The sequence below is a fragment of the Tenuifilum sp. 4138str genome (genome assembly GCF_041102575.1).
Taxonomy (GTDB): domain Bacteria; phylum Bacteroidota; class Bacteroidia; order Bacteroidales; family Tenuifilaceae; genus Tenuifilum; species Tenuifilum osseticum.
In genome coordinates this window covers 346,028-403,698 of the sequence record NZ_JBGCUE010000001.1, presented here as the reverse complement: position 1 = coordinate 403,698, position 57,671 = coordinate 346,028, and the positions used below count along the sequence as shown (strand labels likewise).

The window sequence follows — 57,671 nt, the reverse complement described above, 5'->3', positions numbered from 1 at the left end:
CTTGAACGAATGCCCTGGCATTAATTTTAGGATGGTTTTGTATATGCCAAAACTAGTAATCCACTGCTTTTGCTTACGAACGGAATACCAGAATAATCCAATAATTACTGGTATAAGCAGTAAGAGATAAAGATATTCTGGGTTAGAAAAACGAAACATGGCAATCCTAAAATTAAATTCCTAATAAATAAGTTCTACGTAGAACAAATTCCAGTAAAAGCAAAATAAAGGCTGCCAATAACCAGCCGCGATACTTTTCCTCGCGCTTAGCATACTCATTAACCTCTATTTTTGATTTTTCCATCTGGTCAATTTTCTGGTAAACCTGTTCAAGCGCCTTATTGTTTGTTGCTCTGAAGTATTCGCCACCAGTCATCTGAGCAATACCTTTCAGCAAATCTTCATCAATTTCAACCTGCACATCCTGGTAACGGGTTCCAAAGGGGGTTTGAACGGGATAAGGAGCCGTTCCATATGTCCCTACCCCAATGGTGTAAACCCTAATACCAAAGGTTTTTGCCATTTCGGCTGCGGTCATTGGCGCTATCTCACCACGGTTATTAACCCCATCGGTGAGGAGGATTATCACCTTACTTTTAGCATCGCTATCCTTTAAACGGGAAATAGCTGTGGCTAATCCGGAGCCTATAGCTGTGCCATCCTCAAGCACACCAATATCTACAGCTTTAAACTGATTAATCAGAGTTGCTCTGTCGGTAGTTAATGGGCAAAGGGTAAAACTTTCACCTGCAAAAATTACGAGTCCAATTCGGTCGTTTGCTCGGCCACTTATAAAATTAATGCCCAAACTCTTTGCAGCCTCAAGCCTATCGGGCTTAAAATCACGGGCGAGCATACTACCCGATACATCGAGCGATAACACAATATCAATACCTTCGGTGGTAACGTTCCGTTGGATATTAGTTGATTGTGGCCTGGCCAAAGCAACAATGGCCAATGCCAATGCTAACATTCTTAAAGCAAAGGGTAAATGCCGCAAATATACCTTTACTGACTTGCCCGTATTATCAAAGTGTTTAGCTGTTGAAATTACAAGCGCAGCCCTCGATTTATGTAACCTGTAAATATACCACCCCACTAAAGCTGGAATTAGCAGTAACAGGTATAAAAGCTTTGGGTTTGCATAAACTACTAAAAGCATAACCGGTTAGTTTGAATCGCTGGTTGATAAATCGGTATTATCGGCACTCTTTATCTCATCAGTTGGATTTTCACCATCGTTGGAACTTTCAATAGGTTTAGTGCTGTTTACAAAATTGATTGCAAAGCTCAAAAAGCGACGGTTCTCATCGATGGTAGTTACATGCTTAGCAAATTTTACCAGGTCGGAAGTAAAGAGCAACTCGCGAAGGGTTTCAATGTAGGGAGAAAAGTCGAAATCAAGCCTAGCTATTTCAGAAAGAATCTCGCTTGTAGTTTGCTCAGGAGCATTAATCTGAAAACGGCCTTCCAGGTAATTCCGAAGAATATCGATTAGCTTGGTATAGAACAGTTTGGGATTGTCCGAAGCCCACTCCCTATTCTCCTCAAGCAGCATCAACTCCCTAAGAGCAACAACATGAGCGGGTTCTTTTGGCTTAAAGATATTGAGGAATGGCTTATTTTGCTTGCGACTATGCAAGTACATAACAAGCAGAACAATAATTGCAGCTAAGAGTAAGCCTAATCCGGCCCAAGGAGCCACCTCCGAAAATCGGATTGGTTCCTTTATTGGGGGCTTAATATCCTTGATATCCTTAAGGGTGGTGTCGCGCGGAACAAGCTTTACGAATACGCTATCGGTGGTTACCCACGTAGTATCAACACTACCACCATGCTTGACCAAAACCGGGAACTTAGAAACACTAACATTTCCGGGAGAAAATGCCGTAACAGGAAGTTTAAAGCTGTAGCTACGGGTATTATTTTTAATAGTTGAATCAATAATAGGTTTACCAATAATGTATATCCCCCCGGGTAAAGTATCGGCTAGTACTGGTAAGGATACCGAAAACTTTCCTTTCCCATTAGCCATAACAACAAACTCCACCCTATCACCTATCAGTATTGTATCGGCTTTTAGTACAGCCTTTATTTCTAGTTGCTCAATCTGAGCATCGACGTTAAGGGTTACTAGCAAAAAAACTAAAAAAACGAACCTTATCAACTTCATTTCGACCTCCTTTTGAAAAGCAACATTAGGGGTTTTACGTAATCCTCGTCGGTTCGTACCGATACCCAATCTACCTTAGCTTTGGTAAAAGTTTGTTTCAGATTTTCAGTAGTGATATTCCACCATTGGCTGTAATGGTTTTGCACCAGTTTGTTTGCTGTGTCAATCCAAATGTCATTACCTGTTTCAGCATCGGTGAAGCGGACAAGGCCAACGGATGGAAGTTGAGTTTCGCGATCATCGTAAATCCGTATAGCCACAACATCGTGCTTATTGTTAGCAATGCTAATGGCATCGTTAAACCTTGGTTGGTTATTCTGTTCATTAAAATCAATGAAATCGCTCAGTACAAAAGCAGTGCTTCGCTTTTTTATGGCGTTTGTCAAGAACCTAAGCGCCTCAGCAATATTTGTTTCCTTGCCCGACGGCTCAAAATTCAGCAATTCGCTTATTATTCGGAGAATGTGTTTACTACCCTTCTGGGGTGGAATAAATTTTTCCACCTTATCGGAAAAGAGAATAACCCCAATTTTATCGTTATTTTGAATGGCCGAAAAGGCAAGCACAGCAGCAACCTCAGCTATTACATGCCTTTTAAAGTGTTGGGTGGAGCCAAAGTTCTGCGAACCGCTAACATCGATAAGAAGCATAACAGTAAGTTCACGCTCCTCCTCAAAAACCTTAACATAGGGTTGGTTGTAACGAGCAGTAACGTTCCAGTCGATACTGCGAATATCGTCACCTACCCTATACTCGCGAACCTCGCTAAAGGCCATACCGCGCCCCTTAAAAGCGCTATGGTATTGACCGGCAAATATTTGGCGGGTTAATCCCCTTGTTTTAATCTCAATACGTCGAACTTTTTTCAGAAGTTCTGCTGTTTCCACGGCTATACCTATTTAGTGTGAGGCCTGATGGTAAGGGTAAGAAACCATTTCCCTTTTATCAGGGTTAAATCGTAACTCTTGCCCTCCTTTACTTCAAGCCACTTATTGGTTGATACCTGTTGATATTTGCTATTCAGTTCATTCACAACCTGATCGTAAAGCCACGTGTTATACATTCTAGATACCGCAGTGCAAAAGCCATCAGTATCAATCATGAAAAGTATGGTCTGCTCATCGAGGGTATTAACGTACTTCAAAAAGCTCCGGTCGTCGACATTCACCTCCTTTTCAAAGTAGAAACCTTTATTCTCCTGCGGCATCCGTTTGGCTATTTCATCCTTGTGCAAGCCAATGTAATTCTGAGCGCTAGCTGATAGGCTCAAGAAAGCGACTGCTACTGAAAGGAATATGATAGCCAATGGCTTCATGGTTTCTATGGAACCTCTATCGTGTTAAGTATTTCAGTAATAATATCCTCCGATGTAATGTTTTCGGCCTCGGCCTCGTAGGTTAATCCAATACGATGACGCAAAACATCGAAACATACAGCGCGAACATCCTCAGGAATAACGTATCCACGACGTTTAATAAAGGCGTAAGCCTTTGAAGCCAACCCAAGGCTAATGGATGCACGAGGTGAGGCTCCATAGGAAATCATGGGTTCAAATCGCTGCAGGTTATACTGTGCCGGATAGCGAGTTGCGAACACTATATCCAGAATATACTTTTCAATTTTCTCATCCATGTAAACCTCACGAACAACCTGACGCGCCTTCACAATATCGGTGGGTTTTAGGACTTTTTCTGGTTTTGGGAACTGCAAGGCCAGATTTTCGCGCATGATAAGGCGTTCCTCCTCCAGCTTTGGATAACCAATTTTGACCTTAAGCATGAAACGGTCGACCTGTGCCTCGGGAAGCGGATAGGTTCCTTCCTGTTCAATTGGATTTTGGGTTGCCAAAACCAGGAAAGGTTCTTCGAGCTTGTAGGTTTCGTCGCCAATGGTTACCTGACGTTCCTGCATGGCCTCAAGCAAAGCGCTCTGAACCTTAGCTGGAGCACGGTTAATTTCATCGGCAAGTATAAAGTTTGCAAAGATTGGCCCTTTTTTAACGGTAAATTGTTCGGATTTGGGGCTGTAAATAAGTGTTCCAATAAGGTCGGCAGGAAGCAAATCGGGGGTGAACTGAATACGGTTAAACTTTACATCGATGATGTTTGCCAAAGTATTTATGGCAAGCGTTTTGGCTAAGCCAGGAACACCTTCAAGTAGAATGTGTCCATCGGCAAGTAATCCAACCAGTAACGACTCAACAAGGTGTTTTTGGCCAACAATTACCTTGCCCATTTCAATGTTGATAATGTCAACAAAGGAACTTTCAAGTCTTATCCTCTCATTTAGCTCCTTAATGTCAAGGGTCGATTGAACACTCATAAAAATATCTTTTTAAAATTTGTTTAACCTTATATGAAACCTCAATTGCAAATATGATAATAAATAGATGCCTGCGATGTTAATTTTCGTTAAATGAAATTTTAGCTGTAATAAAGGTAGTTAAAGGCTTTCAGACACTTTTATAATTGATTTTTAAATAAATCCAAGTACCATGAATTAACTTTTAGAGGAATGAGTCGGAATGAGTCGGAATAGAGAGAATATGATGGAGTTAGATGAAGTTAGATGGAGTTAGAGGAAGTTAGAGGAACTTTGAGTCCGTTAAACGTGAACCGTTAGCTGTGAAACGCAATGTTTGTGGCGGGAATGAGTCGGAATAGAAAGAATATGATGAAGTTAGAGGAAGTTAGAGGAAGTTAGAAGAAGTTAGAAGAAGTTAGAAGAAGTTAGAGGAAGTTTGAACCCGTTAAACGTGAACCGTGAGCCGTGAAACGCAATGTTTGTGGCGGGAATGAGTCGGAATAGAGAGAACATGATGGAGTTAGATGGAGTTAGAGGAAGTTAGAAGAAGATAGAAGAAGATAGAAGAAGATAGAAGAAGTTAGAGGAACTTTGAGTCCGTTAAACGTGAACCGTGAGCCGTGAAACGCAAGATTTGAGGCGGGAATGAGACGGAATGAATCGGAATGGACAGAATATGATGGAGTTAGAGGAAGTTAGTGGAAGTTAGAGGAAGTTAGAGGAAGTTAGAGGAATAGTAAAAAGTGAACAGCTAAACCAAACGACCATGAATTAACAAGTTCAACCGGGCTAATAAAAATGTGGATACAGAAACATTTTTAGAGGAAATTCGTCAATAGAAAAATTCTATGGACGAATCTCGGAAATATTTCAAAATAGCTTTATATACGAGTATATTTGTTGTGTAATTTAAAGCAAAGTAGATTGTTGAACAGGAGTCAGATGAGCCTTTTTTTACATGTTTCTTTTAAATACATAGTGAGCAAACGATGTCATAAAGGAAGATCAAAAGCAAGTATAATGGCAATAAATAGATATTTCATTTACCTATCGTACAGGGGAACAAACTATCATGGCTGGCAGATTCAGGAAAACGCCACCAGTGTCCAGAACTTAGTAAATAATGCTTTGAGTATACTGCTAAAGGAAAACATTCAAACCATAGGTGCAGGTAGAACCGATACGGGCGTTCATGCCAGGTTCTATGTGGCGCATTTCGATTCTGTAGCCAGCAATTTGGAATCAGACAGTAAGTTTTTGCACAGCTTAAACAGAATTTTACCCAACGATATTGCCATTCATCAAATTAAAAAGGTAAACCCGAGCGCGAATGCCCGTTTCGATGCCACCTTAAGGGGTTATGAGTATGTGATTTGCCGTAACAAAGATCCCTTTTGGATTGGCCTATCGTGGTTTTACGATGCTCAACTAAACGTTGATAATATGCAGCTGGCAGCACAACAGTTAATGAACTATACCGATTTTACGAGCTTTAGCAAGGTTGGCTCCGAAACAAAAACCAATAACTGCCAAATATATAAAGCGGAATGGAACGAGAGTGGCAACCTGCTCATATTTACCATTGAGGCTAACCGGTTTTTACGCAACATGGTACGTGCCATTGTAGGCACCCTAATTGATGTGGGAAGAGGAAAAATAACACCAGACGAGTTTGCCCAAGTAATTGAGAAGCGCGATAGAAAATTGGCCGGAACCTCTGCTCCGGCCGAGGGGTTATACCTTACAAGGATAGAGTATCCTGATAATCTAATATAGCTTGCTTACCTGCAGGGTTGATGTTCCTCCCGCAAAAGGTCGTTTACAGTTTTAACTGGCGAGAATGTTGCCAAGGGTACTTCAACAAAAATGGTATTCCAGTTGCTCATGGCCCCATTCCAAAGCCCCGGAAGCTCTAACGCCTTGAGCTGTTTACCATCCTTGCTCTTTACTGAAATAAAGCCGGTTTGCGGATCGCGGTAGTTGAGCAGGTTAAACTTATTCCCTTTAAAATCAATGAATGAGCATACTATATCAACAGGGTTGAAATGGGTTGATTCATTCAGGATAGCTTTAGAAGTAGGGTCGTTCATATCTATCTGTGAACTTTCAACAATCTGAAGCGATGTTGTGCCATCGGGATTAACTGCCCAGAATGGGCCACCACCGGGTTCCCCCTCATTTTTAACCATACCGCACACCCTAATTGGCCTATTAAGTACGCTAAACAGATACTTGTTCAGCTCCGCAGGGTCTGAGGTATTTAACGATGCCGGTGGTATAACACAGAGCTCATCGCGGGTAAAGTCAAGAATTGCCAAAAGCTCGTCAACCGACAGGTTTTGGCTTTCGAGCTCTTGTAGGTATTTATAAATAATACCTCGGTAGCTAAGCAGCATTCCCGCAAGTGCTTTTTTATAACGAACGGTTAGCGGTTTAAGATGGTCTGGAGCAACGTTGTCGATATTCTTAATGAACACCAATTCGTGGCCTAAATCGTTGAGATTCTCAATTAATGCACCATGCCCGCCGGGGCGAAAAAGTAGAGTGCCATCATCGTTACGGAAAGGATTATTATCCATATCAACCGCAATAGTGTCGGTTGATGGCTTTTGAACCGAGTAGGTAATGTTAAGGGTTACCTCATAGTGGTTTTCGTAGTATGGCTTTACGCGTTCAATCAGCTGCTCAAAGCCAGCAATGTGTTCGGGCGACACCGTAAGGTGAATATTTACGTTACCATGCTGGTCGCGAACATACTGTGCCCCCTCAACCAGATGCTCCTCCATGGCAGTACGAGCAATATCGCCATACTTATGGAATAGGATAAGCGCTTTTGGCAGATTTCCGTAATTTAGCCCCTCGGAACCTAGCAGAGTATTTACAATGGGCATATAATCCTTACTATCAATAAGTTCATCCATCTTATAACCCTGCATCCAGAGTTCATTGTAAAGCTTGTCGAAAAATGGGAACTCTTTTATTCTCTCGAAAAAGGTGAAAACGGTATTAAAACCTTTATCGTTAAAACACTCCAACCCTTTTACCGGGTAATCGGACTGAAACTCATAGAGATGTTTAAACATACGGGTTGCCGCACCCGATGCAGGAACAAACTTAACCCTACTACCCTCAAAATCGCGGTACATTTCAATGAGGCTATCAAGTTCCTCTCCATCCAACCGAATTATCCCGTTGCCCACGGTAGCGGGTTTAACCAACTTCATGTAAGGGAAGCCCTTTTTAAATGATTGAATTTGCTGCTCAACCATTTCGGGAGTTATTCCCTTTCGCTGCATCTGCTCAATATCCTGCTGGCTATACATAGTGTTATTTTTTGGGTTCTATTTTATTAAAACTTTCATAATGAATGGGAAAGAAAATTAATTTTAAATTTATTAAATTTTTCCCCATTCAAACATCAACCGGCACAAGTTTTTTCCATTACTGGCGTTGGCTATTTCAACAATGCTCTCATCTTGCGAATTTTGAAAACGTGATGCAATTATGCTATCGTTTGCTTTACCTTCAGCATTAAAGTTAACCACAACCCTTTTGGGAAAATAGCTTTTAAAATGCTCAATGCTAAAGGTATTATAGGCCCAATCGATATACCTAACATTATTAACGTGTTGATTCATATCTATATCGCCAATGCGAACATCAAATTTTTCCGAAAATTCAGGGCTAACGCTTTGTTCAACCAGTTTGGTTGCATTGCGCCCTAATGAACTTCTAGTTGCATAATCGAAATCGGAATACCACTCAGCCCTTACTGGCCGACGGGTTTGAATGTTAAGAACCAACCAGCTCGATGAAGCAGCAATAATTTTATTTCCTAAATGGTCATAAACCTCAAAATCGCGTAAGGCAAAAATTCCATCAACTCCCCTAGGCCAGGTTAACAGAACTACCTCATCGGTCCATGCAGGTAACTTGTATATTTCAGCCTCAACACGCGACAGGGCCCAAAACCAACCCTTCTGCAACAGATGCTCCCAGCCATAACCCAGTAAATGAGCATGCTCCCAGGCAATCTCCTGCAAGTAATTAAACAGGGCCGTAACTGTTAACCTTTGGTTAAAATCCACCTCGTACGAATGAACCTTTAGCTTATGCCTGTGGTATTTTGGGAATTGATAGGTATCAAAATTCATCAAACTAGACTATTTGGATGAGAACTTTTCCATAAAACGTTTACTGTCGATAATGTAGCGGGTATGGGTACCCCTGCCAATTTCGCCTTCACTATCCCATGCCACCACATCAAAAACAAGCTTTTTGCCATCAACCTCTTTAAGAGTGGCCTTACTGTGAACTTCCCAACCTAAAGGTGTAGCCTTGGTGTGTTTAACACAAATCTCAGTACCAACGGTATTGAACCCATGGGGCAGATGTGGTAAAACAGCATTAAGAGCTGCCTTTTCCATGAGCGCCACCATAGCGGGTGTGGCAAAAACATCAACAAGGCCTGAGCCGTATTTTGATGCAGTGTTATCCTTTGTAACCATTTCGGTTGCAGTAAATTCAATGCCAAGGGGAATGTTAAACTCCATACCATTAGTGTTTTTAGTGCTTTTACAAAGATATGAACAATTTTCAACTTAGCCCATTTATTTCTATTTTTGCATGTAAACCAAGTTAAGCAACCATGAGCAAGGTGATAATTGAAAAGTTAACGGATGAACAAATTAACAAAATGGGCATAAAGAATTGGCCTATTTGGACTAAGGAAATATCTACTTTTGATTGGTATTACGATACCGACGAGGAATGCCTGATTCTTGATGGTGAGGTAGATGTAAAAACCGACGAGGGTACCTACACTGTTAGGACAGGCGACTTTGTTACCTTTAAGAAAGGGTTAAAATGTGTTTGGACGGTTAAAAAGCCTATTCGGAAACATTACAACTTTAAGTAATGCCTTCCTGCTCAGGAAAGGTTATTGCTTTCAATGGTTTTAAATAAAAAAGAGACGTTTTTTTAACGTCTCCTTTTCATTTTATCTTCAGGTATTTTTCTACTTAACGCTCTCTGCAATTTTCTGAGCTAACAAATCGAACTGCAAAAGCTTTTCGGCATTAGGTTTGCCATATATCTCGGCAGGTTCAGCAACTAGTTCAAGTTTGGCTTCCTCAGCAAACTTAAGTAGGTTTTTCACTCCACCGCCATTCCAGCTGTAGCTGCCAAAAAGAGCCAACTTTTTATTTTTTATTCCCATATGAGTTAGCTCACGGGTAAGCTGCTCCATAAGAGGAAACATTTCCGAGTTATATGCGCATGACCCCAAAACAAGTCCACGATATTTCCAGATTTCGTTAATCAAATGGCTAATGTGGGTGCGAGAAACATCGTGTATGCGAATGTTCTTAATACCATTCTCTGCCACTTTACGGCCTATGTAATCGGCAATAGCTTCCGTATTACCGTACATTGATGCAAAAATGATAACAACGCCCTCCTCAGCCTCGTAACGGCTCCACCGGTCGTACAGTTCAATTACTTTATTGGGGTTTGAGCGCCAAACGGGGCCATGAGTAGGTGCAATCACCTTTACGGGTACATCCTTAAGCTTTGCAAAAGCTTTTTGCACCATATTGCTGTATTTCCCTACTATATTTGAGTAATAGCGGCGCATCTCATCCTCAAAGAAATCAAAGTTGATTTCATCATCAAAAATACCGCCATCTAACGCGCCAAAGCTGCCAAAGGCATCGCCGGAGAAAAGGATTTGTTCGGTTTGATCGAAGGTCATCATGGTTTCGGGCCAATGCACCCAGGGAGTCATCACAAATTTCAGCTTGTGGAAACCAAGGTCAAGGGTATCGCCATCATCTACCTGTATTAGGTTTTCATTAATACCCCAGTAAGCTTCAACCATCTTAAAAGTTTTGGCATTTCCAACCAGCTTAACCCCTTTAAATTGCTCAAAAATCTCTTTAATCTCCCCGGAATGGTCGGGCTCCATATGGTTAATAATCAGGTAGTCGAGCGTACGTCCATTAAGTAAAGCCTTTATACGCTCAATGTAATTACCGGCCGCCCGATCCTCTATGGTATCGATCAGAGCGGTTTTATCATCAGCAATCAGGTATGAATTGTAGGAAACGCCCCTATCCAAAGGCCAGATGTTCTCAAAAAGCCTCTTACGTCGATCGTTCACCCCTATCCAGTGAACCTTTCCAACAACAGGGATATTGTAATACATAATGCTTAAGTATTTTTTGTTTTTAATCTTATGGCAAAAGTAGAAAGTTAAAGTGATTTGTTAAACAACTAGCAGGTTGTTAAAAATCAATCTAAATAAAAATAGTATTTTAATAATAAGTAAGAATCCTCATGTAATAGTTAATACCTTTTAAATCCTAAAAAATCAAAAAAGGCCGCCCTATGAGGACAGCCTCTTTTTTACTCTTGAAAACTTTACTTATTGTTTAAGTAGATTGAGAACTCCCAAGGTTTTAGTGTTACTCTCTCATCCTTTGTGAACTCTTTAGAGCTATTGCTGAAACACTCAACATAGCTGGTATTCAAATGCGCATCGCCAGTAAAGTTAAAGGTCTGTTCCTTGGCCGATAGGTTGAAAATAGCAAAAAGCTTTTGAGTTTCATTTTCGCGTGTAAATGCGAAAATTGAGCTGTCGGCAGTGGTTGTTATTCGGAAAATGTCGGCTCCCTGCTCTGCGGCATCAAGAACCTTTGCGGACTTCTTTAACGCAGTGAGTTTTTTGTAAAAATCAGTCAAACCTTTACTATCGGTCCAGTCAACCTGGTCCTTTTCAAAAAACTGTAGCCTATGGTTTAGGCCAACCTCCTGGCCGGTATAAATTAGAGGCATCCCATCAATAACAAATGTGAGTGCAGCCATGGTTTTAACCGCATCGCCCATACGTTCAAACTCAGTTCCATTCCATGAGTTCTCATCGTGGTTGGTGATAAAATTCATTTTAATGGTATTCTTAGGATAAGTGGCTGCTTTTTTGAGCAGGTATTGCTCCAGCTCAACAACAGATTTCTTGCCCTGAGCAATACCATTCATAATATGATGGAACTCCCAGGCATAATCAGCATCAAACGCATATTTCTGTAGTTCAGGGGTTTCGGCCTCAGCAAGCATGAAAATGGGTTTGCCAAGCTGGTTAAGCTCAGCACGAGCCTCGTTCCAGAAATCGGTTGGAACCTCAGCGGCCACATCGCACCTAAATCCATCGAGGTCAATATCGTTAATCCAATACTTAAGCATGTCAATCATGTAACGGCGTAGTTCAGGTTTTGAGTAGTCCAACTTAGCCACGTCGGTCCAATCAAATGGTGAAACAACCCTACCCGATGAATCGCGCACGTACCAATCGGGATGCTCAGTTAAGAGAACTGCATCGTGGGAGGTGTGGTTTGCTACAATGTCAATTATCACCTTCATACCCAGCTCATGAGCCTTGGCAACAACTGACTTAAAGTCGTCGAGTGTTCCGAACTCGGGGTTAATGCCGTAGTAATCCTTTACGGAGTAGTAGCTTCCTAGCGTTCCTTTACGGTTCTCAACTCCAATGGGATGAATTGGCATGAACCAAAGGATATCAACCCCTAAATCTTTTAGGCGAGGCAGGTGTTGCTCAAAGGCTTTGAATGTTCCTTCCGGTGTGTATTGCCTAACATTTACCTCGTAAATGGTAGCATTGTAAACCCAATTGGCATGTTCTACGCGGAATGGCTCAGCTTCCTTAGGTTGCTGCTTACACGAGGCAAATACCATTGTTGCAGCAATTAGGGCTGCAAACAAAATGTTTCTCAAGCTAAATAGATTCTTTTGTCTCATATCGCTATTGGTTTATTTGAAATTGATTTATCAGCTTTCACACGTTTGCGAAAAGGAAATACCCGTAATTACAGGCCTTTGCTAATTTAGGAATAATTTTATATGATTTCTACTATTTGAAATAAAAAAATCTGTAACTTGTTTGAGTTCAAAATCTCCCTAACCTAAATCTTAAATAAAATGAAACTAAAAGTTCAACATCAGGAACGATACTCTAGGTTAGAATTGCTCCTGAGAACATTTTTCGGCTGGCTGTACATTCTACTGCCACACGGTTTCCTCCTATTTTTTGTATCTATTTGGGCTCTAATCCTACAGATTGTAGCATTTTGGGCAATACTATTTACTGGCAAATACCCCAAAGGTCTTTTTGACTTTCAGGTAGGACTATTGCGATGGAACTTACGTTTGAACGCCAGGGTATTAAACATATCCGATGGATACCCTTCGTTTGGCATTAATGGAACCGATGAGTATACCTCATTAGAGGTTGAATACCCTGAAAGGGTAAGCCGTGCATTAATGCTGGTTCGTTTCTTTTTTGGTTGGCTTTATGTTTACATTCCACACCTCTTTATTTTGTTCTTTAGGCAAATATTTGTAGGTGTTATTATCATTTTGGCATGGTTGATAGTGCTAATTACAGGTAAATACCCCAGAGAGTTACACAGTTGGGTTGTGGGACAACTTAGATGGATGACACGTGTTGGATTATACATGGGCTACATGACCGATGTTTACCCCGCCTTTACCGGCGATGAATTAGATTCAGAGAAGTAGCTTACAAACATCATTTTTGTATTTTTGCCAAGGCATCGGTTTAATACGATGCCTTTTTTTTAAAAAATAGTTGTGAATATGAATTCAATAGTAGTATCGCGCCCAAAAAGTGAAAAGTATTATTCCGAAAACAAAATCAAAATCTTAATTGATGGTCAGTCAAGGGGCAAAATTGGCCAAGGCGAATCGCTTACCGTTGAACTTCCTGATGGGGAACACACTTTTAGGGCCACAACTACTTTTAAAATGGGTAGTAGCGAAATTACTGTTAATACCCAGAAAGAAACCAACATTGAGGTTAGTGTAAACCCAAACTTCAACTTCACCCCAACAATGGCTTTAACAGCAGTTCCGTTTTTTCTAATAGTTTTCTTCAATTATGATAATGTATGGGTAAGGATTACATTAGGGGCTCTGATGGCTGCTACAATATTCTTGTTCATACGGATGCTAATAAAAGGGAAAACTGAGGCAATAGACATAAAAGTAAAGGATTAACCAATATGGGAATAAAAAAGGCCAGCTCAATATTTGCCGGCCTTTTTTGTTTTTGGTAAAATATTATTTAAGAGCATCCTTCATGGTTTGGCCAATATTTGCAGGCGACTCCACTACATGAATACCGCATTCACGCATAATCTTCATTTTAGCAGCAGCGGTATCGTCGGCACCACCAATAATAGCCCCAGCATGACCCATACGGCGACCTTTGGGAGCAGTTTGTCCAGCAATAAAGCCCACAACAGGCTTAGTTCCATGCTCCTTAATCCAGCGAGCAGCATCGGTTTCCATGCTACCGCCAATCTCACCTATCATCACAATACCATGGGTATCGGGATCGGCCATGAGTAGCTTAACAGCTTCGAGCGTGGTTGTTCCAATTACTGGATCGCCCCCAATTCCAATGCATGTGCTTTGACCCAACCCCAACTTGGTAAGCTGATCAACAGCTTCGTAGGTTAATGTGCCAGAACGCGATACAACGCCAACATGTCCCTTTTTATGAATAAAACCTGGCATTATCCCAACCTTAGCCTCTTCGGGAGTTATTACGCCAGGACAGTTAGGTCCAACTAAGAGGGTCTCGGGGTAATCAGCAAGGAAGTGCTTAACCTTAACCATATCGTTTGTGGGAATACCTTCAGTAATACAAACGATTACCTTTATTCCAGCAGCGGCAGCTTCCATAATGCCATCGGCAGCAAAAGCCGGGGGTACAAATATTACCGATACATCGGCACCGGTTTCTTTCACTGCTTCGGAAACAGTATTGAACACAGGCCTATCGAGATGTGTTTGTCCTCCCTTGCCCGGAGTTACTCCACCCACAACGTTGGTTCCATACTCAATCATCTGGGTAGCGTGAAAAGTGCCTTCACCTCCAGTAAAGCCCTGAACAATTACACGTGAACTTTTATTGACTAATACACTCATATCATGGATTTTGTTGAATTGTTAATCGTAAAAATACAACACGTATTGCGACCTCAAACCTACATTATTTTGTCAAAAAAAGCAACTAAAACATACTGTATAACATATTGAAAAAACTAGATTGTTTAGTTTGAATTTTGTATCTTGGGAAAAATTATATCAGTAAATCGAGATCTAATCAATTAAAAATTAAACATATGAGTAAAGTAAACATCAAATTAGAACGCCTAGGCGAAATGTTCCCAGAAAATTGGACTGAGGAGCAACGCGCAAAGGGTAAAACTTTATTCTTAAAATACCTCAGCGAGAAGGCCCATAAGCATTACGGAGGTAAAATCCAAACAGCACCTAAAGCACCTGTGCTTGGCTTTAACTGGTTCAATGTTTGGTACACCCCAGGAGTCTCCAAAATATCAACAACTATACGCGATAATAACGATGCGTCATTTGAACTTTCGAACAGGGGCAATTTAGTTGCCGTTGTTAGCGACTCGACCCGTGTACTTGGCGATGGCGATTGCACCCCTCCGGGTGGTTTGGGAGTTATGGAAGGGAAAGCATTCCTGATGAAGTACCTTGGTGGTGTGGATGCTGTTGCTCTTTGTATTGACAGCAAGGGTAAAGATGGCAAGAACGACCCAGAAAAAATAATCGATTTTGTAAAGATGTGCCAGCACAGCTTTGGCGCTGTAAACCTTGAGGATATCTCACAACCTAACTGTTATAGAGTTCTCGATGTACTGAGGGAGGAATGTGTGATTCCGGTTTGGCACGATGATGCCCAGGGAACTGCATGCGTTACCCTTGCCGGGTTACTCAACGCTCTTAAACTGGTGGGTAAAAAGCTAAGCGATGTTCGTATTGTGTTCTTTGGTGCCGGAGCATCTAACACAACAATTGCCCGCTTAATTATTGCCGATGGTGGGGATCCTAAAAAAATGGTGATGTTCGATTCACATGGTGCTCTTCACAAAAATCGAGAGGATATAAAAGCAGATCATCGCTTTTATCGGAAATGGGAGATTTGCGAGCAAACCAATCCCGATTGCATTAACACCATGGAGGAGGCCATTAAAGGCGCCGATGTGTTAATATCGCTTTCCACACCAGGCCCTGACACCATTAAGCAGGATTGGATTAGGCTTATGGCCGATAAAGCCATTGTTTTTGCCTGCGCAAACCCAGTACCTGAAATTTACCCATATGCAGCAAAAGCAGCAGGGGCATACATTGTGGCTACGGGCCGTGGCGATTTCCCAAACCAGGTAAATAACTCGTTAGGATTCCCTGGAATACTTAAAGGAGCCTTGCTGGTTAGAGCCTCAAAAATAACCGATAACATGGCCATTGCCGCTGCTCACTCACTGGCAAACTACGCCGAAAAACGTGGAATAAACCCCGATAACATTGTTCCTACCATGGACGAGGCCGATGTATTCCCCGTTGAAGCAGCCGATGTGGCTGTACAGGCTGTTAAAGATGGCGTTGCCCGTAGGCCAATGAGCTGGGATGAGGCGTACAGCATTGCCAAAAAGGATATTGAATACTCTCGTTCCATGGTTAAGTCGTTGCACGATAACGGCTTCATAACCGACCCACCAGCCGAAATGCTTGAGGAAGCCCTTGAATGGACTATTAATCAGATTGAGGGGAAGTAAGGATAAAGGATAAAGGATAAAGGATAAAGGATAAAGGATAAAGGGTAAAGGGTAAAGGGTAAAGGTTAAAAGTTTGTTTAAAAGGCTAATACAGTTCTGTTTTGAGGAATATAAAATGCCTTTTCGAATCTGATTAAGGGGAGGGTTATTAGCAATAACCTCCTCTTATTTTGGTTTGTATGACTTCTTACTTTAGTTATCAAAGGTTTTGAATGGCAATAAGATTTTAATTAGGGTAGTCTTGTAAACAAAGAAATGTTAAATCATCCAACACCTAATGTGTTTCACGCTTAGCGTACAAGTTGAAAAGCATAGACTTGAGAAAGCCATGAATGCTCGGTTCAGAGAGGATTTTCGCTTTGAACCCTTCTACTTTGTATCAGCTTTTGATTTTCCTGTTATTCCTGTGGTTGCATCGGATAATCCAGAATATTTTACACCAATGAACTGGGGCCTAATACCCAACTGGGTAAAAACCCCTATTGAAGCTCAATCCATTAAAGGGAAAACGCTGAATGCACGATTCGAAAGCATTATTGAAAAACCATCGTTCCGATACTCTACAAAAAGCAACAGATGCATAGTACCTGCTACCGGTTTTTTTGAATGGCAGCATATACATGGAAAAAAAATACCTTGGTTTATTGGCTTAAATAATAATGAAATAATGCATTTAGCAGGAATTTACAGCACATGGACTAATACTGAAACAGGTGAAATGGTTGACACCTTTAGCATTATCACTTTACCGGCAAACCCATTACTCGAAAAAATTCATAATACCAAGAAACGAATGCCAGCCATACTAAAGCCCGAAAATGCAGAAAAATGGTTGGATAAGGATTTAAAAACCTCCCTTTACTCTGATATAATTAAACCCGTAGAACAGGAATACTTAAAGGCGTATACAGTTTCACCTATTGTTTCGAATCCTAAGGCTAACAGGAATGTTCCGGAAGTTTTGGAACCCTACTCATACCCTGAGCAACAATCGCTTTTTTGAACATTCAAGGTGAAAACCTGTTTAAACGCAACATCTGTAAATAATATGAAATTTGACCAACCCCTAATCCACGGCAGGTTTATTAAACGCTATAAACGATTCTTGGCCGATATTCTACTCGACAATGGGAATGTAGTTACAGCACATTGCACCAATTCGGGCTCAATGAAAAGCTGCCTGGAAGAAAACGCTGAGGTATTCATAAGCCCAAGCTCTAATCCAAACCGAAAGTTACCCTATACCTGGGAAATGATTAGGATTAATAATGGCTGGGTAGGAATAAACACCTCTAATCCCAACAGGATTGCCTATGATATTCTGAAAAACCATTGGATTGATGAGCTACCTACATTTAAAACTTTAATAAGAGAAGTCAAATACGACGATAGCCGTTTCGACATTTACGGTGAATCCGAAAATCAGAGATGGTTCTTTGAGGTGAAAAACGTAACGTTGAAGGAAGGGAGGTTTGCCCAATTCCCCGATGCTGTGACAACACGTGGGCAAAAACACCTAAGCACTCTGATTAAAGCTAAAGCTGAAGGTTACCATGTAGCTATGATATACATTATTCAACGCACCGATGTGGATATATTTGCTCCTGCTTGGAGTATTGACCCTGCATATGCTGAAGAGCTAATAAAGGCGTTTGATGCAGGAGTAAAACTATTTGCCGTTCAGGTCAATGTTACACCTGAAAGCATTGAGCCGTTAAAACTCCTACCCATTGATTTAATTCAAAAATGATATTGACTATTCAGTAACGCAGCTTTCACATTTACCGAACCAGCGGTAACGGTTACGAGCTATTATGTCATAGAAAAAATCCCTTATTGGAGTAGGTATCAGCAAGAATATTGACAGTATTGGCCAAAACCCACTAAGGTGCCAACAAATCAGTAATGCTGCAGTTGATTTTGTGTAAACTTTTCCCTTTAGAACGAAAACCACTGATTCTTTATACTGCCTATTAACCCCATAACGACTGACAATCAGACCTGCATCATTTGAGCCAAACGGCATAAAACTAAATAGTTGCCTTTTATCGTAACGCTTTATGAAGCGTACGCTTTTCTGGCATAGATTACACGATGAATCGTATAGAATTATATAAGAAAGGTGCTCCATACCATAGGAACACATTTTGAAAGGGATTTGTTTAGTAAACAAGGAATTTCCCGTTTTTTAAATCATCCATGAAGAAAAACTCCTTTTTAAGCAAATCTTTATAAAACCCAGTTTTTCTCTGTTCGTTTTTTAGCTGGATGCTGTCATCAGCATATTTTTCCTGGGCAATGCTATCGTATTTATGTACAAGGTATTCAGCATCTCTGAATTTCTTATCATAAATCTTGCACCAAATAATCTTATTCAGGTACTTAAGCTCATTTTTTTTATCTTTCTCAAGTGCCATTTGATAGTTTTCAACTGCCAAATCAATTTTGTTACCAGAGTTGTAAATATCTCCTGCTAGCTCATAAAATGATGCTACCAGCTCATCGGGTGGGTAAAGAAGCTTAATTGTATTACTTATAATATCCAGAGCCAGGTTGCGCTCACCAACATTCTGCAATGTTTTTGCGTAAACAAAATTTAGAAGAAAGTCGGTACTATCCATCTCATAAGCCTTTTTAAAGAGATTTTCTGCTTCCAGATATGAACCTTTGCTATGCTTGGCAATAGCAAGATTTTTTAAGGTAAAGAATGATGAGTCGCCAAGCGAAGCAATCCTTGCGAAAGTTATTTCGGCCTGACTATACTTTTTCATATCCGATTCAACCTTCCCCTTTAGCATAAGAATAGGCATATAAGTTGAGTCAACCTGATAGGCATCAAGAATATTCTCGTACACGTACTGTAATGGCACATTACTTTTAATCAGTTGAGCGAAGTATTTTGAAGCAACAAAAAGATTTTTTGAGTTTAACAGATATGCTTTATTGTATGCGGTCGTACTTTCAACTGTCATGTTCATTGCCTTGTACTGGTCACCCAGCATTTCCCAGTATTTTGCACTTGTCGAATCCAATTCAATTAGCTTTAGGAACTGTTCCAAGGCCTGTTTATGCAATGAACTACTCCTGAGCAGATTTGCATATCTGATTATTATGCTAGCATTCAAGGAATCATCTGCTAGTATTTGTTTGTAAAGGTCAATGGCTTTGGATGAATTACCAACACTCTCGTAACACCTGGCTAACCCTTTCTTCGCAAGCTGAGTGTCGATATTTGTAAGTTTTGAATAGTAAACCACCGCGCTATCCCACATGCTTAATCCCTCAAAAGCTATTGCCTTGAATTGGATTAACTCAGGTGATGAAGGCAACTCATTAATTTGTTCAAGAGCATCGGAATACTTACCTAATGCAATACTTGTTAGGATTTGGTTGCCAATTTGACCATAGCCTAGTAATGACATTACGCTTAATCCTATGCAAAATGTAATTCTTTTCATACTTTTGTTTTATTTGATTTGATAGTATAGTAATTTAACGCTTTATGTTGAACATTATTATATGAACAATGAAAAAGATATTGATTGCATTAACACTATTTGTTGCAGGCACAAACCTTTTGCTTGCACAAAACATTAATTACGATCCAGAGCTTGCAAAAAAACTAAATGCCGATGAATACGGTATGCGGTTATACACATTCGTTTTACTAAAATCGGGCGATAAGCAAAACCTTCCAAAAAGTGAAACAGACAGTATTTTTAGAGGTCATATGAACAACATTGTCCGTTTAGAAAACGAAGGTAAACTGTTTGTTGCAGGACCGTTTGGAGCAAACCCTTATGGTTACAGGGGATTATTCATTTTCTACGAAACTGACATTAAGAAAGTGGAAGAAATGGTTAATACCGATCCAGCAGTAAGTTCAGGAATCCTAAAACCCGAAATTTTTAACTGGTACGGTTCGGCTGCATTGCCCATTTACCTTGATTATCACAATAAAATATGGAACAAAATGCCATAGCCCAATTTGGATTTTAAAAAAAATCTTTTTAAGATTGCAAAAGAATAGATAACGATGAAACGATTAAGCAATATTTGGTGGTGGCACAAATTAATCCGAACACAGGGGGATTAGTTAGGCCATTGCTTTGCAATATTCAGCCGTAGGTTACCCCCTACGGCTTTTTTAATTTAATAAGTAGATGATGATTCAGTTTTACCGACAAATACAACAAATTACTGTTTTCGCTCCATGGTGGTGGCGGGGCCTCCCCGCATAGCTATTGTTTTACTGTGAGCTACGTGCCACAAAGGTTCAATTCATCTATCAAGTACATTTTTTCAAGTCATTTTTTTAACCCTAAAAATTTTATCATCATGGAAACAACAATTTCAAACATACAGCATGAATTTGTTCAGCCTTTAAGTAACATGTTAAAGTATAATGGCCGCTATGGCGAATATGGCGGAGCTTACGTTCCCGATGTTTTGGCAAAGCCACTGGAACGCTTGGCCAACGAGTTTGATAGGCTTACTAAGGATCCTAGTTTTCAGAAAGAGTTTGTACATCTACTCAAGCACTATGTAGGAAGACCCTCGCCCCTATACAGGGCAAAAAGGCTATCGGAACAAGTAGGATCGACCATTTATCTTAAACGCGAAGATTTAAACCATACCGGCGCTCATAAAATTAACAACACCATTGGACAAGTACTGGTTGCAAAGCACATGGGTGCAACGGAAATAATTGCTGAAACCGGTGCCGGGCAACACGGTGTGGCAACCGCCACTGCCGCTGCCCTTATGGGAATTCCTTGCAAGGTATTTATGGGAGCAAAGGATGCCGAGCGACAAGCGCTAAATGTGCGACGAATGAAACTTTTAGGAGCCGAGGTGGTAACAACTACAATGGGAACAGCAACTCTAAAGGATGCTGTTGACGCAGCCTTGATGTACTATATAGAACATCCCGAATCGTTTTACCTTTTAGGCTCACAGGTTGGGCCTCATCCCTACCCCAGAATGGTGGGTTACTTTCAAAGCGTTATTGGGAACGAAGCTCGTGAACAGATACTTATGCAGGAGGGGCGTTTGCCCAACGCAATTTTTGCTTGCGTTGGTGGTGGCTCCAACGCTATTGGTCTTTTCTCTGGTTTTCTGGACGATGTAGAGGTTGAAATATATGGTGCAGAAGGCGGTGGCGAAGCCATTCCCGGTAATACAGCAGCTACTCTTACATTTGGTAAACCAACAGTATTCCAGGGAACGCTATCCTACTGCCTGGTTGACGACAACGGAAACCCGTGCGAGTCGCACTCTGTAGCTGCTGGGTTAGACTATCCTGGCATCAGCCCGCAGCACGCTTACCTTAAGGATACCAGTAGAGCCAAGTATTTTGCAGTTACCGATACCGAAGCCATTAAAGCTTTTGAAATGCTCTCGCAGCTGGAGGGAATAATCCCTGCCATTGAATCGAGCCATGCGGTTGCGTTGGCAGCCAAAATGCTAAAAAACAAGAACCAGCTTGCCATTGTCAATCTTTCCGGACGTGGCGATAAGGATGTGGAAAGAGAGTTTTGAGGTAAGGTTTGGAATAATCGTTGCTGGTGTGAAGTGCCCTTAATGGGCACTTCGCTTTTTTAATGGGAAATGCTTGCCACTATCAATATTTTGCACGAAATTTGAAGAGAAAAGTGAAAAACATCGCCATGAAAAAAATCTTATTAATTCTCCTGCTTCCAATTGGGCTATTTGCAAACGCCCAGGAAATAACCAAAGTTGAAAATGCAGTGGGCCGACAGGTAATAGCAGGAAGTATTAGCGAAGATGAAGCTCGTGCCAAGGCAATTGCCCAAGCAAAAGTTGACGCTCTCAGGAAAGCCGGAGTAACCGAGCATATCCAATCGTATGAAATGCTTTACAAGAGCGAGATTGGGAATAAGTTTGATGAGGTTTTCATGAGCGATATGTTCTCTGAAATCCGGGGTGCAGTTAAAAAATACGAGATAGTAAAAATTGACAAAGGGATTGATGAGTTTAAGAATTTTTACGTTGAAGCTATAATTGACGCTGAGGTTATACAGTACACAACAGCTAAAGACCCTGCATTCCAGGTAAGCATCGATGGAATTAAGCAGGGTTACCAAAGCGGCGAACGTATGCGTTACGCGGTTACACCAACCCAGGATTGCTACCTGAATATTTTTAACCTTTACGAGAACAACGCTTCGCTTATTTATCCCAACCAGTTTGAGAAAAGCAGGCTATTTAAAGCGGGCGAAAAGGTCACCTTTCCTCTTAGCGAGCTTATTGATGGCTATACCCTTGAAAAGAGCGCAAAAGAGCCAGAAACGAATAAACTGGTTTTTGTGTTCACAAAAGATAACATACCATACATTAAGTATAAGTTGAACCAGGAAGGCGACCAGCTCACTACCTTTGAGGATATTTCGGCATGGTTATTCAGCATATCGCCCGATAGACGGGTTAACTACTTTATTCAATTCGTTATTTACTAGCTGCAATATCGGCAAACCAAAAAGTTTTAGGATTTCCGCTCTGGGGATTGGGGTATTCCTTTCTTATTTTGCTAATTACTTTTACCTCAATGGGTTTTTGAAATATTGGGCCAGCAGTAGCAAAGCTGTGAAACTCGCCATTTTCGCCGCAAGGGTCAACTCCACCAGGAAGTTTTTCAATGTAAGCTGAAGTATAGAACTGACCCACAAAACTCTCGTCAAGCAGGTCGCTATCAACACAGGTAATTATTGATTTAAAATGGTTATCAAGGAATTGGCGTGCCACTTCGGCCGACGTAAGACCCCAGAGTGGAAAAATGGGAGTTATACCAATTCCCTCCAACTGTCTTTCACGGTATTTCCTAATATCCTCAAGGAAAATATCACCAAATACGACCCCTTCAACCCCATCCTGTTTCATTCTGCTCATAAATGCTCCCATAATACTTTCGTATTCATCCATACTACAATTCTCAGGGAGGGTAATAACATGAAGCGGTATTCCAATTGCATCAGCCTGATATTTCAGCACGTCCAATGCAACACCATGCATTGAGATTCTATTTGTAGAAGAATTTACGGTGGTTACAAGACCAACAATGCTATGATTAGGGTCATTTATACATCGGTATAAAGCCAGAGCGGAGTCCTTGCCCCCGCTCCAGCTCATTAAACAATTCATATAAGTTCCTAGTTAAAAAGAACACCATTTGGACCAATACCCACGGAAACGGTTTTCTTTGGCCCGCTCCCATCGCTATTGTAAACCTTTAAATTACCTGCACTGGTAAAATTAGGCGCTTCAAGGGTATAAATATCACCGTTAATAGGATTTACATTAAACCCATAAAAATAACCTGAAACCAATGGGGTTTGATTAATTGAACTAGCAGCTATTTGCACATCGTAAATCCCATTAAACCCAAAACCTCCACCAAAGTAAATGGTTTGCTTATCAACACTGATATCGATATGCGATGGATGCATATCGTTGAATAAATTGACACTCTTCTCCACTGACATTGTTGAAGTGTTTATAGCCACAAGCGACGATGGTTTATGACCAGCAACATTCCAGTTTGCATCGTAAATTGTGGTACCTGAGCAAAGTACCCAAACCTTACCATTTGCATCAACGGTAAACTCTTTAGGGCAATAGCCAACATTTATAGTTTTTTCAACCTGAAGGGTTGAAGTATTTATTACTGTAACCGTTGAATCTACACCATAACCACCGCTATTAGCAACCCATACCTTACCGGCTGCATATATGATTCCCTCAGCACCTGTACCCACTGGAATTGAATCGATTTTTTCAGAGCCATTGGCGTTATATACCATTACAGCACCTTTTTGCCCCCAGCCATTCCATTGCGAAACAAATAATTTGCCATCGACCACCACGGCATAACGTGGGTTATTGAGATTACTAACTTCGCCTGTTTGAATAAAATCAGAACTATTAACAATCACAACCTTGCCGGAGTTATTTAGTACCAAGTAGATTTTTCCATTGGCCTTTACCCCACCCTGAAGCACGTCGCCCAATGGACGAGCATTAACATTCTCAAACACATTATTCACCACCGAGTCGGACTGGTAGCTAACCCAGCTCACCGAAGCATTTGACTGCATGAATGACCCTTCGTTGAGCACAATGGCTCCGTTTTCAAACTTCCCGGGCTTTTTGTCGTCCTTTTCGCACGAAAAAAATGCAAATGCCAAGAAGGCAAAAATGGTTAGGTTAAAAATTTTTCTGTTCATTTTTAAAAGTTTTTAAGTTGATTATTTAGTTGATTTGGATTGAAAATCGATATTTAACCGAATAAAGTAATTACGCAGGGGCATGGCATAGTTACGCATGAGCTGGTATTGCTCATTCCATACATTATTAACACCTACCCCAAACATGAACGCACTCCCCCATGCTTTACAGGAGTACCCCATATAAATATCACCAAGGTTGTATAAGGGCAAAGTGTTTAGCTCATCGGTATATCGCTCCGATGTGAAGGAATGGTTATACCCAAAATTAAACTGCCCGTAAATAATTGAGATTGATGCTCCAACTTTATGTCTGGGGATGTAAATCATGGGTTTGCCATTGTAGCTCCCGCTGTCGTATATCTTTGAATTAGTTAAAGTGTAACTTAAATCGGACATGATTGAAATTGGCTTCAACTTGACTCCAAGACTTATGAAACTTTCGAACCCTTCCGATTTGCTAGTTCTAATATTACTAGGTTTCCACCTATTGTTATCCTGTGCATCGGGTAACCAAACTATCCACCTATTTAACCTGCTAATAAAATAGGAACCAGAGAATTTGAGATTTATGGCATTCTGAATAATTGTGTAATCAAAGCCTAAATCGGTATTCCATCCATATTCCGGTTCCAAATTGGGGTTTCCCACCGCATAGGTGGTTGATGACCAATAAAGGTCGTTAAGCGTTGGCAAACGGTAGCTCGATGCGGCTGAAGCCCTTAGCATCAAACTTTTTGTGGCTTTATACTCCAGTCCACTTGAAGCAACCAATGGTATAAGCGAACCATCAACCAACTCATCGCGAAGCGAGAGGACAAGTTTAATTCTACTACCCAGCAAATGGCTTACAAGTGAGGAGTAAGCTGAGATGCGGTTCCGTAAGGCATTTTCAGTGTAACTTTGGGATAAAGCAATATCAACAGAATACCCCAAACCTACAACCAACTCCTGATGCTTAAGCATCGTTTTTTTTAGCTCAATCTCGTTTACAAGCTGCTTGTAGGTGTTCAAGCTGCTAATACCGGCAGCGGGATCGGTAAAATGATTATCGCCATTTATGAATGCGTTCCTGAGTTTGAGAGAAAAAAATGGCAAATCCCCTGTCAGGTTTGACGATACAGCAAAATTATTATCGAGCTGGTTTGCCTGGGAAATCTGAGAGCTGCTCATCAAAGTTTGGACATTCTTATCGTTATGGGTAAACCAACCCGAAATGTTCCAAAGTGCATTATTACCGAAACGTAATACAGCATCGGTTAATATCCCATGCTGAGCTGCTTGCGCATTGGTAATTCGCTCACGTGGGTTACCAAACTTGTAGGTATTGATGAATTCAAAATCGTTATCAGCAAACAATCCACTATACTTCAAGGATAATGCACTTTTTGAATTACCTATCTTTACTGAAGCATTAGCACCCCTTGTATTTCCGCTTCCATAGATAAAGCCAGTCCTTACTCCGTTTGGCTGAAGCAGTAGGCCCCCATTTTCAAGAATCACAATCCCCGATACTGCACCACTGCCATAAACTGTTCCGTTGCCACCATGCTGAACTGAAACCGAGCTAAACAGGCTAACCGGGAATTGCGAAAGGTTTACTCCTCCATTCAAGGGGCTTTGCAGGTTTATTCCGTTCCAAACCACAGCGGTATGCGATGATCCCCCACCCCTAACAGCAATTGTGGCAAGTCCACCAACTCCATATGAACGAATATTTACCCCAGTGGATTGAAGTAACTCGGTAAGGCTTTTGCCTTCAAAATTCGTCAACCTTAAAGTGTCAATTTTTATTGTGTTTGTCCCAATTGTATGGAGTTGGCGGTAAGTTGAGTAAATAGTAACCTCCTCCACACGTATTGTATCCTCAAGACACATTTGTGCTCTGACAGCAGTAATGCCCGAAATGGCAAGAGCGAATAAAATTACACCGACTCTAAAATACATTGCTACAAATGATTAACAGTTTTTAATCATTCGCAGCGCTCGGACTTAGTGAAAATAGAACAGAAAAAAGTTTGTGTTCTATCCTTCGCTTTTCACCCGAAAGCTACGAAAAAAGCAAATTGGCAGGTCTTCTGGCTTGCTCAACCTTTTACAGCCTTCCCATAATGCAATTACATTACAGTGGCAGGGGAGTAAAAGGCCTTTGAATGAGCTTACAGCTGCGGGGACAGCCCCGGATTTACACCGGGTTCCCTTTTAAGCCTCACTAGGCACCAATAACACTGCAATATTACTCCGTTTATATGAACTATGCAACAGCTCAGGGTTATGTTTTTGAACAGAATGTTAACACGGCATAAAGCATAGCGATTTAGTATCACATTTCAATGTCGTTTAGTTTACAAAAATATACATGCCTGTCATCCTGCGCGGCCTGTCCCGCCCTAGCGGGGAGCGAAGAATCTCTAATCGACCCCATGAGATGTTTCGCTTACGCTCAACACGACAATAGTTTCACGAACAGCGAACACCGCTTCCAGCCCCGTAGGGGAGTAATATTTGTAACCCTATGAATACTCCCATATGTAAGGCGATGCACGCAACACCTTTTCCAAAGAGCAACACTGAAGTGTTGCATCGCAAAGGGAAAGCATTACAAAGAGCTATTTAAACGTTCTTTCTTGTCTTGATACAAGAAAGAACCAAAGAAAATCAAGGCTGAAAAGCCCGACCCGATGGGTACCCCGCGGGTGGAACTGCCACGCGATACTATTCGCCACGCCTGTGGCGTGACTCATGTGGTATCGCTTTCTAGACCCATCGCCACGTTCCACCCCCGACCCATTGCCGGGTCAGGCTTTTATGCCTCTTCTTGCTTCTTCCGCTCCATTCCTTCTCAGGGAATAGGGCTGGGGGTGAGGTTGTTTCCCACATTCAACATAGAAGACCCCTCTATATCTCCCCTGAGAGGGGAGACTTTAGCCCTGCAATAAGGTTTCCTAATTGCTTCACCCCTCTCCTGTCAGGAGAAGGGCGGGGGTGAGGTCAATTTCATGAACCAACAAGCAACGAACAACTAACAACGCTTCCAGCCCCGTAGGGGCGTAATATTTGTAACACCATGATTATTCCCACATGCATAGCGATGCACGCATTACATTTTCCAAAGAGCAATGGGAAAGCGTTGCATCGCAACAGAAAAGCACTGCAAAGAGCGGTTTCCAAAAAAACAACAAGAATTAAAGGGTTTAAGGTAAAGCGATGCTTCGGCTAGCTCAGCATGACAAGTGAGCAGAAAGGAAGATAGGGTTTTTGTAATCCCGAGCAAAGTCGAGGGATCTCTTCAAAGGATTGAAAAAAATCAGCAATGAGATACTTCGGCGAAGTCTATCCCGATAAATCGGGACTCAGCACAACAGCGTGATGTTTCGCTTGTGCGCAACATGACAAAAAACCTTAACTAAACAACATTGAATCGCATTTTATCTACAAGTTACATTCCGATTGTGTTTCATTAATTTTTCCATGCTGATTTGGATTTTTAATAAAAGTTACTTTTATTTGCAGAACAACAAACCGCAAATGATAGCTACTAGTTATACCACTCTTCATCATCATCACCATTCACACTTCTGGCGAATGGCAGATGAGCATTTGGTATAACCAATAGTAAATCGATAAAGAGACTACCTTATTCAAGGGTCTGCCATTCAAAAGGCAGACCCTTTCTGCTTTTAGTAAATCACCAAAACAAGTTGATATGAACACAAAAATTACCCTGGCCATCCAAAAAAGCGGCCGATTAAACGAAGGAACCATTGAGTTACTGAACCGATGCGGAATAAAAATTTCAAACGGAAACAATCATCTTAAAGCGTTGGCTGAGGGTTTCCCAATGGAAGTACTACTGCTCAGGGATGACGATATTCCGCAATACGTTGCCGATGGGGTTGCCGATATAGGCATTCTTGGATACAACGAGGTTCTTGAGAAAGGGAAAGATATCGAGGTTATCCGTGAACTGGGCTTTTCCAGATGCCGGCTTTCCATTGCTGTTCCCCGCGATGTAAACTATAGTGGCAGGCAATGGCTATCGGGAAAGCGGATAGCAACATCGTATCCTGAAATCCTTAAAAAATTCCTGAACCAAAACGCAATCGATGCTGATATTCACACCATTAGCGGTTCAGTAGAAATAACGCCTGGAATTGGTATGGCCGATGCCATTTTCGAAATTGTAAGTAGCGGAGGAACATTGCTTAGCAACAACCTCAAAGAGGTTGATGTTATAATGAAAAGCGAGGCTGTTCTTGTTGCCAATAAGAACTTAGATGAGCAAAAGAGCGAACTCCTTAAAAAGCTTGAGTTCCGGATTGAGGCTGTTCGTAAAGCACAGCGCAACAAGTACATACTACTAAATGCTCCAAAGGATAAGCTGAACCAAATCATTAGCCTGATACCTGGGATGAAAAGCCCAACCGTTTTACCATTGGCTATCGAGGGGTGGTGCTCACTTCACTCGGTAGTCAACGAGGATGATTTTTGGGAAGTTATTGGTAGGCTGAAAGATGCTGGTGCCGAGGGAATACTTGTAGTGCCTATAGAAAAAATGGTTATTTAAAAGCTAAAGCTATGGTTACAATTACTGATAAAACCAACATTAACTACTCCGAGCTACTTAAGCGACCGGTTGAGTATAACCCTGAGATAAGAGTTTCTGTTCAGGAAATTATTGAAAAGGTCAGGGTTCAGGGCGATTCTGCCCTACGGTTGCTAACCAAAAAGTTTGATGGTATCGATATCGATAGGTTTGAGGTTGATGAACAAACCATCGCTAGTAGTCAAAATCAGGTTGGGGAAAATCTTAAAGCTGCAATTGAAATAGCCGCAAGGAACATTGAAAGGTTTCACTCAGCCCAAAAAGTAAGCGACGTTGAAGTGGCTACTATGCCTGGTGTAAGTTGCAAACTTGTTTACCGACTCCTGGAACGCGTAGGGCTGTATGTTCCGGGTGGAACAGCCCCACTAATATCGACAGTGCTTATGCTTGGCGTCCCTGCAAAGGTAGCCGGATGCAAAGAGCTTATTGTTTGCACTCCTCCGCCAGTAAACCCAATAATTCTTTATGCTTGCAGCTTAGTTGGAGCAAAGGTATTCACGGTTGGTGGTGCACAAGCCATTGCTGCCATGGCATTTGGAACGGAAACCATTCCCAGGGTTGATAAAATTTTTGGGCCAGGGAATAACTATGTAACCGAAGCAAAAATGCAGGTTTCTGCCATGGGAATTCCTATTGATATACCTGCCGGGCCATCGGAGTTACTTGTAATAGCCGACGAAAGCGCCATTCCACAATTTGTTGCTGCCGACCTCCTATCGCAAGCAGAACATGGGGCCGATAGCCAGGTTGTGCTAATAAGCAACTGCAACTCAATCATTAACGAAACTTTAGATGAGATTAACAAACAGGTTAAAAATCTACCTAGAATGAACATAGCGCTAAAAGCGCTTGAAAACAGCTATGCCATTAAGGTGGAAACAGTTGAACGAGCAATTGAAATAAGCAACACCTATGCCCCGGAACACCTGATACTTGCAGTTGCAAGTCCTGAAAAATATGAGACAATGATAAAGAATGCGGGTTCGGTTTTCATGGGGAATTACACACCCGAATCGGCAGGCGATTACGCAAGTGGAACCAATCATACACTTCCTACAAGCGGATTTGCAAGGAGTTGGGGTGGCGTAAACCTGCTTTCGTTCACAAAAACCATTACTTACCAGTCAATTACCCCTGAAGGGATTCAGGAACTTGGTAATTGCATAGTTGAGTTAGCCAACGCTGAACGATTGACAGCCCACGCCAATGCAGTGAAGCTAAGAATGGAAAAACTAAGTAATCAAAGTTAACACCATGATGACACTAAGTGAGACATTAGAACTGGTTCGCCCAAATATTATGAGGCTAAAACCTTACTCATCGGCGCGAAATGAGTTTACTGGAGGCAATGCTATTTTGCTCGATGCTAACGAAAACCCTTACAACCTTTGGAACGACGATTTGACTGTAAACCGCTACCCCGACCCACTGCAGCGTGAAGCAAAACTGAAAATAGCAAAAATCAAGGGAATTTCACCTGAGCAAATTTTTCTGGGCAATGGTAGCGATGAAGCGGTTGACCTATTAATACGTTGCTTTTGTGAACCATTAACCGATAGCATTGCAATATTTTCACCAACCTATGGGATTTACTCGGTTTGCGCTGATGTAAACAACGTGCAGGTCAAAGAATTTATTCTGAACAACGATTTTAGTATCAACCTCCAACAATTCTTTAATGGTATATCACCTAGCACTAAAGTTGTATTCATATGTAGTCCGAACAATCCCACAGGCAATGCTCAACCGATTGGAACAATTGAGCAAATTCTATCAAAATTTAGGGGAATAGTTGTGGTTGATGAAGCCTATATCGATTTCTGCCCTGAAAAAACTTCTCTTAGCCTCTTAAACCGATACCCAAACCTAGTTGTTTTGCAAACCTTTTCAAAGGCCTGGGCTATGGCAGGAGCTCGAATTGGGATTGCTTTTGCAAACCCCAAAATAATTGCCACACTTAACAAGGTTAAGTTCCCATACAACATTGGTGTACCCTCTCTTTCAGTTCTATCTAGAGCCATAGAGCAATATTCAAACACAAAATCGTTGATAAGTCAGATAGTTAGCGAAAGGGAACTTTTAAGATTAAGACTTCAACAATTGTCGTGTGTTAAAATGGTTTATCCTTCGGATTCAAACTTTTTGCTGGTAAAGACCACCGATGCTAACTCCGTATATAATTATTTGCTGAACAATGGAATAGTGGTACGAAACCGCACCCATGAACCATTGTGCAATAACTGTTTACGTATTACAGTGGGTAAACCCTATGAAAATAGCAAGTTAATTCAGATCCTTAACACGTACAGGCCATGAAACCAATACTTTTTATCGATCGCGATGGCACCTTAATAAAGGAGCCTACAGATTACCAAATTGACAGCTTTGAAAAGCTGGACTTTATGCCTGGAGTTTTTTCATGGCTAGGACGAATATGCAAGGAATTTGACTATTACCTGGTAATGGTAACCAATCAGGATGGTCTTGGAACGTCCAGTTTCCCTGAGGATAGTTTTTTAGGCCCACACCAGGTAATGCTTAGAGCACTTAAAGCAGAGGGTATTCAGTTCGATGAGATACTTATTGACCGTTCCTTCCCTGACGAGAATTTACCCACACGCAAACCTGGCATTGGCTTGGTTAAACATCTTCTAAATGCAGATTTTGACATTGCCAACTCCATTGTTATTGGCGATAGGGAAACCGATGAGTTATTTGCCAGAAACATTGGATGCCAAGCAATTCGCCTTGGAACTCATGCAACCATACCAGGTAGTTTTACTGCTTTGAACTGGGAAGAAGTTTATAACCTAGTAAAGCCTAAAAGGCTTGCTGCAATTTCACGTAAAACCAACGAAACTGACATCGCTGTAAACATTAACCTTGATGGAACAGGCCATGCAAAGGTAAATACAGGCATTGGATTCTTTGACCACATGCTTGAGCAGTTCGTCAAGCACTCAGGAATAGATATTGACATTGTATGCCATGGCGATTTACGGGTAGACGAGCACCACACCATTGAGGATGTGGGCATTGCTCTTGGCGAGGCGTTACGAAAGGCTCTAGGCGATAAGGCTGGTATTTCGCGATACGGATTTGCCTTACCCATGGACGAAAGCAGAGCAATGGTGTTGCTTGATTTTGGCGGTAGGCCATACTTGGTATTCAAGGGCAGTTTTTCTCGCGAATTCGTTGGACAAATGCCAACCGAAATGGTTAAGCACTTTTTCCATTCGCTTGCCTACTCCGCCCAAGTAACATTGCATATTGATTTTGATGGCGAAAACGACCACCATAAGGTGGAAGCAATTTTTAAGGCATTTGCACGGAGCCTTGGAATGGCAATTAAAAAGGATGGTAATAGTATTCCCAGCACAAAAGGTATTATTTAACTATGAAAATGAATATTACCATAGGTATAATTCAATACGGAGCCGGCAATCAGGCTTCGGTAATGAATGCTCTGGACCGCTTAGGTGTGAAAAATATTCCAATTGTCACGCCACTGGATATCAGCAAAGCTGACAAGCTAATTATTCCCGGGGTTGGACATGCCAAAAGAGCAATGGAACAGTTAAAGGAAACTGGGCTTGATGCCGCTTTACAGGAAGCCACTATTCCGTTGCTTGGCATTTGCCTGGGTATGCAACTCCTTGGGGAGAAGAGCGAGGAGGGTGATGCCACTTGCCTGAGGTTATGCAGCTTTAATACTGTTAAGTTTAATTTATCGCTTAAAATACCCCAAATGGGTTGGAACAAAGTAACGCTAAGCAGCAATCCGTTATTCAGTGGATTGCCCCAAGAGGAATGGTTCTACTTTGTTCACAGCTACTATGTTTCTAAAAACCAGTACACGATTGCCACTTGTAACTATGGCATTGAATTTACTGCAGCAGTTCAGCATAAAAATTTTTGGGGAGTTCAATTTCACCCCGAAAAAAGCGGAAAAGTAGGATTACAAGTACTTAAAAACTTTATAGAGCTATGTTAGTAGTGCCAGCAATCGATATAATTGATGGGAAATGCGTTAGGCTATTCCAGGGCGACTTTTTAAAAGTTAAGGAGTATGATTTAAATCCCGTTGACCAAGCCAAAGTATTTGCCGATATGGGATTGGAACACCTACACCTTATCGACCTTGACGGTGCAAAAGAGGGCGCTCCCAAGAACCTTAGGGTTCTGGAACAAATTGTAAAATCCACCTCCCTAAAAGTCGATTTTGGAGGGGGACTCCGCGACTTAAACTCAGTAAACCTTGCTATCAGCGCTGGGGCATGGAAGGTTAACCTCGGTTCAATGCTTTTACAGGCCAATGAATCGTTTATGAACGATATACCAACCCAGAAAGTTATAGCCGCAGTGGATTGTGAGCACTTAATGGTTAAAACTAATGGGTGGCAAAATCAAACAAGGGTCAGAGTTGACGAGCTTTTAAATCGCCTATTAAGTATGAGAATTGAACATTTCACTATTACTGACATAAGCCGCGATGGTACATTAACCGCACCCGCTTTTAGCCTTTACGAAGATTTACGACAGAAATTCCCCGATGTAACAATTTGGGCTAGCGGAGGAGTTAGCTCTGTAGCTGATGTTATTAACCTTAAAAAAATGGCCATAAATGGAGCTATTGTTGGTAAAGCATACTACGAGAACAAGATTAACCTAAAAGAACTACTACAATGCTTGCAAAACGAATAATACCATGCCTCGACATCAAGAATGGCCGAACCGTTAAAGGTGTGAATTTTGAAAACCTTGCCGATGCGGGCGATCCAGTATATCTGGCCGAAAAGTATTACAACGAAGGAGCCGATGAGCTAGTGCTGCTGGATATCTCCGCTACCCTTGAGGGGCGCGAAACCTTTATTGAAGTTGTGCGCAATGTGGCTAAAGCTATAGCTATTCCTTTCACTGTTGGTGGGGGAATAATTTCAGTAGATCAAGCTGAAAGGCTTATTAAAGCCGGCGCGGATAAGATTTCCATTAACACTGCCGCAATTCAGAAACCAGAGCTTATTGGCAAAATGGCCTATGCCTTTGGAAGGCAATGTGTGGTTGTTGCCATCGATACTATGCTTACCGATAAAGGCTGGGAGGTTGTAAGCCATGCAGGAACAAAAAGAACGGGCATAAAAGCCCTTGAATGGGCAAAAACCTGCGAAATACTTGGAGCTGGTGAAATACTTCTCACTTCACACACATCCGATGGAACAAGGGAAGGGTTTGCAGTTGACATCACCCGAAAAATTTCCCAAAGCATAAGTATTCCTGTCATTGCATCGGGAGGCGCAGGATTGCCTGAGCATTTTGCAGAAGTATTAACCACAGGCATGGCCGATGCAGCCTTGGCTGCAGGCGTGTTCCATTACGGCATACTTTCAATTCCACAGGTAAAAAAATATTTACAAAGCAGAAATATTGAAGTTAGATACTAATAAAACAGATGCTATGACTACACTAAATTTTGACAAACTAAATGGATTGCTTCCTGCAATTATTCAGGATGCAGCCACAGGTAAAGTGCTAATGCTTGGGTTTATGAACCGCGAAGCACTTGAAGTTACACGTAAAACGGGGCTTGCCACATTCTACAGCAGAACTCGCCGACAAATATGGACAAAAGGCGAAACCTCAGGAAATTTTCTTAAGGTAATGGAGATAATTCCCGATTGCGATGGCGATACGCTTTTGGTAAAGGTTACACCACAAGGGCCGGTGTGTCACACAGGAAACGATACCTGTTTCAATGAGACAAATGGGAACACCCTAGGCTTTATTGATTACCTTGAGGATATAATTGAAAACCGCAAGCAAGCAAGTGCCGACCAAAGCTACACAGCCAAACTTTTAGCTGCAGGCACCAAACGCATAGCCAAAAAGGTAGGCGAGGAAGCCGTTGAGCTTGCGCTTGAGGCCGAAAATGGTACCGACGAGCGATTGCTCGACGAAGCCGCCGATTTGATTTACCACACCCTGGTTCTGCTATCGAGCCGTAACCTTAAATTCAGTAAAGTTATTGAAACACTCAGAACCCGACACACCGATTCAAAAGTGAGCAACAGTGAGGTTGAAGATTTTAAGCGAGGCGAAAAACAGTGGGGCAAGTAAAAATGATGTACGGTGTTTTATTTTTTGAAAGTAATGATTAATTTTGCGCTTCGAAATATCGAAGCCGGTCCGGTAGCTCAGTTGGATAGAGCAACAGCCTTCTAAGCTGTGGGTCGTGGGTTCGAATCCCGCCCGGATCACTTACTGAAATTCACATTAACAGAAGGCTATTCCAAGTAAGGATAGCCTTTTCTTTTTATCTAACAGTTCAGGACGGGATCATGAGCCATAGGCGAACTAATCCCGCCCGGATCACTTGCAGAAAACTCACATTTACCAAAGGCTATTCTGAACAAGGATAGCCTTAAATTTTTGGAGAAACTTCAGGGCGGGACCTTGCTCGCGCGCGTCTTTTGACGCATGCGGCATACGCCACTCATTGCTGGCGCGGACTTGTAGTCCGTGACAAATACCTCTTACACACTTTATTACTTATTCGAGCTGCACCTCATTGAAAACACCTTTTAAAATAACCGCACGGATGGGCTTTACCGAATACAACCGCACGGATTACAACCGACCGAAGGGAGCTCACCGAAGGTAAATCCGCGCGAGCGGGCGTTTATAACGCCATTGCCAAAGGCAAAAACCCTTACAACAAACAAAAATACGAATAGCATGGTATTAAGCAAAAGTGTCATTCTACATCCTGTACTTTTAATTTTAATTATATTGTTCATTTTCAATTGTTTAATATACATACAAATTCCCTTCCTGGTCTAATATATACATTCTGTTTTCATCAAATTGAGGCGGATGGGTCGGAAGCCTCGTTTCAAGTAACATACCATCTACAATATTACCATTTCGTGGGTCGGCTTTCAGTAAAAACCGTTTTCCATCGGTACCATAAGTAAACCAAATGTAATTGTCATAAAGGGTCAGCCCATTGTACAAGATGTAGCTTAAGCTATACCCTTCTATATTTACCCGTAAAGTGTGGTCAAATTCCCGTTCATAAATTTTTTGGCCATTCTCTATATCAATAACAACGTAGTACAGACCATCGCCAACATATCCAATACTCCCATTAAAAATAATATCGTACGGGTTGAACTCTTTTATGTCTATTTTCCAAAGCAATTGCCTGGTTTCCGGGTTTAATGCTATAATTGCCCTCGAAAGGGTTACTATTATTTTATTGTTGTGGTAATAAACCCGGTTTATTTCCCGCTGGCGAACTTCCGGCTCTTTGTCTGCAAAGATTTTTTTGTCTTTATATGTGCCAAACTGGGAAATGTCGAACTGCCAAAGGGTGGAGTCGTTTTCGATATTCTTACAAGTAATTATTTGTGCTTTTCTTGTAAAAATATATTTATTTAAAAATAAAAATGGAACTGCTCCTAAAACAATATCCTTCTTAACAAAAGACATATGGACAGTATCAAACACATGGTATGAGACTGTTTCTTTTTCATTGTCAACAAGTTTCCATAATGTCAGCTTTTCAAATTATACATTTTCATAAGAATATTGGGCATCTCCTGAATAAATTTTACTTCCTTCAAGGTTATAGATATTTAAACCATAGCAAAGGATTAGATTCTGGAAGATTGATAATGAAGGTGTTTTATCATCAAGCTGGAAAACAATATTAAAAGTTTTCTTATCAAGAGCAATAAGCCTTTCAGATTTACGGTCAATAAAATATATTCTTTCACCCATAATAGTGGGCATTTGCCGTAGGCCTGATATTTTGCGGATTAGATTCATCATTCAACAACCTTAAATACTTTATTAAATTTTTCAGCTTTCTCAAAATTTTTGATTAACCTTTCTACATAATTGGTTTCATCAATCAATTCATCCCTAGGAAATAATTTTTTAACCGTATTAAAGTCCAAAGCTTCTTTAAGTTTTGGTATATATTTCTTTAACGCCCCAATTACCTTATCTTTCAGTACATCGTCAGTTATCCCGTCGGTCTTTTTGAATACCCATTGTAAATTTGCTAATTCACCCAGCTTCTCATTACCTAAATCATTTATAAGCCCCCGCTCGCGCGCATCTGCAATGCGTGCGTTTGTAATTCCGGCGTTTATAACGCCATTGCCAAAGGCAAAAACCCTTACAACAAACAAAAATACGAATAGCATGGTATTAAGCAAAAGTGTCCTGCTACATCCTGTACTTTTAATTTTAATTATATTGTTCATTTTCAATTGTTTCATATACATACAAATTCCCTTCCTGGTCTAATATATACATTCTGTTTTCATCAAATTGAGGCGGATGGGTCGGAAGCTTCGTTTCTAGCAGCATACCGTCCACAATATTACCATTTCGTGGGTCGGCTTTCAATAAAAACTGATGCCCTTTATCCTCATGGGTGAACCAAAGGTGGTTTTCATGAAGGGTTAGGCCGATGTACCTAATTTGGCTCAATTTAAATCCTTCGATTTCAAAACGGTAAGAGGGGTCAAAATCCTTTTCAAAAAGTTTTATACCTTTTTCTATGTCAATAATAGCAAAGTATATCAGTCTCCCTGAATAAGCAATATTCCCGTCAAACAAAAGGGTTACAGGGTCGTAATTATCAAAATCAATTTTCCAGATTAACTCCCCGTTAACCGGGTTTAATGCTATAATTGCCCTCGAAAGGGTTACTATTATTTTATTGTTGTGGTAATAAACCCGGTTTATTTCCCGCTGGCGAACTTCCGGCTCTTTATCTGTAAAGATTTTTTTGTCTTTATATGTGCCAAACTGGGAAATGTCGAACTGCCAAAGGGTGGTGTCGTTTTCGATATTCTTCTTAAAAAGTATTTTCCCTTTTTTATCCGTAAGATAGTGAATATCATTCAATAGTGTTCCTATTCCAAACAATGAAGGGAAAATTCCCGCTAATTCATTTTTACTTAAATCAAATTTCAGGATTACAGGTTCATTGTTTCTGTATGTTGACCCATAGTAATATAATTCAGTTCTTTTACCTTTTATATTTAAGTCGAAATCGAATTCTTTAACCTTTGTGCCATCATTCAGGTTTAGTATAGTTGTTTTTTCATTCCCAACCATCCCACAAACAACATATTCCTTATTAATAAAGAAGTTATAACAGTTTTCAAAGTACCATATTTCTTTAAAATTATCCTTTGAAATACATCTCAAATTATCTTTTTTATCAATATACAGCAAATAAGAACTGTCTATTTCGTAGTAGTGCTGTATATTTTTTATTGTGGCTATAAGTTTGTTTGTCATTGTTCTACAACTTTAAATACGGTCTTAAAATTATTAACATCTTTAAAATGATTGATTAATGCTTGAACTTTTGAAACTTCGCTCAAGTTTTTTAACTTCGTAAATTCTATAACCTTTTGTAAAGGCACTTGTTTGAGAGCTTCTTTGCCAGCTTTACTTTCCAACGCCCCAATTACTTTATCTTTCAGTACATCGTCAGTTATCCCGTCGGTCTTTTTGAATACCCATTGTAAATTTGCAAATTCACCCAGCTTCTCATTACCTAAATCATTTATAAGCCCCCGCTCGCGCGCATCTGCGATGCGTGCGTTTGTAATTCCGGCGTTTATAACGCCATTGCCAAAGGCAAAAAACCTTATAACAAACAAAAATACGAATAGCATGGTATTAAGCAGAAGTGTCCTGCTACATCCTGTACCCCCCCGCTCGCGCGGATTTGCAACCGACCAAAGGGAGTTCGGCAAAGCCAATCCGTGCGGTAACATTAACATTTCACTCGCCATTGCTGGCGCGGACTTGTAGTCCGGGACAAATACTTCTTACACTTTATTACCCTCGCTCCCGCTCGTTTTTAAACGCGTGCGGCATACGCCGCTCCGACCGGTAGCCTTCGGTAAATGTAGTAATAATTCCTTTACCCACATTCACCAAAATTTTTTATACATCCATCGCTCGCGTCTGAAGACTCGCATGTACAAAATAATCATCTTAAACCTTAATAGTTTCCATGAATCAAAAAGTAAACCAAACAAAAACATAATAGCTATGAAGCTCACAGCCTTATTTCCGGTTTTGCTACTAACAGTCAATCTTTTTGCACAAAACAGTTCCAAAAAATTTCTAGGCCATGAAGTGTATGACAGCTGGAACGATATTTTAAAACCAAGTATTTCCAACAATGGAATACTCGTAAGCTACGAGGTCAACCCCCAAAAAGGCGATGGAGTGCTATGGGTTTATATCGATAGCACAAGAGGCAATCTTCAGTTCCCAAGAGGGTATAATGCGAAATTCTCACCCAACAGCAACTTTATAGCTTTTCAGGTCAAACCTAAATTTGAAGTGACCCGCCAAGCCAAGCTGGCAAAAAAGAAAGCTGATGAGCTGCCAAAGGATTCCATCAAGGTATATGTGTTTGCAAATTCAATTGGCTACTCCTTTCCAAATGCAAAATCGTATAGGATTCCTGAAGATGAGGGAAATTATATAGCATTACTGACTGAACTAGCCAAAAATAAAGAGGAAAGCGATTCAACAAAAAAAGAGTCGAAAAAGAAAAGCTCAACCAAAAAAAGTAGTACGGTGGGCACCCTAACCATACTTAACCCTATAAATGATTTTTCCCTTAGTATCGATAGCGTTAATCAGTACACCATAAGCAAAAACGGACAATTTGTTGCATACAGCAAATTGGTGGGCGACTCCATAAAACTTTCATCGTTGTATATTTTCGACACAAAAAACCACTCTACCTCAGAGATTTTCAAATTGAATGGAGAGATTGCACAGGTTAACTTTGACGACAAGGGTTATCAACTAGCCTTTGTATTTACAAGCGATACCGGAAAAGTAAAAGAATACGCACTATACTACTGGGAATCAAAAAACCGAAAAGTTCAGCTTGCAGTAGATAAAGCCACAAACGGTATGCCTAAAGGCTGGATGGTTAGTCAGCACTTTGAACCCTATTTCTCGGCCAACGGAAAAAGATTGTTTTTTGGAACAAAGCCCATTCCCGATAAGGAGGGAAAAGACACCCTCCTTGACGATGAAAAGGCAGAGTTTGACATTTGGAGCTGGAACGATACCCTTTTGCAAACCCAGCAAAAAGTTAGGCTGAAAGAGACCGATAAAAAATCGTTCATGGCCGTATACCACATTAGTGAAAAAAGAATGCTACAGCTTACAAACGATTCAATTGAAAGGGTAAAGATCTCCTTAAAAGGCGATGCACCATATGCGCTTGTATCGTGCAACAAACCCTATTTATATGCCATGACATGGGAAAGCCCTCTAAAATCGGACTACTACCTGGTTGATATCAATACGGGGAAATATGAGCTTTTACTAAAAGGTTTACCATTTCAGCCTCAACTATCGCCATCGGGAAAGTACGTTGCATACTACAACCCTGCCGATAGCTCATGGTATACCTGGAGCAAGAAAGAGGGTAAAACCATAAGCCAAACCAAGGGTTTACCCGCTAACTTTTACGATGAACAAAACGACATACCTCAAATACCCCGACCATATGGATATGCAGGTTGGGTTGAAAATGATAAATATTTTTTGGTTTACGACAAGTATGACATTTGGGCTTTAGACCCAACCGGGAAGGTGAAACCAACATGTATTACAAACAGTTCGGGTAGAACTCTGAAAAACACTTACAGAATAGTTCAAACAAACGATGATGACTATCTGAGCTATAGCAACTATGAACTGGTTGAAATCTTTAATAACTCCACAAAACAAGCTGGGTTTGGCTTAATACAAGTAAATAGTCAAACTGGGGTTGACCAAAAATTCCTAACCAACCATAAGTACAGATTCGTATCAAAGGCAAAAAACAGCAATGCTTTGATCTGGCAAAGGGAATCATTTAACGAGTATCGCGATTTATGGATTGGCAGCATGAACTTTTTGGCTCAGACAAAAATTTCAAATGCTAACCCTGCACTCAATAGCTTCAGGTTGGGTACAGTTAAGCTGTATAAGTGGATTGACTTTAACCGCGATTCAGTTGAAGGGTTGCTTTACCTCCCCGACGATTTTGACCCGAACCGTAAATACCCAATGATGGTTTACTTTTACGAAACCCATACCGAAAACCTTTTCAACTTCTACGATCCCAAGCCAAGCCGTTCCGTAATATCGCCTTCCATGTTTGTTAGCAATGGTTACATTGTTTTTATGCCCAACATTAAGTATCAAATAGGGTATCCGGGACGGAGCGCCTACGATGCTGTTATAAGCGGAACCATGTCGTTAATAAAGGAAGGATTTGTTGATAAGGACAGAATAGGTGTGCAAGGTCAAAGCTGGGGTGGATACCAGGTGGCTTACCTTATCACTCAAACCAACCTGTTTAAAGCAGCCTCGGCTGGGGCGCCTGTATCAAATATGACAAGTGCGTATGGAGGAATCCGCTGGGGATCGGGTATGGCCCGCATGTTTCAGTATGAGCACACCCAAAGCCGGATAGGAGGAACCCTTTGGGATAAACCCTTACATTTTATTGAGAACAGCCCCCTCTTTTACGCTCCCAGGGTTAATACGCCATTACTTATTAGACACGACGATGCCGATGGTGCCGTTCCATGGTATCAGGGTATTGAACTTTTCCTTGCTCTCCGTAGGCTGGGCAAACCGGTTTGGTTAATCAACTATAACAACGATGATCATAACCTTACCCGTTATCCCAACAGGGTTGACTGGTCAATTCGCATGCAACAATTCTTTGACTACTACTTGAAGGATGCACCAATGCCTATGTGGATGAACGGTTTGCCTCAAACCCAAAAAGGAAAAACTATGGGGTATGACCCAATGAATAAATGAAATATTTATTTTAACTGAAATTTTAGCTGGTTAGAAAATGGGAAAGTATTGCACTACACTAACAATTACCTTACTTTTTTCAACTTGTGCAATTTTTGCACAACCTAAGAATTATATCAAATGGGTAAACCCATTCATTGGAACTGAGCGAATGGGGCATACTTTCCCTGGCGCAACCGTTCCGTTTGGGGCAGTGCAACTTAGTCCCGATACCGATACTATCCCCTACTCTTCCAATGGCAAGTACAATCCCGATGTTTACAAGTATTGCGCTGGTTATCAGTACGGGGACAGTACCATAGTTGGCTTTAGCCATACCCATTTTAGCGGAACAGGGCATTCCGACCTTGGTGATATTCTTGTGATGCCAACCGTTGGCAAGCTTTACTTAAACCCCGGAACTGCTTCCAATACAAATACAGGGTATCGCTCCAAATTTTCTCATTCCAATGAGTTTGCCGAACCAAACTACTACAGGGTCAAACTCTTAGATTATAACATTCTTGCAGAGCTAACTACCACCACAAGGGTTGGGCTACATCGTTACACATTCCCTGAAACCGACTCAGCGCACATAATCATTGACCTTGTTCATGGCATTTATAATTATCCCGAAAAAAACGTTTGGACATTCATTCGGGTTGAAAACGATACCCTTATAACCGGGTACCGACAAACATCAGGATGGGCACGCACCCGTACTGTATACTTTGCCATTACCTTTTCAAAGCCATTTAAAACCTATGGCATAATCAATGGCGATAAGTTGATTTATAAAGGTTTTTGGCGAAAATTCAATCAAAACACCAATTTCCCTGAAAATGCTGGGCGTGAAATTCGTTGCCACTTCGACTTTTCAACTGCAAACCATGAACAAATATTGCTAAAAGTTGCATTATCGCCCGTGAGTACCAGCGGAGCAGTTGAAAATCTAAATGCCGAAGCTCCAGGCTGGGATTTTGATGCCATCAAAAATAAGGGTCAAGAGCAATGGAATGATGAGCTAGGTAAAATTGAAGTCGAAACCCTTACTGATAGTGACAAGGTAAACTTTTACACATCGATGTACCATGCCTTTCTAAGTCCAACCATTTACATGGATACAGATAGGAAATATCGAGGGCTTGACCAAAACATTTACACAGCAACCAATTTTGATAACTACACTACCTTCTCGCTCTGGGACACATATAGAGCTTTGCATCCGCTTTTTAATATTATACAGCCAAAACGAAATGTCGATATGGTAAAATCGATGTTGGCTCATTACAGTCAAAGCGTCCATGGCATGCTCCCTATATGGTCGCACTACGCAAATGAGAACTGGTGCATGATTGGATACCATGCCGTATCAGTGATTGCCGACGCAGCCGTTAAAGGCAACGATGGCTTTGATTTACCCTATGCGCTTATGGCTTGCGTTCAAAGCGCTAAAAACAACTGGTACGATGGGTTAGGCTATTACAGAGAACTTGGTTATGTTCCTGAGGATATATCGGGGAGTTCTGTTTCCAAAACCCTTGAATACGCTTACGACGATTGGTGCATTGCACAACTTGCTAAAAAACTGAATAGAGAGGATATTTACAACGAGTTCATAAGTCGTTCAAACAATTTTCAAAACGTATTCGATAAGTCCATTGGGTTTATGCGTCCTCGTTTATCAAACGGGAGTTTCAAAACTAGTTTTAATGTGCTTAGCACACATGGACAAGGGTTTATTGAGGGTAACTCATGGAACTATAGCCTTTATGTACCCCATAACCCCGATGCTTTGGTAAGCATGCTTGGTGGGAAAAAGCAACTCCGAACGTATCTTGACACTCTCTTTACCATGCATCTTCCGGATGAATACTTTTCCGAAACCGAAGACATAACCCGCGATGGGTTGATAGGTAATTACGTTCATGGGAATGAACCGTCGCACCATGTTCCATATCTCTACAACTGGACTGATAACCCTTGGAAAACGCAGTATTGGGTTAGAACCATTTGCAACCTAATGTACCAACCTAAACCTGACGGATTAAGCGGAAATGATGATTGCGGACAGATGAGTGCCTGGTACATTTTTAGCGCCCTTGGTTTCTATCCTGTAGCACCTGCATCGCCAAACTATGCTATTGGCAGCCCATTGGTTACCAAAGCCACAATTAAACTGGAAAACGGAAAAACACTTATAATTTCAACCCAAAATCAAGCTAAAAACAATGTTTATGTTCAGAAGGTGTTGCTTAATGGCAAACCTTACAGTAGTTACTTTTTAAACCATAACGATATAGCAAGTGGTGGTGAAATAACATTCATTATGGGTGATAAACCCAAAAAGTTAAAGTGAAAAGGAATATGCACTAAGCATCGATGGAACTATTATTTCGCCGTATCGAAATATCTTTGAAACATTTAACACAATTAAACAAATGTTATTTATTTGATATACAATTATATAAGAAATATATTTAAAATAAATCTAAATTAATGGTGCTAAATCCAAATATTATGCGTTACTTGCACCCGAATTAATAAATCACAACAAATGAACAAAGGAACAGTAAAATTTTTTAATGAATCAAAAGGCTTTGGTTTTATTAAAGATTCAGAAACAGGTGAAGAGTATTTTGTACACGCCACTGGATTAAAAGATCAAATTTCAGAAAACGATGAGGTTACTTTCAACCTTGAACAAGGTAGAAAAGGGCTGAATGCAGTAGACGTAAAATTGACTTAGATTATCCAACATACTTGTTTTAATCCCGGTTTTACCGGGATTTTTTTTACCATGAACTTTCAAATGCTAATTTTGTTAATTGAAAAAAATGAAAAACATGAAAATTCCTCAAATAGCCATTTTTCTATCAATTGTTCTAAGCGTTTACGCGCTTGTTAATTTATTCCTATTTTACCAAACCCGACCGGTATTCAGTTTGGCTTCAATTGGAACTTGGTTAAAGTTTGTATTTTGGTTTATTGTTCTAGCCTACCCTTTTGGTAGAATACTTGAAGCTATATTAGGTGGACAAATTCCAACACTTCTTGTAAAGGTTGGCTCAATTTGGTTAGCCTTTATGCTTTACCTTACACTTTTTTTCCTGCTTTTTCAATTAGCATCGCCTCTTATAAATTGGTTATTAAAAATAGATATTAAAAGTTCCCTCGAAACACATAGAATGGTAGTTGGAATGCTATACTTTGCAACGCTTACAGTCATTCTTGCTGGCTATATATACGCTATCAACCCCAAGATAAACCAGCTAAAAATTGAATCAAGTAAACCTATTCCAGGTGGAGGCTTAACCATAGCAATGGTTTCCGATATTCACCTAGGAACAATAATTGGGAAAAACGAATTAACGAAGCTTGTGGACAAAATCAACTCACAAAAGCCTGATATTGTCTTATTTGTAGGTGATATTTTTGATGAGGACATTGCCCCGGTGGTTAATGGTCAAATGGGAGAGCAATTTGAGCGTATTAATGCAAAATACGGCGTTTTTGCAGTAACCGGAAACCATGAGTTCTTTAGTAACCATCGGGCAAAAATTGAGTATCTTCAAAAACATGGTGTAAACGTTTTGAACGACACGGTTGCTGAAGTTGCCAACATCAACATTGTAGGGCGGTACGACCGGCAAAGCAATTTTGCCTTGGGGCAAAGCCGTAAAACCTTATCGGAATTAGCAAAAGATATCGACCAGAGTAAGTTTACAGTAGTGCTCGACCATCAGCCATTCAATCTAAACGAATCCGTTGAATCCGGAGCTGACTTGCAGCTTTCGGGTCACACCCATCACGGACAGATGTGGCCTTTAAACTACATTACCCAAGCGGTATATGAGGTTAGCATGGGATATAAAAAGATTGGCAATACACACATATATGTATCGCCCGGCTATGGAACCTGGGGCCCAAGGGTAAGGCTTGGGAATAGACCGGAGATAGCGGTGATAAGGATAAAGGATAAAGGATTAGTTGATAGTTGATAGTTGATGGTTGATGGTTGATAGTTGATAGTGAAAAAAAGCATTTCACTAAACACTGAAAACCAAACAATACTCTCCATCTTCCCTGTAAACTGCACACTGTGCACTGCACACTATTCAAAAGAACTTTCGCTGCGCTCAGGTTTATTACAAATTAAGTTGTTCGTGTATAGTTGCTCGTTGTTCGTGAAACTATTGTCATACTGAGCCAAGTCGAAGCATCCATTTGCTCTTTTGCCCTTCTGTCGGGTTTGAGATCCTTCGCTACGATCAGGATGACAAGCTAAGTTGATGATTGAAAGTTGATTGTGCTGCAACGGGATATAAAACCTTACACTGTGTAACTTTGTGTTACCCCGTTTAACACTGTGGTACTGTTTATGCTTGCTGTAAGATTCAAGAAATCAGAAAGCTAGCTTTAAATCATAATGAGCATCTCGTTTCACCATAGCGGGGTTTTAGTAATTAAAAAAAACTGTTAATAACTTATTACCCTCACATTCTGTAAATTATACTATTTAACAGTTATTACTCCACTGTTAGTTTAAGTATTTTTCTATTTTTGTTTTTGAAATTTTGGTGGAATGGAGAATTTCATTGTATCGGCACGAAAGTATCGCCCAGCGACGTTTAAAAGCGTGGTTGGACAGGCATCAATTACTACTACCCTAAAAAACGCCATACAGCGTAAGCAGTTAGCCCAAGCCTACTTGTTCTGCGGACCACGAGGGGTAGGTAAAACAACATGTGCCCGAATTTTTGCCAAAACCATAAACTGCCAAAACCTTTCCCCTGAGCTGGAAGCCTGTAATGAGTGCGAAAGCTGCAAATCGTTTAACACCAACCGCTCCTACAATATCCATGAGCTCGATGCAGCATCGAACAACTCCGTTGAGGATATCCGAAAATTAATTGAGCAGGTTCGCATACCGCCCCAAATTGGTAAGTATAGCGTATACATTATCGATGAGGTGCACATGCTCTCGCAAAGCGCATTTAATGCTTTCCTTAAAACACTTGAGGAACCGCCAGCCCATGCCATATTTATTATGGCAACCACCGAAAAACACAAAATCCTCCCTACCATTCTATCGCGTTGCCAGATATTCGATTTTAACCGTATCCGCGTTGAGGACACCGTAAACTACCTTGAGTATATCGCTAAAACAGAGGGTGTTGAATACGAGGTGGAAGCCTTGAACATAATTGCCCAAAAGGCCGACGGGGCCATGCGCGATGCCCTTTCAATCTTTGACCAGGTAGTGAGTTTTAGCGAGAACCATATTACCTACCAAAAGGTAATTGAAAATCTGAATGTTCTCGACTACCAGTATTACTTCCGTTTAACCGAGAATTTCCTTAAGGGCGATTATGCTGACTCATTGCAGATATTCGATGAACTTCTCTCAAAGGGTTTCGATGCCCAACAGTTTGTAACTGGGCTAAGCATGCATCTAAGGAATGTGCTTGTTTGCCACGATCCAAAAACAATTCCCTTACTCGAGGTTGGAGCGGCTATTGCCCAAAAGTATAAGGAGATGGCAGCAACCTGCCCGCCAGGTTTCTTAATTGAAGCGCTTCAGGTCACCAACCAGTTTGATGTCGCCTTTAGGCAAAGCCCCAACCAAAGGCTTCATGTTGAGCTGATGCTTATTAGGCTTTGTGGGCTTAATCAAAAAAAAAAAATCTGACGACAGCCAGGTAGAGGACGCCGATCCCGTTGAGTACAGTCAGCCTATATCATCTACCGTAAAACCAACAGCTACGCCAAAAGCAATACCAACAACCCCTAAAACACCTGTCCGCACCACATCAATCAAAGGTGCATTAAGCGGAGCGCCGAATAATGCTGATATTAAAAATAATGATGAACCCAAGGTAGAGGAAATCCAAACTGAAAACCAAGGGATTGCAAGTGTTGAAATTAAAAGAATTTCACACGAACAAGTACTTCAGGCTTGGACAAGCTTTGCTGAGCAAATTCAGAAAGTTAAACCCGCACATTTTAGCTTAATGCAGGTGTATAAGCCAATTTTAAAGGAAAATAACAAAATCATTATTCAGTTTGAGGGTCAAATTCAGATTGAACTTTTTAGCGAGATAAAAAAAGATTTGCTCACCTACATCAAGAAAAGTTTTGGAATCCTAAACATTGAAATAGCTGAGGAAATTGTAGAAAAAATTGAGGATAACGGAAAACCAAGGCTCTACACTCCCGAAGATAAGTTCCGCTTTATGGCAGAACGTAATCCAGCACTAATCCGTTTAAAACAGCAATTGAACCTTGACCTCGATTAATTGTTATTTAAGTAGCAATTAACTATTTTTGAAATGAAACCTAAAAAACTAAAGCTATGAATAAACGTTTAGAACAAGCTATCAATGAGCAAATAAATGCCGAGATTTGGTCGGCATACCTTTACCTGTCCATGTCAGCTCACTTTGGAGCGCAGGGATTCAATGGCTTTGCCAATTGGTTTAAAGTACAGTGGCAGGAGGAGCTAACCCATGCCATGAAATTTTTCGACTACCTAATTGAGCGCGGTAGTAAGCCTGAACTCAAGCCCATTAAGGAGGTTCCAACCAAATGGGATTCCCCTCTACACGCCTTTGAGGAGACACTAAAGCATGAAAAGGAGGTTACCCGCTTAATCAATAACCTTATGGATATTGCCATTGAGGAAAAAGACCATGCTGCAAAAGGAATGCTGCAATGGTTTGTAGATGAACAGGTTGAAGAGGAAGCCAATGCCCAGGAATTAATTGATACGCTAAAGCTAATCAACGGCAACGGCAATGGACTTTTCATGCTCGACCGTGAGCTTAAACAACGCACTTTTGTAGACGACACCAAAAAGGCAGAATAAAAAATATCGCCAAATAGAAACGGGGCTAATTAGCCCCGTTTTTTAATTGCTAAAGATTTATCTATTAAAAGAGTATACAAAATATTAATTGGGAAACCTACCAATCCTATAAAAATACATGCTTTAATATTAGGCATTTAAAAATTACGTATCAATGTCGTTTAGTTAACAAAAATATTCATGCCTGTCATCCTGAGCGCAGCGAAGGATCTCTAATCGCCCCCATGAGACGTTTCGCTTAGCTCAACTAGACAGTAGATTCACTAACAACGATTCACGAACAACGAATAACACTTCAAGCCCCGTAGGGGCGTAATATTTGTAACTCCACACCTACTCCCCATGTATTGCGATGCACGAAATACATTTTCCAAAGAGCAAGGGTGAAGCTTTGCATCGCAACGGTGAAGCATGGCAATGAGCTATTTACACGTTCTTTCTTGTCTTGATACAAGAAAGAACCAAAGAAAATCAAGGCTGAAAAGCCCGATCCGATGGGTACCCCGCGGGTGGAACTGCCACGCGATACTATTCGCCACGCCTTTGGCGTGACTCATGTGGTATCGCTTACTAAACCCACCGCCACGTTCCACCCCCGACCCATTGCCGGGTCAGGCTTTTATACCATAGCCTGCTTCTTCCGCTCCATTCCCTCTCAGGGGAAAGGGTTAGGGTGAGGTCGTATCCTATATTCAACCTAGATGACCCCTCTAAATCTCCCCTGAGAGGGGAGACTTTAACGGTGCACCCCTCTCCTGTCAGGAGAGGGGCGGGGGTGAGGTCGATTCCGCGAACAACGAGCAACGAGCAACGAAGACCGCTTCCAGCCCCGTAGGGGCGTAATATTTGTAACCAAAATGCTACCCCTACAAGAATAGCGATGCACGCATTACATTTTCCAAAGAACAAGGATTAGGCTTTGCATCGCAAAGGAGAAGCATTGCAAAGAGCGGTTTACAAAAAAACGACAAGGATTAAAGGTAAAGCGATGCTTCGGCTAGTTCAGCATGACAAAGGAGTAGAAAGAAAAATAGGGTTTTTGTCATCCCGAGCAAAGTCGAGGGATCTCTTCAAAGGATTGAAGAAAAATGAGCAATGAAAAGCTTCGGCGAAGTCTATCCCTATAAATCTGGTCTCAGCACGACAACGTGATGTTTCGCTTGCGAACAACATAACAAATAACCTTAACTAAACAACATTGAATTACGTATTAACAGAATTAAACTCTTATTAGGTAGTATCCTTTCGTTATCCAAAAAATTCAAGTAAATTTGTAAGCTTCAAAAAATCTTAAATTTTTACAAAATGGGCTTAAGTAATTTTCTAACCAAATTTTTTGGAACCAAATCGGATCGCGATTTACGCGAGCTGATGCCTATAGTAAACAAAATCAGGGAGGCTTACCCCCGATATACCACCTTAACAAACGATCAGCTAAGGGAAGAGACTGAAAGGCTACGCAAGGTAGTGCGCGATTATATAGCTGAGGATGAGGCTAAAGTGGAGCAGCTTAAAGCCCAGATGGAGTCGGAAGAGATTGACTATGAAGAAAAAGAAAGGGTTTACAAGGAAGTTGAGCGATTAACAAAGCAGATTGACGATAAAATTGAGGAGGTGCTTAACCAGGTACTTCCCGATGCCTTTTCCATTGTTAAGGAAACCGCACGTAGGTTCAAGGAGAACGAAACCATTGAGGTAACAGCTACACAGTTCGACCGTGACCTTGCCGCCCGAAAGGATTTTGTTACCATACTAGGCGATAAGGCCATTTACAAAAACCGCTGGATGGCAGGAGGTAATGAAATTGTGTGGGATATGGTACACTACGACGTACAGCTCATTGGTGGCGTTGTACTGCATCAGGGGAAAATTGCCGAAATGGCAACAGGTGAAGGTAAAACGCTGGTTGCCACACTACCAGTGTTCCTGAATGCCCTTGCCGGCAAAGGTGTACATGTGGTTACCGTAAACGATTATCTTGCTCGCCGCGACTCTGAGTGGATGGGACCAATATATGAGTTCCACGGCCTTTCAGTGGACTGTATCGATAAGCATCAACCTAACTCTGAGGCTCGCCGTAAGGCCTACAACTGCGATATCACCTATGGAACAAACAACGAGTTCGGTTTCGACTACCTACGCGATAACATGGCAATTGCTCCCGATGATCTGGTTCAACGAAAGCACCACTATGCCATTGTGGACGAGGTTGACTCGGTTTTAATTGACGATGCCCGAACCCCGCTAATCATCTCAGGACCCGTTCCAAAAGGCGAGGATCAAATGTTTGAGGAGTACAAGCCAAAGGTTGAGAAACTTGTTAATGCACAGCGTTCACTTATTACCCAACTTTTAACCGATGCTCGTAAACTTATATCCGAAGGGAATACCGAGGAGGGAGGAAAACTACTACTCCGCGCGCACAAGGGTTGGCCAAAATACAAACCCCTTATCAAATTCCTAAGCGAACAAGGTAATAAGGCACTCCTGCTTAAGACTGAAAACTTTTACATGCAGGATAACAACCGTAACATGCACCTTATTACTGACGATTTATACTTTGTAATTGACGAAAAGCAAAACTCTGTTGAGCTAACCGATAAGGGGATTGACCTCATCACCAGCTCAGCCGAAGATCCGAAGTTTTTCGTTCTCCCCGACATAGGAAGCGAAATCGCCGAAATCGAGAAAATGTCGATAACACAGGGCGAAAAGCTGACTAAAAAGGATGAGCTACTTAGGGAGTATGCAGTAAAATCGGAGCGCGTACATACTGTTCATCAGCTACTAAAGGCATACACCATGTTCGAGAAGGATGTGGAGTATGTTGTAATGGATAACAAGGTAAAAATTGTTGACGAGCAAACAGGTCGTATCCTCGAGGGGCGTAGGTATTCCGATGGTCTTCACCAGGCCATTGAGGCCAAGGAGCGCGTTAAGGTTGAGGCTGCCACTCAAACGTTTGCCACAATTACACTTCAGAACTACTTCCGTATGTACCATAAGCTGGCAGGTATGACCGGTACTGCTGAAACTGAGGCCGGTGAGTTCTGGAGTATCTATAAACTTGATGTTGTAGTTATCCCCACAAACAAACCGGTTATCCGTAAGGATATGGAAGATTTGGTTTACAAAACCAAACGCGAGAAGTACAATGCAGTAATTGATGAAATAGTTAGACTCCGCGATGCAAACCGTCCGGTACTGGTTGGTACTACCTCGGTTGAGGTGTCGGAATTGCTGAGCCGAATGCTAAAACTTAAAGGGATACAGCATAATGTGCTTAACGCCAAGCAACACCAACGCGAAGCTGAAATTGTGGCACATGCAGGTATACCCAAAACGGTAACCATAGCCACCAACATGGCAGGTCGTGGTACTGACATTAAGCTAACCCCTGAATCGCGGGCTGCGGGCGGTTTGGCTATTATTGGTACTGAGCGTCATGAATCGAGGCGTGTTGACCGTCAGCTGCGTGGTCGTTCGGGACGCCAGGGCGATCCGGGAACATCGCAATTCTATGTTTCACTGGAGGATGATTTAATGCGCCTTTTTGGCTCGGACCGCATCGCAAGGGTTATGGATGCCATGGGGCATAAGGAGGGCGATGTAATTCAGCACTCAATGGTATCAAAATCCATTGAACGTGCTCAGAAAAAGGTTGAGGAGAACAACTTTGGAATACGTAAGCGTTTGCTGGAGTACGACGACGTAATGAACGCTCAGCGCGAGGTTATTTACAAGCGTCGCCGCCACGCACTCTTTGGCGAAAGGCTCGATGTGGATATCTCAAACATGTTCATGGATGTTTGCGAGGCAATAGTTAACGAGTTCCATGGTAATTACGAGTACGATGATTTCAAGCTAGAGATCATCAAGCAATTTTCACTCGATGTCCCTATAACCGAAGACGAGTACCTTGAGCTTAAACCATCAGAGATAGCCCAAAGGCTTTACAAGGTTGCCCTAGAATCGTACGATCGAAAGGCGCATGAAATTGCACGACAGGCCTACCCGGTAATCAAAGAGGTTTACGAAAAACAATCGGCCATCTACGAGAATATCGTGGTACCAATATCCGACGGTCAAAAGGTTTATCAAACCGTTACAAATCTGAAAAAGGCTTACGAGACAGGTGGTAAGGAACTAATTCGTTCTTTCACAAAGAACATCATACTGTTCACTATCGATGAGTACTGGAAGGAACACCTGCGTGAAATGGACGAGCTAAAACAGAGCGTTCAGAATGCCGTATACGAGCAAAAAGACCCTCTGCTCATCTATAAGCTGGAAGCATTTGACCTTTTCCGCACAATGATTGATAAGCTTAACCGCGATATTGTTGCAGTTCTTGTGAAGGCGTTCATTCCGCTTCGCGATCCCAACCAGGTACAGGAAGCCCGTCAAAGCCGACGTACCGATATGAGCCAGTACCAAACCAGCCGTACCGATAATTTACAGCCTGGCGCAAACACCCAGGAGCAGAGCCGTCAACCAGTAAAAGTTGAAGTTAAGGTAGGACGTAACGATCCATGCCCATGCGGTAGCGGTAAAAAGTACAAGAATTGTCACGGTAAAAACCTATAATTATTTCTGAACCAAAAGGAAAAATGACAGCAGAGAAGTTCATTCAGGTATTGGTAAAATCGGCAGCTGAAAAACTATACAACCAACCAATTGCCGATAGTTTAATACAGATACAAAAAACAAGAAAGGAATTTGAAGGCGACTACACCATGGTCGCCTTTCCGCTGCTTAAATTGTCGCGTAAATCGCCCGAGGAAACCTGTAAGGAAATTGGCGAACAACTTGTAGCATTAGATAAACATATTGAGAGTTTCAATGTAATCAAAGGTTTCCTTAACATAACCCTTTCAAAATCGTACTGGGCTAATGTACTGAATACCATTGTTCAAACCAACGATTTTGGGTTTTGTGAGGCCAAATCGGATAAACCGATAGTTATTGAATTCTCATCGCCCAACACAAACAAACCCTTGCACCTTGGACATATCAGGAATAACCTTCTTGGAATGTCAATTTCCCGAATAATGGAAAAATCAGGGAAACGGGTAGTTAAAGTAAACCTGGTCAACGATCGTGGCATCCATATCTGCAAATCGATGCTTGCCTGGCAAAAGTTTGGCAATGGCGAAACACCTGAATCAACTGGAGTAAAGGGCGATCACCTGGTGGGCGATTATTATGTTAGATTCGATAAGGAGTACAAGGCCCAGGTTGAGGAGCTAAAAGCCAAGGGGATGCCCGAGGATGAGGCAAAACTAAAAGCCCCAATTATTCAGGAGGCACAGGAAATGCTTCGACGCTGGGAAGCCAAGGACCCTGAGGTTATTCACCTATGGAAAACCATGAATGGCTGGGTTTATGAGGGATTTGATAAAACTTACGCCGATTTAGGAATTACATTCGACAAGGTTTACCACGAGTCCGAGACATACCTACTCGGAAAATCGGTGGTTATGGATGGGTTAAACCGAGGAATATTCTTCAGGAAGGATGATGGTTCAGTGTGGGTTGATCTTACAAATGACGGATTGGACCAGAAATTGCTTTTGCGTGGCGATGGAACGTCGGTTTACATCACACAGGATATTGGCACAGCCATTCAACGATACAATGAGTTCAACTTTGATGAACACATTTACGTTGTTGGAAACGAGCAGGAGTATCACTTTCAGGTGTTAAAGTTGATAATGAAAAAGTTGGGATACGAATGGAGCGATGCTCTTTACCACCTTTCCTATGGCATGGTTCAGCTTCCTGAAGGTAAAATGAAATCGCGCGAGGGCACAGTAGTCGACGCCGACGATCTGATTGAAGAAATGATTGAAACTGCACGTCAAATGTCAGAGGAGTTAGGCAAGCTCGATGACGTTGACCACGGAGTGGCATCTGAAGTTATCAGAATGGTAGGCCTTGCTGCGCTTAAGTACTTCATTTTGAAGGTAGATCCCAAGAAAAACATGACCTTCAACCCAAAGGAATCCATTGATTTTAACGGGAATACAGGCCCATTCATCCAGTACACCCATGCTCGAATTAAGTCAGTTCTTGCCAAGGCAACCCATGCGGGCTATCAGGTTAATGGAATAATACAACCCGACTTCATTAGCAATTCAAAGGAACTTGAACTTATACAGCTTTTAAGTCAATTTCCTGAGATTGTCCTTGCAGCCGCTCAAAACCATAATCCTTCATTAATTGCCAATTACACCTACGAGCTAGCCAAAGAATACAACCAGTTCTACCATGATTTCACCATTCTTAAAGAACCTAACGAAGGTATAAGGTTGCTTAGGTTATCGCTCTCGGAACAAGTAGCCGATATAATCAAACGGGCCATGTGGTTACTTGGTATCGATGTGCCTGAAAGAATGTAATCCGTTGATTTTTTTAGTATGCAATTAAATAAGTTTTGTCTTTCTGCCTTTGTAATTTTGGTTACAACTTTTAACGTTAAGGCACAGGAATTTGAGCCCGCTAAGGATTTTGGCTCTGAGTTTGGAATAACAGGCATGTTTGGGAAGGAAGGAATAGATGGGAACAACTCGGCTTACTTTGGATTTACAGGAGCATACTTCTACGATTTAAAAAACGGCCTTCGAGTTGGTATAAATCGGTACTACAATTTTAGCGGAGCCGAATACGCTTATACCCTCCCTATCTACTTTGCTCATCGAACCAAATCCAGTAGAAGTAATGAACCCTTTGTATTTGATACTTTTGGCGAGTTCTTACTACAACTTTTTACCCATATAATTCCCGGCCGTGCAGAGTTCAATGCTGGACCGGTGATTGGTTATTTTAAATCAACCAACCAAACCATTAGCAATGGGTACAAACTCACCAACCCGGTTTACCTTGCTGCTAATGCAAAGCTAAGGCTTACCTTTCAGATTTGGCGGTTTAATCTTGGGGGAAACTTCGGCGCCAGCTACGTACCATCAAAAAATTTTTACTTGGTTTCACCCGACCCCGTGTTTAATGGGAATAGGACCAGTTGGTCGCTTGAGATTGGCGCCTTTCTATCATTCTCCTTCGATTAATAAACCCATATTTTTATTAAGTTTGCATAATAATTTGAAATAAGAGCATACCGATATGTTTGAGAATTTAACCGATAGGCTTGAGCGCTCTTTTAAAATACTAAAAGGTGAAGGTAAAATCACCGAGATTAATGTTGCCGAAACCGTAAAGGAAATCCGCAAGGCACTTATTGAGGCCGATGTTAACTACAAGGTTGCCAAAACATTTACCGATGAGGTAAAGCGTAAGGCACTCGGCATGAATGTGCTAAATGCCATTAAGCCTGGACAACTGATGGTTAAGGTTGTTCACGATGAGCTTGTTAGCCTTATGGGCGGACAAGCCACGGATATTAACCTTGCAGGTAATCCAACAGTTATCCTTATTGCAGGTTTACAGGGTTCAGGTAAAACAACTTTCTCGGCAAAACTTGCCAACCACCTAAAAAACAAAAAGGGGAAAAGCCCTCTGCTGGTTGCAGGCGACGTTTACCGACCCGCTGCTATTGAACAGCTTAAGGTTTTAGGTCAACAAATTAATGTTCCAGTATTTACCATACCCGGCAGCAACGATCCTATTGGAATTGCCAGGGAAGCTGTCAGGGTGGCAAAGAACAACAATCAGAACGTTGTAATAATTGATACTGCTGGGCGTTTGGCTATCGACGAGGAGATGATGAAAGAGGTTGAAGCCATCAAAAAGGCTGTTTCACCCAATGAAATCCTTTTCGTAGTCGACTCCATGACCGGCCAGGATGCGGTAAACACCGCAAAGGAATTTAACGATAGGCTCAACTTTGACGGCGTTGTGCTCACCAAGCTCGATGGTGATACCCGTGGCGGTGCAGCCCTCTCCATACGTGCCGTTGTTGACAAACCCATTAAATTCGTTAGCACCGGCGAAAAACTTGATGCTCTCGATATCTTCCACCCCGATCGAATGGCCGATCGTATCCTTGGAATGGGCGATATTGTTTCGCTGGTTGAGAAAGCGCAAGAACAATACGATGCCGAACAGGCTAAAATCCTCCACAAAAAGATACTTAAGGATCAGTTCAACTTTAACGATTTTCTTGAACAGATTAACCAGATTAAAAAAATGGGTAACCTTAAAGACCTTGCCGGTATGATTCCCGGGGTTGGCAAGGCCTTAAAGGATATTGATATTGATGATGATGCTTTTAAAAACATCGAAGCCATCATCAAATCGATGACCCCTGAAGAACGCGAAAACCCATCGCTGATGAATGGCAGTCGCCGTAAGCGCATAGCGGAGGGTAGCGGAACATCAATCGTTGAGGTTAACCGATTGCTGAAACAATTTGAGGATATGCGTAAGCTAATGAAAATGGTATCGGGCGGTGGTGCAAAAAATTTGGCAAGAATGATGAACCAACCGCATAGGAGATAGGTTATTGTGTTTAGTGTTTTGTGTTTAGTGTTTTGTGTTTAGTGTTTGGTATTTGGTATTTGGTATTTGGATTTCGGATTCCAACTTCAAGTAAAAATTCAGTTTAATATTAACTCGAAAACCCATGGAACTACTCGACGGAAAAAGAATAGCCGATGAGATAAAAGCTGAGATTGCAGCTGAAGTAGAGGCTATTAAACACAAAGGGGGCAAAATCCCACACCTGGTTGCCATTCTTGTAGGACACGACGGCGCAAGCGAAACCTACGTTGGCCATAAAGAGAAAGCATGTGCTCAGGTGGGTTTCAAGTCGCAAGTTCTCCGTTTTGAGGATTCCATAACTGAGGCTCAACTTTTGGACGAGATCAGGAAACTGAATAACGACCCCGATGTTGATGGTTTCATCGTTCAAATGCCTTTACCAAAGCATATCGACGAGCAAAAGGTTATTGAAGCAATTGACCCCAAAAAGGATGTA

General features: G+C 41.4%; 53 protein-coding genes, 1 tRNA gene, 1 pseudogene and 1 riboswitch (2 of these 56 running past the window's edge). Of the genes and pseudogenes, 33 read left to right on the top strand and 22 right to left on the bottom strand.

Annotated elements, in window-relative coordinates:
- The 6 genes in view from AB6811_RS01735 to AB6811_RS01710 are tightly spaced (at most 13 nt apart) and all read right to left on the bottom strand, a layout consistent with a single transcriptional unit that may run on beyond the window.
- On the bottom strand, nt 1-159 hold the 5' end (the start) of the coding sequence (locus AB6811_RS01735) for a VWA domain-containing protein (RefSeq protein WP_369488480.1). 885 nt of this gene lie to the left of the window's left edge; 159 of the gene's 1,044 nt are visible here — the first part of the coding sequence; its start codon is at nt 157-159; its stop codon lies off the left edge, out of view.
- Between the two features lie 13 nt (nt 160-172).
- Nucleotides 173-1,162, bottom strand: coding sequence for a vWA domain-containing protein (locus AB6811_RS01730; protein WP_369488479.1), 990 nt, complete (start codon nt 1,160-1,162; stop codon nt 173-175).
- Nucleotides 1,163-1,168: 6 nt separating this feature from the next.
- Nucleotides 1,169-2,173 carry a hypothetical protein gene (locus AB6811_RS01725; protein WP_369488478.1) on the bottom strand — a complete coding sequence of 335 codons (1,005 nt, stop codon included), beginning with the start codon at nt 2,171-2,173 and terminating at the stop codon, nt 1,169-1,171.
- The gene (locus tag AB6811_RS01720; protein WP_369488477.1) at nt 2,170-3,060 is read right to left on the bottom strand and encodes a DUF58 domain-containing protein; all 891 of its coding nucleotides are present in this window, start codon (nt 3,058-3,060) and stop codon (nt 2,170-2,172) included. Before AB6811_RS01720 ends, AB6811_RS01725 begins: the two co-directional genes overlap by 4 nt.
- A gap of 8 nt (nt 3,061-3,068) precedes the next feature.
- A complete protein-coding gene (locus tag AB6811_RS01715) occupies nt 3,069-3,488 on the bottom strand; it encodes a hypothetical protein (protein WP_369488475.1) in 420 nt (139 codons plus the stop codon).
- Between the two features lie 5 nt (nt 3,489-3,493).
- Nucleotides 3,494-4,495: an AAA family ATPase gene (locus AB6811_RS01710; RefSeq protein WP_369488474.1), complete on the bottom strand. Its 1,002-nt coding sequence runs from the start codon at nt 4,493-4,495 to the stop codon at nt 3,494-3,496.
- Nucleotides 4,496-5,497: 1,002 nt separating this feature from the next.
- Here AB6811_RS01710 and truA point away from each other — a divergent pair.
- On the top strand, nt 5,498-6,253 hold the full coding sequence (truA, locus tag AB6811_RS01705; RefSeq protein ID WP_369488473.1) for a tRNA pseudouridine(38-40) synthase TruA: 756 nt from the start codon (nt 5,498-5,500) through the stop codon (nt 6,251-6,253).
- Between the two features lie 5 nt (nt 6,254-6,258).
- Here truA and AB6811_RS01700 read toward each other — a convergent pair whose 3' ends face one another.
- The 3 genes from AB6811_RS01700 to AB6811_RS01690 all read right to left on the bottom strand — a co-directional run bounded on the left by AB6811_RS01700 (nt 6,259) and on the right by AB6811_RS01690 (nt 9,030).
- Complete coding sequence (locus AB6811_RS01700; protein WP_369488472.1) at nt 6,259-7,800, bottom strand: DUF4301 family protein; 1,542 nt, start codon at nt 7,798-7,800, stop codon at nt 6,259-6,261.
- A 72-nt stretch (nt 7,801-7,872) separates the two neighbouring features.
- Entirely contained in the window at nt 7,873-8,631 is a 759-nt protein-coding gene (locus AB6811_RS01695; protein WP_369488471.1) for an acyl-[acyl-carrier-protein] thioesterase, read from the bottom strand.
- Between the two features lie 9 nt (nt 8,632-8,640).
- Nucleotides 8,641-9,030 (bottom strand): thioesterase family protein, encoded by a 390-nt coding sequence (locus AB6811_RS01690; protein WP_369488470.1) that lies wholly within the window; start codon nt 9,028-9,030, stop codon nt 8,641-8,643.
- Nucleotides 9,031-9,125: 95 nt separating this feature from the next.
- On the opposite strand from AB6811_RS01690, the gene AB6811_RS01685 reads away from it, so the two are divergent.
- Nucleotides 9,126-9,395, top strand: coding sequence for a cupin domain-containing protein (locus AB6811_RS01685; protein WP_369488469.1), 270 nt, complete (start codon nt 9,126-9,128; stop codon nt 9,393-9,395).
- Between the two features lie 99 nt (nt 9,396-9,494).
- Here the strand turns inward: AB6811_RS01685 and AB6811_RS01680 are convergent, their stop codons facing one another.
- Together AB6811_RS01680 and AB6811_RS01675 are read right to left on the bottom strand one after the other, a co-directional pair.
- The gene (locus tag AB6811_RS01680) at nt 9,495-10,682 is read right to left on the bottom strand and encodes an FprA family A-type flavoprotein (protein ID WP_369488468.1); all 1,188 of its coding nucleotides are present in this window, start codon (nt 10,680-10,682) and stop codon (nt 9,495-9,497) included.
- Nucleotides 10,683-10,897: 215 nt separating this feature from the next.
- Nucleotides 10,898-12,289, bottom strand: coding sequence for an alpha-amylase family glycosyl hydrolase (locus AB6811_RS01675; protein WP_369488467.1), 1,392 nt, complete (start codon nt 12,287-12,289; stop codon nt 10,898-10,900).
- 180 nt (nt 12,290-12,469) lie between these two features.
- Here AB6811_RS01675 and AB6811_RS01670 point away from each other — a divergent pair, with 180 nt between their 5' ends.
- Both AB6811_RS01670 and AB6811_RS01665 read left to right on the top strand, forming a co-directional pair.
- Nucleotides 12,470-13,069, top strand: a complete 600-nt coding sequence (locus AB6811_RS01670) for a DUF4389 domain-containing protein (RefSeq protein WP_369488466.1) — start codon at nt 12,470-12,472, stop codon at nt 13,067-13,069.
- Nucleotides 13,070-13,147: 78 nt separating this feature from the next.
- On the top strand, nt 13,148-13,567 hold the full coding sequence (locus AB6811_RS01665) for a hypothetical protein (RefSeq protein WP_369488465.1): 420 nt from the start codon (nt 13,148-13,150) through the stop codon (nt 13,565-13,567).
- A 63-nt stretch (nt 13,568-13,630) separates the two neighbouring features.
- On the opposite strand, the gene sucD is transcribed toward AB6811_RS01665, so the two are convergent.
- On the bottom strand, nt 13,631-14,503 hold the full coding sequence (gene sucD, locus AB6811_RS01660; RefSeq protein ID WP_369488464.1) for a succinate--CoA ligase subunit alpha: 873 nt from the start codon (nt 14,501-14,503) through the stop codon (nt 13,631-13,633).
- Nucleotides 14,504-14,700: 197 nt separating this feature from the next.
- Between sucD and AB6811_RS01655 the strand changes: the two genes are divergently transcribed.
- The 3 genes from AB6811_RS01655 to sfsA all read left to right on the top strand — a co-directional run bounded on the left by AB6811_RS01655 (nt 14,701) and on the right by sfsA (nt 17,911).
- On the top strand, nt 14,701-16,161 hold the full coding sequence (locus AB6811_RS01655; RefSeq protein WP_369488463.1) for an NAD(P)-dependent malic enzyme: 1,461 nt from the start codon (nt 14,701-14,703) through the stop codon (nt 16,159-16,161).
- A gap of 277 nt (nt 16,162-16,438) precedes the next feature.
- Nucleotides 16,439-17,164, top strand: a complete 726-nt coding sequence (locus AB6811_RS01650; protein WP_369488462.1) for an SOS response-associated peptidase — start codon at nt 16,439-16,441, stop codon at nt 17,162-17,164.
- A 45-nt stretch (nt 17,165-17,209) separates the two neighbouring features.
- Nucleotides 17,210-17,911 carry a DNA/RNA nuclease SfsA gene (gene sfsA, locus AB6811_RS01645; protein WP_369488461.1) on the top strand — a complete coding sequence of 234 codons (702 nt, stop codon included), beginning with the start codon at nt 17,210-17,212 and terminating at the stop codon, nt 17,909-17,911.
- 6 nt (nt 17,912-17,917) lie between these two features.
- On the opposite strand, the gene AB6811_RS01640 is transcribed toward sfsA, so the two are convergent.
- Together AB6811_RS01640 and AB6811_RS01635 are read right to left on the bottom strand one after the other, a co-directional pair.
- Entirely contained in the window at nt 17,918-18,292 is a 375-nt protein-coding gene (locus tag AB6811_RS01640; protein ID WP_369488460.1) for a thiol-disulfide oxidoreductase DCC family protein, read from the bottom strand.
- A 31-nt stretch (nt 18,293-18,323) separates the two neighbouring features.
- Nucleotides 18,324-19,619, bottom strand: a complete 1,296-nt coding sequence (locus tag AB6811_RS01635) for a tetratricopeptide repeat protein (RefSeq protein WP_369488459.1) — start codon at nt 19,617-19,619, stop codon at nt 18,324-18,326.
- A gap of 68 nt (nt 19,620-19,687) precedes the next feature.
- On the opposite strand from AB6811_RS01635, the gene AB6811_RS01630 reads away from it, so the two are divergent.
- From AB6811_RS01630 to AB6811_RS01620, 3 genes are all read left to right on the top strand, one after another.
- Complete coding sequence (locus tag AB6811_RS01630; protein WP_369488458.1) at nt 19,688-20,143, top strand: YciI family protein; 456 nt, start codon at nt 19,688-19,690, stop codon at nt 20,141-20,143.
- A gap of 356 nt (nt 20,144-20,499) precedes the next feature.
- Entirely contained in the window at nt 20,500-21,702 is a 1,203-nt protein-coding gene (gene trpB, locus AB6811_RS01625) for a tryptophan synthase subunit beta (protein WP_439655705.1), read from the top strand.
- Between the two features lie 128 nt (nt 21,703-21,830).
- Complete coding sequence (locus AB6811_RS01620) at nt 21,831-22,640, top strand: DUF4384 domain-containing protein (RefSeq protein WP_369488457.1); 810 nt, start codon at nt 21,831-21,833, stop codon at nt 22,638-22,640.
- Here AB6811_RS01620 and AB6811_RS01615 read toward each other — a convergent pair.
- The 3 genes from AB6811_RS01615 to AB6811_RS01605 are packed head-to-tail and all read right to left on the bottom strand — an operon-like array spanning nt 22,630 to nt 26,351.
- On the bottom strand, nt 22,630-23,322 hold the full coding sequence (locus tag AB6811_RS01615; protein ID WP_369488456.1) for a Dph6-related ATP pyrophosphatase: 693 nt from the start codon (nt 23,320-23,322) through the stop codon (nt 22,630-22,632). The genes AB6811_RS01620 and AB6811_RS01615 overlap by 11 nt on opposite strands.
- An 8-nt stretch (nt 23,323-23,330) precedes the next feature.
- Nucleotides 23,331-24,404 (bottom strand): YncE family protein, encoded by a 1,074-nt coding sequence (locus AB6811_RS01610; RefSeq protein WP_369488455.1) that lies wholly within the window; start codon nt 24,402-24,404, stop codon nt 23,331-23,333.
- 21 nt (nt 24,405-24,425) lie between these two features.
- On the bottom strand, nt 24,426-26,351 hold the full coding sequence (locus AB6811_RS01605; protein WP_369488454.1) for a TonB-dependent receptor plug domain-containing protein: 1,926 nt from the start codon (nt 26,349-26,351) through the stop codon (nt 24,426-24,428).
- A 104-nt stretch (nt 26,352-26,455) separates the two neighbouring features.
- A riboswitch (cobalamin riboswitch) is annotated at nt 26,456-26,643 on the bottom strand.
- A gap of 442 nt (nt 26,644-27,085) precedes the next feature.
- On the opposite strand from AB6811_RS01605, the gene AB6811_RS01600 reads away from it, so the two are divergent.
- From AB6811_RS01600 to AB6811_RS01555, 10 genes are all read left to right on the top strand, one after another.
- Nucleotides 27,086-27,343, top strand: a complete 258-nt coding sequence (locus AB6811_RS01600) for a hypothetical protein (RefSeq protein WP_369488453.1) — start codon at nt 27,086-27,088, stop codon at nt 27,341-27,343.
- Nucleotides 27,344-28,110: 767 nt separating this feature from the next.
- On the top strand, nt 28,111-28,971 hold the full coding sequence (gene hisG, locus AB6811_RS01595) for an ATP phosphoribosyltransferase (protein ID WP_369488452.1): 861 nt from the start codon (nt 28,111-28,113) through the stop codon (nt 28,969-28,971).
- Nucleotides 28,972-28,982: 11 nt separating this feature from the next.
- Complete coding sequence (hisD, locus tag AB6811_RS01590) at nt 28,983-30,260, top strand: histidinol dehydrogenase (protein WP_369488451.1); 1,278 nt, start codon at nt 28,983-28,985, stop codon at nt 30,258-30,260.
- A gap of 4 nt (nt 30,261-30,264) precedes the next feature.
- Complete coding sequence (gene hisC, locus AB6811_RS01585; protein WP_369488450.1) at nt 30,265-31,326, top strand: histidinol-phosphate transaminase; 1,062 nt, start codon at nt 30,265-30,267, stop codon at nt 31,324-31,326.
- A complete protein-coding gene (hisB, locus tag AB6811_RS01580) occupies nt 31,323-32,405 on the top strand; it encodes a bifunctional histidinol-phosphatase/imidazoleglycerol-phosphate dehydratase HisB (protein WP_369488449.1) in 1,083 nt (360 codons plus the stop codon). Before hisC ends, hisB begins: the two co-directional genes overlap by 4 nt.
- A 2-nt stretch (nt 32,406-32,407) precedes the next feature.
- Nucleotides 32,408-33,004: an imidazole glycerol phosphate synthase subunit HisH gene (gene hisH / locus AB6811_RS01575; protein ID WP_369488448.1), complete on the top strand. Its 597-nt coding sequence runs from the start codon at nt 32,408-32,410 to the stop codon at nt 33,002-33,004.
- Complete coding sequence (locus tag AB6811_RS01570; protein ID WP_369488447.1) at nt 32,998-33,714, top strand: 1-(5-phosphoribosyl)-5-[(5-phosphoribosylamino)methylideneamino]imidazole-4-carboxamide isomerase; 717 nt, start codon at nt 32,998-33,000, stop codon at nt 33,712-33,714. The genes hisH and AB6811_RS01570 overlap by 7 nt, the downstream gene beginning before the upstream one ends.
- Nucleotides 33,696-34,451 (top strand): imidazole glycerol phosphate synthase subunit HisF, encoded by a 756-nt coding sequence (gene hisF / locus AB6811_RS01565; protein ID WP_369488446.1) that lies wholly within the window; start codon nt 33,696-33,698, stop codon nt 34,449-34,451. The genes AB6811_RS01570 and hisF overlap by 19 nt, the downstream gene beginning before the upstream one ends.
- Nucleotides 34,452-34,464: 13 nt before the next feature.
- On the top strand, nt 34,465-35,124 hold the full coding sequence (hisIE, locus tag AB6811_RS01560; protein WP_369488445.1) for a bifunctional phosphoribosyl-AMP cyclohydrolase/phosphoribosyl-ATP diphosphatase HisIE: 660 nt from the start codon (nt 34,465-34,467) through the stop codon (nt 35,122-35,124).
- A gap of 66 nt (nt 35,125-35,190) precedes the next feature.
- Nucleotides 35,191-35,264, top strand: a tRNA-Arg gene (locus tag AB6811_RS01555).
- A 550-nt stretch (nt 35,265-35,814) separates the two neighbouring features.
- Here AB6811_RS01555 and AB6811_RS01550 read toward each other — a convergent pair.
- From AB6811_RS01550 to AB6811_RS01530, 5 genes are all read right to left on the bottom strand, one after another.
- Nucleotides 35,815-36,498, bottom strand: a complete 684-nt coding sequence (locus AB6811_RS01550) for a PQQ-binding-like beta-propeller repeat protein (protein WP_369488444.1) — start codon at nt 36,496-36,498, stop codon at nt 35,815-35,817.
- Nucleotides 36,499-36,576: 78 nt separating this feature from the next.
- The gene (locus AB6811_RS01545; protein WP_369488443.1) at nt 36,577-36,789 is read right to left on the bottom strand and encodes a hypothetical protein; all 213 of its coding nucleotides are present in this window, start codon (nt 36,787-36,789) and stop codon (nt 36,577-36,579) included.
- Nucleotides 36,790-36,836: 47 nt separating this feature from the next.
- Nucleotides 36,837-37,280 carry a hypothetical protein gene (locus AB6811_RS01540; protein ID WP_369488442.1) on the bottom strand — a complete coding sequence of 148 codons (444 nt, stop codon included), beginning with the start codon at nt 37,278-37,280 and terminating at the stop codon, nt 36,837-36,839.
- A complete protein-coding gene (locus tag AB6811_RS01535) occupies nt 37,264-38,328 on the bottom strand; it encodes a hypothetical protein (RefSeq protein ID WP_369488441.1) in 1,065 nt (354 codons plus the stop codon). Before AB6811_RS01535 ends, AB6811_RS01540 begins: the two co-directional genes overlap by 17 nt.
- The gene (locus AB6811_RS01530; protein ID WP_369488440.1) at nt 38,325-38,831 is read right to left on the bottom strand and encodes a hypothetical protein; all 507 of its coding nucleotides are present in this window, start codon (nt 38,829-38,831) and stop codon (nt 38,325-38,327) included. Before AB6811_RS01530 ends, AB6811_RS01535 begins: the two co-directional genes overlap by 4 nt.
- Before the next feature lie 262 nt (nt 38,832-39,093).
- Here AB6811_RS01530 and AB6811_RS01525 point away from each other — a divergent pair, with 262 nt between their 5' ends.
- From AB6811_RS01525 to folD, 13 genes and pseudogenes are all read left to right on the top strand, one after another.
- Complete coding sequence (locus AB6811_RS01525; protein ID WP_369488439.1) at nt 39,094-41,889, top strand: alpha/beta hydrolase family protein; 2,796 nt, start codon at nt 39,094-39,096, stop codon at nt 41,887-41,889.
- 37 nt (nt 41,890-41,926) lie between these two features.
- Entirely contained in the window at nt 41,927-44,227 is a 2,301-nt protein-coding gene (locus tag AB6811_RS01520; protein WP_369488438.1) for a GH92 family glycosyl hydrolase, read from the top strand.
- A 198-nt stretch (nt 44,228-44,425) separates the two neighbouring features.
- Nucleotides 44,426-44,617 (top strand): cold-shock protein, encoded by a 192-nt coding sequence (locus AB6811_RS01515; protein ID WP_369488437.1) that lies wholly within the window; start codon nt 44,426-44,428, stop codon nt 44,615-44,617.
- Nucleotides 44,618-44,705: 88 nt separating this feature from the next.
- Nucleotides 44,706-45,869 (top strand): metallophosphoesterase, encoded by a 1,164-nt coding sequence (locus tag AB6811_RS01510; protein ID WP_369488435.1) that lies wholly within the window; start codon nt 44,706-44,708, stop codon nt 45,867-45,869.
- A 584-nt stretch (nt 45,870-46,453) separates the two neighbouring features.
- Nucleotides 46,454-47,539, top strand: a pseudogene (locus AB6811_RS01505) (DNA polymerase III subunit gamma/tau); the annotation flags it as partial.
- Between the two features lies 1 nt (nt 47,540).
- Nucleotides 47,541-48,167 (top strand): DUF8439 domain-containing protein, encoded by a 627-nt coding sequence (locus tag AB6811_RS01500; protein ID WP_500812343.1) that lies wholly within the window; start codon nt 47,541-47,543, stop codon nt 48,165-48,167.
- Between the two features lie 56 nt (nt 48,168-48,223).
- A complete protein-coding gene (locus tag AB6811_RS01495; protein WP_369488433.1) occupies nt 48,224-48,736 on the top strand; it encodes a ferritin in 513 nt (170 codons plus the stop codon).
- Nucleotides 48,737-49,230: 494 nt separating this feature from the next.
- Complete coding sequence (locus tag AB6811_RS01490; protein WP_369488432.1) at nt 49,231-49,413, top strand: hypothetical protein; 183 nt, start codon at nt 49,231-49,233, stop codon at nt 49,411-49,413.
- Nucleotides 49,414-50,041: 628 nt separating this feature from the next.
- The gene (secA, locus tag AB6811_RS01485) at nt 50,042-53,323 is read left to right on the top strand and encodes a preprotein translocase subunit SecA (protein WP_369488431.1); all 3,282 of its coding nucleotides are present in this window, start codon (nt 50,042-50,044) and stop codon (nt 53,321-53,323) included.
- A gap of 23 nt (nt 53,324-53,346) precedes the next feature.
- Nucleotides 53,347-55,137 carry an arginine--tRNA ligase gene (gene argS, locus AB6811_RS01480; protein ID WP_369488430.1) on the top strand — a complete coding sequence of 597 codons (1,791 nt, stop codon included), beginning with the start codon at nt 53,347-53,349 and terminating at the stop codon, nt 55,135-55,137.
- Between the two features lie 57 nt (nt 55,138-55,194).
- Entirely contained in the window at nt 55,195-55,803 is a 609-nt protein-coding gene (locus AB6811_RS01475) for a hypothetical protein (protein ID WP_369488429.1), read from the top strand.
- Nucleotides 55,804-55,858: 55 nt separating this feature from the next.
- A complete protein-coding gene (ffh, locus tag AB6811_RS01470; RefSeq protein WP_369488428.1) occupies nt 55,859-57,193 on the top strand; it encodes a signal recognition particle protein in 1,335 nt (444 codons plus the stop codon).
- 124 nt (nt 57,194-57,317) lie between these two features.
- Nucleotides 57,318-57,671, top strand: partial view of a bifunctional methylenetetrahydrofolate dehydrogenase/methenyltetrahydrofolate cyclohydrolase FolD gene (gene folD, locus AB6811_RS01465; protein WP_369488427.1) — the 5' end (the start) only. 528 nt of this gene lie beyond the right edge of the window; 354 of the gene's 882 nt are visible here — the first part of the coding sequence; it begins with the start codon at nt 57,318-57,320; its stop codon lies beyond the right edge, outside the window.

Coding starts and splice junctions, on each gene's coding strand:
- sfsA (WP_369488461.1), top strand. CDS start 17,210: ATGAAATTTGACCAACCCCTAATCCACGGCAGGTTTATTAAACGCTAT.
- ffh (WP_369488428.1), top strand. CDS start 55,859: ATGTTTGAGAATTTAACCGATAGGCTTGAGCGCTCTTTTAAAATACTA.
- AB6811_RS01675 (WP_369488467.1), bottom strand. CDS start 12,289: ATGAGACAAAAGAATCTATTTAGCTTGAGAAACATTTTGTTTGCAGCC.
- AB6811_RS01650 (WP_369488462.1), top strand. CDS start 16,439: ATGTGTTTCACGCTTAGCGTACAAGTTGAAAAGCATAGACTTGAGAAA.
- hisC (WP_369488450.1), top strand. CDS start 30,265: ATGATGACACTAAGTGAGACATTAGAACTGGTTCGCCCAAATATTATG.
- AB6811_RS01550 (WP_369488444.1), bottom strand. CDS start 36,498: ATGTCTTTTGTTAAGAAGGATATTGTTTTAGGAGCAGTTCCATTTTTA.
- AB6811_RS01510 (WP_369488435.1), top strand. CDS start 44,706: ATGAAAAACATGAAAATTCCTCAAATAGCCATTTTTCTATCAATTGTT.
- AB6811_RS01665 (WP_369488465.1), top strand. CDS start 13,148: ATGAATTCAATAGTAGTATCGCGCCCAAAAAGTGAAAAGTATTATTCC.
- trpB (WP_439655705.1), top strand. CDS start 20,500: ATGGAAACAACAATTTCAAACATACAGCATGAATTTGTTCAGCCTTTA.
- AB6811_RS01600 (WP_369488453.1), top strand. CDS start 27,086: ATGGGTACCCCGCGGGTGGAACTGCCACGCGATACTATTCGCCACGCC.
- hisB (WP_369488449.1), top strand. CDS start 31,323: ATGAAACCAATACTTTTTATCGATCGCGATGGCACCTTAATAAAGGAG.
- AB6811_RS01670 (WP_369488466.1), top strand. CDS start 12,470: ATGAAACTAAAAGTTCAACATCAGGAACGATACTCTAGGTTAGAATTG.
- AB6811_RS01685 (WP_369488469.1), top strand. CDS start 9,126: ATGAGCAAGGTGATAATTGAAAAGTTAACGGATGAACAAATTAACAAA.
- AB6811_RS01515 (WP_369488437.1), top strand. CDS start 44,426: ATGAACAAAGGAACAGTAAAATTTTTTAATGAATCAAAAGGCTTTGGT.
- AB6811_RS01520 (WP_369488438.1), top strand. CDS start 41,927: ATGGGAAAGTATTGCACTACACTAACAATTACCTTACTTTTTTCAACT.
- AB6811_RS01545 (WP_369488443.1), bottom strand. CDS start 36,789: ATGGGTGAAAGAATATATTTTATTGACCGTAAATCTGAAAGGCTTATT.
- AB6811_RS01490 (WP_369488432.1), top strand. CDS start 49,231: ATGGGTACCCCGCGGGTGGAACTGCCACGCGATACTATTCGCCACGCC.
- truA (WP_369488473.1), top strand. CDS start 5,498: ATGGCAATAAATAGATATTTCATTTACCTATCGTACAGGGGAACAAAC.
- AB6811_RS01540 (WP_369488442.1), bottom strand. CDS start 37,280: ATGAACAATATAATTAAAATTAAAAGTACAGGATGTAGCAGGACACTT.
- secA (WP_369488431.1), top strand. CDS start 50,042: ATGGGCTTAAGTAATTTTCTAACCAAATTTTTTGGAACCAAATCGGAT.
- hisD (WP_369488451.1), top strand. CDS start 28,983: ATGGTTACAATTACTGATAAAACCAACATTAACTACTCCGAGCTACTT.
- AB6811_RS01630 (WP_369488458.1), top strand. CDS start 19,688: ATGAAAAAGATATTGATTGCATTAACACTATTTGTTGCAGGCACAAAC.
- AB6811_RS01725 (WP_369488478.1), bottom strand. CDS start 2,173: ATGAAGTTGATAAGGTTCGTTTTTTTAGTTTTTTTGCTAGTAACCCTT.
- AB6811_RS01615 (WP_369488456.1), bottom strand. CDS start 23,322: ATGAATTGTTTAATGAGCTGGAGCGGGGGCAAGGACTCCGCTCTGGCT.
- AB6811_RS01570 (WP_369488447.1), top strand. CDS start 32,998: ATGTTAGTAGTGCCAGCAATCGATATAATTGATGGGAAATGCGTTAGG.
- AB6811_RS01690 (WP_369488470.1), bottom strand. CDS start 9,030: ATGGAGTTTAACATTCCCCTTGGCATTGAATTTACTGCAACCGAAATG.
- hisF (WP_369488446.1), top strand. CDS start 33,696: ATGCTTGCAAAACGAATAATACCATGCCTCGACATCAAGAATGGCCGA.
- AB6811_RS01710 (WP_369488474.1), bottom strand. CDS start 4,495: ATGAGTGTTCAATCGACCCTTGACATTAAGGAGCTAAATGAGAGGATA.
- AB6811_RS01715 (WP_369488475.1), bottom strand. CDS start 3,488: ATGAAGCCATTGGCTATCATATTCCTTTCAGTAGCAGTCGCTTTCTTG.
- hisIE (WP_369488445.1), top strand. CDS start 34,465: ATGACTACACTAAATTTTGACAAACTAAATGGATTGCTTCCTGCAATT.
- argS (WP_369488430.1), top strand. CDS start 53,347: ATGACAGCAGAGAAGTTCATTCAGGTATTGGTAAAATCGGCAGCTGAA.
- AB6811_RS01495 (WP_369488433.1), top strand. CDS start 48,224: ATGAATAAACGTTTAGAACAAGCTATCAATGAGCAAATAAATGCCGAG.
- AB6811_RS01700 (WP_369488472.1), bottom strand. CDS start 7,800: ATGTATAGCCAGCAGGATATTGAGCAGATGCAGCGAAAGGGAATAACT.
- AB6811_RS01640 (WP_369488460.1), bottom strand. CDS start 18,292: ATGGAGCACCTTTCTTATATAATTCTATACGATTCATCGTGTAATCTA.
- AB6811_RS01620 (WP_369488457.1), top strand. CDS start 21,831: ATGAAAAAAATCTTATTAATTCTCCTGCTTCCAATTGGGCTATTTGCA.
- AB6811_RS01605 (WP_369488454.1), bottom strand. CDS start 26,351: ATGTATTTTAGAGTCGGTGTAATTTTATTCGCTCTTGCCATTTCGGGC.
- hisH (WP_369488448.1), top strand. CDS start 32,408: ATGAAAATGAATATTACCATAGGTATAATTCAATACGGAGCCGGCAAT.
- hisG (WP_369488452.1), top strand. CDS start 28,111: ATGAACACAAAAATTACCCTGGCCATCCAAAAAAGCGGCCGATTAAAC.
- AB6811_RS01535 (WP_369488441.1), bottom strand. CDS start 38,328: ATGACAAACAAACTTATAGCCACAATAAAAAATATACAGCACTACTAC.
- sucD (WP_369488464.1), bottom strand. CDS start 14,503: ATGAGTGTATTAGTCAATAAAAGTTCACGTGTAATTGTTCAGGGCTTT.
- AB6811_RS01730 (WP_369488479.1), bottom strand. CDS start 1,162: ATGCTTTTAGTAGTTTATGCAAACCCAAAGCTTTTATACCTGTTACTG.
- AB6811_RS01680 (WP_369488468.1), bottom strand. CDS start 10,682: ATGTATTACAATATCCCTGTTGTTGGAAAGGTTCACTGGATAGGGGTG.
- AB6811_RS01525 (WP_369488439.1), top strand. CDS start 39,094: ATGAAGCTCACAGCCTTATTTCCGGTTTTGCTACTAACAGTCAATCTT.
- AB6811_RS01635 (WP_369488459.1), bottom strand. CDS start 19,619: ATGAAAAGAATTACATTTTGCATAGGATTAAGCGTAATGTCATTACTA.
- AB6811_RS01530 (WP_369488440.1), bottom strand. CDS start 38,831: ATGGCGAGTGAAATGTTAATGTTACCGCACGGATTGGCTTTGCCGAAC.
- AB6811_RS01610 (WP_369488455.1), bottom strand. CDS start 24,404: ATGAACAGAAAAATTTTTAACCTAACCATTTTTGCCTTCTTGGCATTT.
- AB6811_RS01655 (WP_369488463.1), top strand. CDS start 14,701: ATGAGTAAAGTAAACATCAAATTAGAACGCCTAGGCGAAATGTTCCCA.
- AB6811_RS01695 (WP_369488471.1), bottom strand. CDS start 8,631: ATGAATTTTGATACCTATCAATTCCCAAAATACCACAGGCATAAGCTA.